This is a genomic window from Enterococcus sp. HMSC076E04 (assembly GCF_001814285.1).
Taxonomy (GTDB): domain Bacteria; phylum Bacillota; class Bacilli; order Lactobacillales; family Enterococcaceae; genus Enterococcus_B; species Enterococcus_B lactis.
The window spans coordinates 1-52,237 of record NZ_KV815553.1 but is presented as its reverse complement, the minus strand read 5'-3'; the positions used below and the strand labels follow the sequence as shown (position 1 = coordinate 52,237).

The 52,237-nt window shown below is 31.5% G+C and carries 64 protein-coding genes; all 64 read left to right on the top strand.

The window, feature by feature from the left end:
- A partial coding sequence (locus HMPREF2961_RS15490) for a hypothetical protein (protein ID WP_218083189.1) occupies positions 1-216 on the top strand: 216 nt, incomplete at its 5' end.
- A gap of 233 nt (positions 217-449) precedes the next feature.
- Complete coding sequence (locus HMPREF2961_RS00505; RefSeq protein WP_070703691.1) at positions 450-2,051, top strand: primase C-terminal domain-containing protein; 1,602 nt, start codon at positions 450-452, stop codon at positions 2,049-2,051.
- 221 nt (positions 2,052-2,272) lie between these two features.
- Complete coding sequence (locus HMPREF2961_RS00500; RefSeq protein ID WP_070703689.1) at positions 2,273-2,572, top strand: type III secretion system protein PrgN; 300 nt, start codon at positions 2,273-2,275, stop codon at positions 2,570-2,572.
- A 132-nt stretch (positions 2,573-2,704) separates the two neighbouring features.
- Entirely contained in the window at positions 2,705-3,079 is a 375-nt protein-coding gene (locus HMPREF2961_RS00495) for a DNA topoisomerase (RefSeq protein ID WP_070703686.1), read from the top strand.
- Between the two features lie 48 nt (positions 3,080-3,127).
- On the top strand, positions 3,128-5,491 hold the full coding sequence (locus HMPREF2961_RS00490; RefSeq protein WP_070703684.1) for a type IA DNA topoisomerase: 2,364 nt from the start codon (positions 3,128-3,130) through the stop codon (positions 5,489-5,491).
- Between the two features lie 323 nt (positions 5,492-5,814).
- Positions 5,815-6,414 (top strand): type III toxin-antitoxin system ToxN/AbiQ family toxin, encoded by a 600-nt coding sequence (locus HMPREF2961_RS00485; RefSeq protein ID WP_070703682.1) that lies wholly within the window; start codon positions 5,815-5,817, stop codon positions 6,412-6,414.
- Between the two features lie 88 nt (positions 6,415-6,502).
- On the top strand, positions 6,503-6,718 hold the full coding sequence (locus HMPREF2961_RS00480; protein WP_230079254.1) for a hypothetical protein: 216 nt from the start codon (positions 6,503-6,505) through the stop codon (positions 6,716-6,718).
- Between the two features lie 429 nt (positions 6,719-7,147).
- A complete protein-coding gene (locus tag HMPREF2961_RS00475; protein ID WP_033795272.1) occupies positions 7,148-7,354 on the top strand; it encodes a hypothetical protein in 207 nt (68 codons plus the stop codon).
- Positions 7,355-7,435: 81 nt separating this feature from the next.
- Positions 7,436-8,287, top strand: coding sequence for a ParA family protein (locus HMPREF2961_RS00470; protein WP_256277949.1), 852 nt, complete (start codon positions 7,436-7,438; stop codon positions 8,285-8,287).
- A 15-nt stretch (positions 8,288-8,302) separates the two neighbouring features.
- Positions 8,303-8,737, top strand: a complete 435-nt coding sequence (locus HMPREF2961_RS00465) for a hypothetical protein (protein WP_230079255.1) — start codon at positions 8,303-8,305, stop codon at positions 8,735-8,737.
- 319 nt (positions 8,738-9,056) lie between these two features.
- The gene (locus tag HMPREF2961_RS00455) at positions 9,057-9,500 is read left to right on the top strand and encodes a CPBP family intramembrane glutamic endopeptidase (RefSeq protein WP_070703678.1); all 444 of its coding nucleotides are present in this window, start codon (positions 9,057-9,059) and stop codon (positions 9,498-9,500) included.
- A 146-nt stretch (positions 9,501-9,646) separates the two neighbouring features.
- A complete protein-coding gene (locus tag HMPREF2961_RS00450; protein WP_070703676.1) occupies positions 9,647-9,970 on the top strand; it encodes a hypothetical protein in 324 nt (107 codons plus the stop codon).
- A 417-nt stretch (positions 9,971-10,387) separates the two neighbouring features.
- Complete coding sequence (locus tag HMPREF2961_RS00445; protein ID WP_083314184.1) at positions 10,388-14,026, top strand: MSCRAMM family protein; 3,639 nt, start codon at positions 10,388-10,390, stop codon at positions 14,024-14,026.
- Between the two features lie 58 nt (positions 14,027-14,084).
- Positions 14,085-14,447 (top strand): hypothetical protein, encoded by a 363-nt coding sequence (locus HMPREF2961_RS00440; protein ID WP_002362725.1) that lies wholly within the window; start codon positions 14,085-14,087, stop codon positions 14,445-14,447.
- Between the two features lie 13 nt (positions 14,448-14,460).
- The gene (locus HMPREF2961_RS15260) at positions 14,461-14,613 is read left to right on the top strand and encodes a hypothetical protein (RefSeq protein WP_002362727.1); all 153 of its coding nucleotides are present in this window, start codon (positions 14,461-14,463) and stop codon (positions 14,611-14,613) included.
- A 67-nt stretch (positions 14,614-14,680) separates the two neighbouring features.
- Positions 14,681-15,103, top strand: a complete 423-nt coding sequence (locus HMPREF2961_RS00435) for a hypothetical protein (protein ID WP_002362729.1) — start codon at positions 14,681-14,683, stop codon at positions 15,101-15,103.
- An 11-nt stretch (positions 15,104-15,114) separates the two neighbouring features.
- Complete coding sequence (locus HMPREF2961_RS00430; protein WP_070703672.1) at positions 15,115-16,527, top strand: CpaF/VirB11 family protein; 1,413 nt, start codon at positions 15,115-15,117, stop codon at positions 16,525-16,527.
- Position 16,528: 1 nt separating this feature from the next.
- Complete coding sequence (locus HMPREF2961_RS00425; RefSeq protein WP_070703670.1) at positions 16,529-17,359, top strand: hypothetical protein; 831 nt, start codon at positions 16,529-16,531, stop codon at positions 17,357-17,359.
- 47 nt (positions 17,360-17,406) lie between these two features.
- Positions 17,407-18,156 (top strand): hypothetical protein, encoded by a 750-nt coding sequence (locus HMPREF2961_RS00420; RefSeq protein WP_256277948.1) that lies wholly within the window; start codon positions 17,407-17,409, stop codon positions 18,154-18,156.
- Positions 18,157-18,173: 17 nt separating this feature from the next.
- Complete coding sequence (locus HMPREF2961_RS00415) at positions 18,174-18,536, top strand: hypothetical protein (RefSeq protein ID WP_070703668.1); 363 nt, start codon at positions 18,174-18,176, stop codon at positions 18,534-18,536.
- 13 nt (positions 18,537-18,549) lie between these two features.
- Positions 18,550-18,696: a hypothetical protein gene (locus HMPREF2961_RS15255; RefSeq protein ID WP_002362754.1), complete on the top strand. Its 147-nt coding sequence runs from the start codon at positions 18,550-18,552 to the stop codon at positions 18,694-18,696.
- 11 nt (positions 18,697-18,707) lie between these two features.
- On the top strand, positions 18,708-18,929 hold the full coding sequence (locus HMPREF2961_RS00410; protein WP_002362756.1) for a hypothetical protein: 222 nt from the start codon (positions 18,708-18,710) through the stop codon (positions 18,927-18,929).
- An 18-nt stretch (positions 18,930-18,947) separates the two neighbouring features.
- A complete protein-coding gene (locus tag HMPREF2961_RS00405) occupies positions 18,948-19,223 on the top strand; it encodes a TrbC/VirB2 family protein (RefSeq protein ID WP_002362758.1) in 276 nt (91 codons plus the stop codon).
- 156 nt (positions 19,224-19,379) lie between these two features.
- Positions 19,380-21,158, top strand: coding sequence for a hypothetical protein (locus HMPREF2961_RS00400; protein ID WP_256277947.1), 1,779 nt, complete (start codon positions 19,380-19,382; stop codon positions 21,156-21,158).
- A 12-nt stretch (positions 21,159-21,170) separates the two neighbouring features.
- Entirely contained in the window at positions 21,171-21,884 is a 714-nt protein-coding gene (locus tag HMPREF2961_RS00395) for a hypothetical protein (protein ID WP_070703664.1), read from the top strand.
- A gap of 11 nt (positions 21,885-21,895) precedes the next feature.
- Positions 21,896-24,754 carry a VirD4-like conjugal transfer protein, CD1115 family gene (locus HMPREF2961_RS00390; protein ID WP_070703662.1) on the top strand — a complete coding sequence of 953 codons (2,859 nt, stop codon included), beginning with the start codon at positions 21,896-21,898 and terminating at the stop codon, positions 24,752-24,754.
- A 17-nt stretch (positions 24,755-24,771) separates the two neighbouring features.
- Positions 24,772-27,441: a pLS20_p028 family conjugation system transmembrane protein gene (locus tag HMPREF2961_RS00385; RefSeq protein ID WP_070703660.1), complete on the top strand. Its 2,670-nt coding sequence runs from the start codon at positions 24,772-24,774 to the stop codon at positions 27,439-27,441.
- A gap of 47 nt (positions 27,442-27,488) precedes the next feature.
- On the top strand, positions 27,489-27,800 hold the full coding sequence (locus HMPREF2961_RS00380; protein ID WP_083314183.1) for a DUF5592 family protein: 312 nt from the start codon (positions 27,489-27,491) through the stop codon (positions 27,798-27,800).
- Positions 27,797-28,414 (top strand): hypothetical protein, encoded by a 618-nt coding sequence (locus tag HMPREF2961_RS00375; RefSeq protein ID WP_070703656.1) that lies wholly within the window; start codon positions 27,797-27,799, stop codon positions 28,412-28,414. The genes HMPREF2961_RS00380 and HMPREF2961_RS00375 overlap by 4 nt, the downstream gene beginning before the upstream one ends.
- A gap of 16 nt (positions 28,415-28,430) precedes the next feature.
- Positions 28,431-28,898: a hypothetical protein gene (locus tag HMPREF2961_RS00370; protein ID WP_070703654.1), complete on the top strand. Its 468-nt coding sequence runs from the start codon at positions 28,431-28,433 to the stop codon at positions 28,896-28,898.
- A 15-nt stretch (positions 28,899-28,913) separates the two neighbouring features.
- A complete protein-coding gene (locus tag HMPREF2961_RS15535; RefSeq protein ID WP_256277946.1) occupies positions 28,914-29,813 on the top strand; it encodes a hypothetical protein in 900 nt (299 codons plus the stop codon).
- 11 nt (positions 29,814-29,824) lie between these two features.
- Complete coding sequence (locus HMPREF2961_RS15530) at positions 29,825-30,868, top strand: hypothetical protein (RefSeq protein WP_256277945.1); 1,044 nt, start codon at positions 29,825-29,827, stop codon at positions 30,866-30,868.
- A gap of 21 nt (positions 30,869-30,889) precedes the next feature.
- Entirely contained in the window at positions 30,890-32,026 is a 1,137-nt protein-coding gene (locus HMPREF2961_RS00360; RefSeq protein ID WP_002362771.1) for a bifunctional lytic transglycosylase/C40 family peptidase, read from the top strand.
- Between the two features lie 13 nt (positions 32,027-32,039).
- Entirely contained in the window at positions 32,040-32,690 is a 651-nt protein-coding gene (locus tag HMPREF2961_RS00355) for a cell division protein FtsL (RefSeq protein WP_070703653.1), read from the top strand.
- A gap of 13 nt (positions 32,691-32,703) precedes the next feature.
- Positions 32,704-33,600, top strand: coding sequence for a hypothetical protein (locus HMPREF2961_RS00350; protein WP_070703651.1), 897 nt, complete (start codon positions 32,704-32,706; stop codon positions 33,598-33,600).
- A 35-nt stretch (positions 33,601-33,635) separates the two neighbouring features.
- Positions 33,636-33,866 (top strand): hypothetical protein, encoded by a 231-nt coding sequence (locus tag HMPREF2961_RS00345; RefSeq protein WP_070703649.1) that lies wholly within the window; start codon positions 33,636-33,638, stop codon positions 33,864-33,866.
- Positions 33,867-34,217: 351 nt separating this feature from the next.
- Complete coding sequence (locus tag HMPREF2961_RS00335) at positions 34,218-34,514, top strand: hypothetical protein (protein ID WP_070703647.1); 297 nt, start codon at positions 34,218-34,220, stop codon at positions 34,512-34,514.
- Complete coding sequence (locus HMPREF2961_RS00330; RefSeq protein WP_070703645.1) at positions 34,511-34,978, top strand: hypothetical protein; 468 nt, start codon at positions 34,511-34,513, stop codon at positions 34,976-34,978. Before HMPREF2961_RS00335 ends, HMPREF2961_RS00330 begins: the two co-directional genes overlap by 4 nt.
- A gap of 81 nt (positions 34,979-35,059) precedes the next feature.
- Positions 35,060-36,574: a MobP2 family relaxase gene (gene mobP2, locus HMPREF2961_RS00325; RefSeq protein ID WP_256277944.1), complete on the top strand. Its 1,515-nt coding sequence runs from the start codon at positions 35,060-35,062 to the stop codon at positions 36,572-36,574.
- A 20-nt stretch (positions 36,575-36,594) separates the two neighbouring features.
- The gene (locus tag HMPREF2961_RS00320) at positions 36,595-37,071 is read left to right on the top strand and encodes a hypothetical protein (protein WP_070703641.1); all 477 of its coding nucleotides are present in this window, start codon (positions 36,595-36,597) and stop codon (positions 37,069-37,071) included.
- A 26-nt stretch (positions 37,072-37,097) separates the two neighbouring features.
- Positions 37,098-37,361, top strand: a complete 264-nt coding sequence (locus HMPREF2961_RS00315; protein WP_070703639.1) for a hypothetical protein — start codon at positions 37,098-37,100, stop codon at positions 37,359-37,361.
- Positions 37,362-37,809: 448 nt separating this feature from the next.
- Positions 37,810-38,676: a hypothetical protein gene (locus HMPREF2961_RS00310; protein WP_070703637.1), complete on the top strand. Its 867-nt coding sequence runs from the start codon at positions 37,810-37,812 to the stop codon at positions 38,674-38,676.
- Positions 38,677-38,830: 154 nt separating this feature from the next.
- Positions 38,831-40,657, top strand: coding sequence for an ArdC-like ssDNA-binding domain-containing protein (locus HMPREF2961_RS00305; protein ID WP_070703635.1), 1,827 nt, complete (start codon positions 38,831-38,833; stop codon positions 40,655-40,657).
- 8 nt (positions 40,658-40,665) lie between these two features.
- Positions 40,666-41,739: an ADP-ribosyltransferase-containing protein gene (locus tag HMPREF2961_RS00300; RefSeq protein WP_070703633.1), complete on the top strand. Its 1,074-nt coding sequence runs from the start codon at positions 40,666-40,668 to the stop codon at positions 41,737-41,739.
- Positions 41,740-41,747: 8 nt separating this feature from the next.
- Complete coding sequence (locus tag HMPREF2961_RS00295) at positions 41,748-42,005, top strand: hypothetical protein (protein WP_070703631.1); 258 nt, start codon at positions 41,748-41,750, stop codon at positions 42,003-42,005.
- An 81-nt stretch (positions 42,006-42,086) separates the two neighbouring features.
- The gene (locus HMPREF2961_RS00290; RefSeq protein ID WP_011377378.1) at positions 42,087-43,091 is read left to right on the top strand and encodes a DUF3991 domain-containing protein; all 1,005 of its coding nucleotides are present in this window, start codon (positions 42,087-42,089) and stop codon (positions 43,089-43,091) included.
- A 24-nt stretch (positions 43,092-43,115) separates the two neighbouring features.
- The gene (locus HMPREF2961_RS00285; protein WP_070703629.1) at positions 43,116-43,472 is read left to right on the top strand and encodes a hypothetical protein; all 357 of its coding nucleotides are present in this window, start codon (positions 43,116-43,118) and stop codon (positions 43,470-43,472) included.
- Positions 43,473-43,633: 161 nt separating this feature from the next.
- Complete coding sequence (locus HMPREF2961_RS00280; RefSeq protein WP_070703627.1) at positions 43,634-43,825, top strand: hypothetical protein; 192 nt, start codon at positions 43,634-43,636, stop codon at positions 43,823-43,825.
- A 108-nt stretch (positions 43,826-43,933) separates the two neighbouring features.
- A complete protein-coding gene (locus HMPREF2961_RS00275; RefSeq protein WP_070703625.1) occupies positions 43,934-44,152 on the top strand; it encodes a hypothetical protein in 219 nt (72 codons plus the stop codon).
- Between the two features lie 33 nt (positions 44,153-44,185).
- A complete protein-coding gene (locus HMPREF2961_RS00270) occupies positions 44,186-44,512 on the top strand; it encodes a hypothetical protein (protein WP_256277950.1) in 327 nt (108 codons plus the stop codon).
- A gap of 9 nt (positions 44,513-44,521) precedes the next feature.
- Entirely contained in the window at positions 44,522-44,719 is a 198-nt protein-coding gene (locus tag HMPREF2961_RS00265) for a hypothetical protein (RefSeq protein ID WP_070703621.1), read from the top strand.
- Positions 44,716-45,684, top strand: a complete 969-nt coding sequence (locus HMPREF2961_RS00260; protein WP_070703619.1) for an ATPase — start codon at positions 44,716-44,718, stop codon at positions 45,682-45,684. The genes HMPREF2961_RS00265 and HMPREF2961_RS00260 overlap by 4 nt, the downstream gene beginning before the upstream one ends.
- Before the next feature lie 357 nt (positions 45,685-46,041).
- On the top strand, positions 46,042-46,653 hold the full coding sequence (locus tag HMPREF2961_RS00255; RefSeq protein ID WP_070703617.1) for a recombinase family protein: 612 nt from the start codon (positions 46,042-46,044) through the stop codon (positions 46,651-46,653).
- Positions 46,654-46,814: 161 nt separating this feature from the next.
- The gene (locus HMPREF2961_RS00250) at positions 46,815-47,165 is read left to right on the top strand and encodes a hypothetical protein (RefSeq protein WP_256277943.1); all 351 of its coding nucleotides are present in this window, start codon (positions 46,815-46,817) and stop codon (positions 47,163-47,165) included.
- A 187-nt stretch (positions 47,166-47,352) separates the two neighbouring features.
- Positions 47,353-47,655 carry a hypothetical protein gene (locus tag HMPREF2961_RS00245; RefSeq protein ID WP_070703613.1) on the top strand — a complete coding sequence of 101 codons (303 nt, stop codon included), beginning with the start codon at positions 47,353-47,355 and terminating at the stop codon, positions 47,653-47,655.
- A 12-nt stretch (positions 47,656-47,667) separates the two neighbouring features.
- A complete protein-coding gene (locus tag HMPREF2961_RS00240) occupies positions 47,668-47,958 on the top strand; it encodes a hypothetical protein (RefSeq protein ID WP_070703611.1) in 291 nt (96 codons plus the stop codon).
- 29 nt (positions 47,959-47,987) lie between these two features.
- A complete protein-coding gene (locus HMPREF2961_RS00235; protein WP_070703609.1) occupies positions 47,988-48,293 on the top strand; it encodes a hypothetical protein in 306 nt (101 codons plus the stop codon).
- A gap of 31 nt (positions 48,294-48,324) precedes the next feature.
- On the top strand, positions 48,325-48,525 hold the full coding sequence (locus tag HMPREF2961_RS00230) for a hypothetical protein (protein ID WP_070703607.1): 201 nt from the start codon (positions 48,325-48,327) through the stop codon (positions 48,523-48,525).
- 9 nt (positions 48,526-48,534) lie between these two features.
- The gene (locus HMPREF2961_RS00225; RefSeq protein WP_176747391.1) at positions 48,535-48,888 is read left to right on the top strand and encodes a hypothetical protein; all 354 of its coding nucleotides are present in this window, start codon (positions 48,535-48,537) and stop codon (positions 48,886-48,888) included.
- A gap of 60 nt (positions 48,889-48,948) precedes the next feature.
- The gene (locus HMPREF2961_RS00220) at positions 48,949-49,296 is read left to right on the top strand and encodes a hypothetical protein (protein ID WP_070703603.1); all 348 of its coding nucleotides are present in this window, start codon (positions 48,949-48,951) and stop codon (positions 49,294-49,296) included.
- A 34-nt stretch (positions 49,297-49,330) separates the two neighbouring features.
- Positions 49,331-49,534 (top strand): hypothetical protein, encoded by a 204-nt coding sequence (locus tag HMPREF2961_RS00215; RefSeq protein ID WP_070703601.1) that lies wholly within the window; start codon positions 49,331-49,333, stop codon positions 49,532-49,534.
- Between the two features lie 496 nt (positions 49,535-50,030).
- Positions 50,031-50,594 carry a hypothetical protein gene (locus HMPREF2961_RS00205; protein WP_070703597.1) on the top strand — a complete coding sequence of 188 codons (564 nt, stop codon included), beginning with the start codon at positions 50,031-50,033 and terminating at the stop codon, positions 50,592-50,594.
- Positions 50,595-50,604: 10 nt separating this feature from the next.
- Positions 50,605-51,465 carry a conjugal transfer protein TraA gene (locus tag HMPREF2961_RS00200; protein WP_256277942.1) on the top strand — a complete coding sequence of 287 codons (861 nt, stop codon included), beginning with the start codon at positions 50,605-50,607 and terminating at the stop codon, positions 51,463-51,465.
- Positions 51,466-51,962: 497 nt separating this feature from the next.
- Positions 51,963-52,229, top strand: coding sequence for a hypothetical protein (locus HMPREF2961_RS00195; protein ID WP_070703593.1), 267 nt, complete (start codon positions 51,963-51,965; stop codon positions 52,227-52,229).
- Positions 52,230-52,237: the final 8 nt, after the last annotated feature.

The following is a 52,237-nucleotide window of genomic DNA, read 5'->3' as shown; positions in this document are numbered from 1 at the left end:
TTTTCTATTTACACAAAATATTTTACACTCTCAAGTAAAAGTGATAGGATAAAAATCTTTATAAAAAAACTCTTGTTAAAAGTAATTCTATTAGCTTATAATGTTGGTATTAGTTCTGAAGCCAACGGAACACTAAAAAATTCTAGTAGAAAAGTTAGTTACAGACTTTCTACTATGTATGAATGTAACGAAAAAAATAGCGAAAAAGATAATTAAATAAGACTACCAATCTTATTTAATGGAACTTCTGTAGTAAGAAAAACGATTTGGCAATCCACGAAGTCCACCAAGATGAGCTACCAACTCATTTTAATTTTTGCACGTTTAAAGTTTAGCATTTAAGTGCTTACTCTAAAGACATAGTGTAATTTTAGGACTCCTTATTACGGAAACTAAAGTTATCCTATGTCTTTTTTGCTATTCAAAATTGATAGCAAGGAGAAAGTGCAATGTTGAATAGTTGCGAGTATGCGGACATTTTAGCTAAAATTCTTAAAAATGGAATTAAACAGTTTGATAGCAAAAATTTAGTTGCATTTAAAAAGAATAGTAATAAGATCGGCGCTATTGCCGGATTTACTTCTAAAAACAACATGATAAAGACTAAAGGTCTTATATATCGTTCTATTGATCGTGTTTTAGCAGATTCAGATGTTTTAACACACTGGACCCCTAATGTGTATTCATGGCTTGGTGGCGGTGAAAACAAAACGATTTTTGGTCACAAAGAAGCTAACTTAATTCAAATTAATACTTTTGTTGCAGATATTGACTATCCGATAGGAGAAAAGAAAACGGACTTGAATTTACTAGTTCTTTATCTATTGGAAGAGGGATTATTGCCTACACTGATTGTAGATACACCAAAAGGTTATCATTGCTATTTTATGATTCAAAACTATAACCAAGAAAATGATTCATTTGATAAGGCAAGCTATATCTCTAATACGAATGATTTTAAATCTCTGAGAGTTGCTAAAAGAATATCAGAAAATATTAGAAAATCTATCAAAAATCGTTTGCCACAAGTTGATATGGGCTGTAATCATTTTGGAATTTTCAGATTTCCAACTAAAAAAAATATTGTACATTATGAACCCAATTTCGTAGATACGTTTGAAGGGTATTTGAAATGGTCAAAAGCCTTTGAAGAAAAAGAATATGCTTTAAAGAGGTCTAACTTGTCATTATTAGCTCCTAATTATACCGGTAAGAAAGGGTCTACACGACAAATTGATACTAAATGGTACGACTTTTTAATTCATACGGATATTGCTGAAGGAGATAGAAATAAAACTATTTTTACCTTAGCCCTGGCATGTAAATCAAGTGGCTTATCTATTGGCGAGTGTATGGATCAATTGGATCAACTTCAATTTAATAATGATTTGTCCTATTCTGAAGTTGAGAGAACAATAAGAAGCGCATATCGTGGTGATTACAAAGGCGCTAAAAGCTCATATGTCAATGAGATTATCGAAAATTATGCTACGCCTACCGAATTTGAAACATACTCAATAAATGTAAATAGACAAGCTGTTAAACGTAAAGGAAATCGTGTCGATCCTTCTAACTGGGTGAAATTTGCTAAACCTAGAGAAGAACGAAAATATAGTCACTTTGAAGAAAGTAAAGCTGATTTACTAGCTTACTTAGAAAGAAAACAAAGATCATTGAAAAAGAATGAATTGCTTTTAACTATCTCTATGGCGACTATATCTAAAGAAACACTAATCCCTGTATCTACGTTAAAGGTGATTCTAAAAGAGCTTAGAACAGCGAATACAGTGATATTACAAACGTCTCGTGGTCGATATGGATCGACTAAAATAGCAACAAGTAAATTTGTGGAAGCTAAAATATTAAGTGCAGTTATTCAGAATAAAAAAGATAAACAAGTATTTGTCTTAGAATTATTAGGAACAGCAAATAAACACGTAGAAACGGTTTTAAGGCGTTATGAGGATAAAACAGTACCATTCCATACGAACATACTGAAAGAGCGAGAAAAGAGCAAACATGCGCCAATTAGAGGAGCTAATACAGGTTAAACCTATATTTATTTTTTAGATTTTTAAATAGCTAAATTGCCAATTAACATATCTTGTGCTTTTGCGTCTTACCACGTCCTGTTTTAACGTATACTATTCTTAGTATTCTCTTTTATGTATGGGGAGAAAATATTCTTATTTGTGTCTATCCTTTGAGCCACGTGTACGGAATATGCTCTATAACTGCATATGCAGTTATAGTTAGAGGAGGAAGATTTGGTGTGTCTGTAAAGAAATATGTTTACTCTCACCCGATAAATGTATTTATTATCGGTAAGTTAGGTTTATCTGTTGAAGTGTTTTGTGAGTTATATGGATTTAAACAAGGTACTTTATCGTCTTGGATTACTAGAGATCGTGAGATAGATGATTTTCCTGTTTCTTTTTTGTATGCTTTGTCTTTAGCTTCAGGAGAGAATATGAATGAGGTTTATGATTGTTTAAGTGAGTATGAAAAAGAGTATAAAGAGTACTTAAAAGTTTCAGCACCAAAGCGAAACAAAAAATATATTGCAGAATAAGGAAGCAAGAAGAAAATAGTTTGTTTTTTGACTACAAGTAGACTGATAGTAACTCTGCTTTTGATAATTTGATATTGTCTGTTTTTTTGTTAGAATTAATATATATCAGGTATATAAAAAAGGAGGCTATTAATGAATATTGATGGGATTTATAATGAATCAGATTTTAAAAAAGGTATGATAGATATTGATAGAAAAGAGTATTTATTTCCTGATGAAGTAGGTTTATTTAAAATTGAAGGTGAAACTGTCTGTAGGTATTGGGGGAAGAAGGGAAATATAATTTTATTGGTTCATACGGTTGAAGGAAGAAAATTAAAGTTTTCCTTTTGGAGTAATACAAAATATTGTTGTGAGCCTGTACCTAAAAGGAAAATAGATGCTGCTAAAGAAAGTGTGCGATTTTTACCTGATCGTTCAAAAATAACTTTAATTTGTGAACGATCAAGTAATGCTAAATTTACGAGAATTAGAGATATATTGTTTGAGACTACAAGTAGTCAATAAAGTAATTATTTTTGGTTAAAAATCGATTGAAGAAAGTGGAGGAAGTATATGGCCGTAGTTATATTAGCAGAAAAACCAGATCAAGGAGCAAAATTTGCTTCAGCATTGGCCGGAAAAAAATTGCCGAAAAAAAGTGGGAAGTATGAATTTCAAAGTGAAATATTTGGAGATACTATTGTTACTTGGGGAATAGGACATTTGGTAGGATTATCATTACCTGAGAAATATGAGTGGTTGCCAAATAAAGATAAGTGGCATTTAGATAATTTGCCATTTCTACCTAAATTTAATGAATTAAAGTATGAAGTTTCTAAAGGAAAAAACCAGCAATTTTCAATAGTGAAGTCATGTTTAGAAAATGCAGATGAAATAATAATTGCTACTGATCCGGATAGAGAAGGAGAAAATATTGCTTATAATATTTTCAAATTATGTAAGCAGTCGATTTTTAATAAACCGATAAAAAGATTATGGATCAATTCTTTGGTTCAAAAAGAGATTATCCAAGGATTTAAAAATCTGAGAAATTCTGAAGAAACAATTTCTTACTTCAAAGAAGCTAATGCAAGACAAATTGCTGATTATCTAGTTGGGATGAATTATACAGAGTTGTATTCATTAAAGTTGCAAGAGAAAGGTATATCGGGTGTGGTATCACTCGGTCGAGTTCAGACACCAGTAAACACACTTGTGGTTGAAAATGATTTGGCAATTAAAAATTTTAGACCGGAAAAATATAAAACAATTGAATGTCATACTACTGATAAACAACCAAAAGTAATATTTAAGAATAGTTTTGAATATTTTAAGTTAGAAAAATTTGAAGAAGATACTAAAAAATTCGGTCTTGATTCCGCCAGTACTGGAATCATAAAACAAGTTGAAGTTAGTAAAAAGCAAACAGAACCACAAAAATTGTTTAGTTTGGGTGGTATTCAAGAATATGCTAATAAAAAATGGAAATATTCTGCTAAAAAAACAGATAAAATTATCCAAAGTCTCTATGATCGTGGGTATTTATCTTATCCAAGAACTGATAGTGAATTGATAACTACAAATGAATTTGAGTATTTAAAAGCGAATTTAGAAGTCTATAAGAGTGTGTTAGGGATCAGCATTGATACACCTTGTTTAGAGCCTAAAAAGCGTTTTGTAGATAATGATAAAGTATTAGAGCATTATGCACTAATACCAACAATGGATGTTCCTGATATAGCAAATCTAACAATAGATGAAAAAAATATTTACGAGATTATTGCTAAGCGTGCATGTCTAATGTTTGCAGAACCTTACAAATACGAAAATACAAAAGTTACACTAGATGTAAACGGCTTAGAATTTTCTACAAGTGGTAATGTACCTATATCTTTGGGGTGGAAGCAAGTAGATAGTAATTTAGATGAATCTGATGATAAAGAGGAAACATTACCAAAATTTCATGAACAAGAAACGATAAATATAGATATTAGATTCATTGACAAATTAACTAAAGAACCTAAAAGGTTGACTGAAGGTAAACTTTTGGGTAAAACCGGTGTTATGGCAAAATTAGGGTTAGGAACGCCCGCTACACGTTCTAATATTGTAGATACTCTTCTAAATAGGGAATATATTAAAATAGAAAACACGAATGTTTATCCTACTCCAAAAGGATATTTATTATGGGATTTAACAAAGAATAAAGACCTATTGATTGGAAAACCAGAAAATACAGCGATATGGGAAGAATCACTTGGGAAAATTGCGCAAGGCAACTATACTCAGGAAGCCTTTTTAAGAAATATTTATAACTATATCAATATGACTGTTTCAGATTTGAAGAAACTAGAATTTACTTCTGATTATTTAGAAAAAACGGTAAATCAAAATAAATTTGATATAGGTAATTATCAAGTAGAAGAAAAAAATAAAGTTTTTTCCATTTTAAATAATACTAGTGGTGAAAATTTCATTATATTTAAAAAAATATCAGGAAAATCAATCAATAAAAAAATACTTCAAGAACTATTACAAAATAATCGTACAGATAAAGTCCTTTCCGGTTTTAAATCGAAAGAAGGAAAAGCTTTTAATGCAAGATTACTTTTCGATCCAAATGTAATGAAAGTGACGATGGAATTTGAAAAGAACAGTCCAAATGGCGATAAAAAAAGCATATACGATATAGTAAATGGTTATGAAGTGGTTGAAAAAACAAAAGTATTTGAAATAAAGGAACTAGCTACTGGTGATATTTTTATTTTCTATAAAAACAATAGTGGGAAAACTCTGAGTTTAAAAATGGTGAAAGAGTTATTAGAAAACGGGAAAACTAAAGAAAAAATAACAGGATTTATCAGTAAAGACAATAAAAAATATAGTGCTTTCCTTATTTTTGATAGTAAAAATAAAATTATAAAAAAAGAATTCTAATGCTTGATGGCAGAAAAACAATTGTTTTTCTGCCTAATTTTATTCAAAAATATTGAAAATATAGGTATACTGAATTAAAGAGAAATAAAAACACCATCTGAAGGTTAGTACAAAAAGTAAAAGCAAATTGTAGTGCTGTTATATTGAATGAGAAGGTAAATAATACCGTTTTGATATGTATAGTGTATTTCACCAGTAAATTGGCATAAACTCGAATATAACTTCATGAATTAAGTGTAAAATAAGTGCAATTAGTTTGAAAATAGATTAGTGCCTGTTAATCTTAACATATAATATACAATCCATTGGAAAGGGGAGATCCAATGAATCTGAAGAATCCAAATTCAAACAAATCAACGCTCTATGTAATTTCAGATGATTATATAAATAAGCTAAAAAAGGTAGATTATAGAGTTCAAAACAATTATCGAGAACAACGGTTATATTTCAAATCAGACTTGAAAATTTTAGACAGAAATGAAGATATTAATTATTATGTTCCATTGGCTTCAGCAAAAGAAAATCAACGTTCTTTGACTAATAAATCAGTGTTTAAGATTTATGGTGATCGAGAAGAAAAAGATTTTTTAGGAGTCCTTCATATAAATAATATGATTCCGGTACCAAAAGATTGTGCAAAAGTGTGGTCACCTAACAGCCCAAGTATTGATGAGAAGTATAAAATGTTAGTAATTAAGCAGGCGAAGTACTTAAAATCACATGAGCCTGAAATAAATGAATCATGTAAATTACTTTATAATTCAAAACTAGGAAAGCTTGATCCTAGTTACTTTAAGAAAAATCGAAAAGAAGTAATTACTTATCAAAAAATAATGACGAATGTAGAGTCGTTGGAACCTGTTAGTATAGCAGAATCCCGAAAAAATACTCTTGTACAAACTCGAAGTATAGATATAGAGTAAGATAGGCTAAACCTATCTTATTTTATTATTTATATCAGACACGCATTTAAACATAGTAATATAGCATAAAACTTAAAGGATGATTTCTATGGCGAGACCGAGAAAATACAAAACTGAAGAAGAAAGAAAAGAAGCACTAAAAAAAGCAAGAAAAAAATGGGTTGAAAAAAATCAGGAAACTATAGCCTATATAAGAGCTAAATCATTTGCTAAGAAATTTATTGAAATGTCCGAAGATGAGGATATTGAATTACTGGAAAAATGGCTTGATGAGCGGAAAAATAATAGACAAAATGATGAATAATAATAGTTGACTACAAGTAGTCAAAGGTGTAGAATGATTTTAGGGATAGAAATATCCCTTTTCTAAAAGTCCAATGACTACAAGTAGTCAAAAAGAATCGGGAATAAGAATACCGATTTTGGCCTAACGAAAGGAGGATATATGTATTTAGGGGAACGATTTATTAAATAAAATTCTAAAATATCAAGTAATATAAGAGTATGATTTTTAAAATGAGTGTTGTTTAATTTAAATAAATATTTTCCTAACCCCTATGTATTATTTGAGGGTTATGTAGAAAAAATATTGAAATTATTTAAAAACCGCTCATAATGGAAAATAATGAATTCTATTAATAAATCGTTCACTTTTGATATTTTTTAATAGCCTTTTTTGTAGGACTTTTAGAGAATTTTTTTGTTATCGGTGATTTATAAGGAGGGGCTAAATTTGATAGAAAATAGAGTTCTGGGTTTCGTGGAGTGTAAAGATAATATAGACGATACTTTAGAAGTCCTTGAAAGTATTATATTTAACACTAAAGTTCTCGATTTGAAAGCAGTTAATGGTGATATGGTAACTCATATCATATTAGATGAAATGAGCGCAAAAGAGATTGGTGAAACTTTAATAGCATGGGCTAAAAAAGAGCTATAGAGATAATTTTAAAAAAAAGAGGCCAATTGACTACAAGTAGTCTGTATAGTATAATAAATTATCAAAAGTGAGGTATACATGATGAAATCAAAGTTTTTGGGATATGTAATTGCAATCAATATGTTTAAAGGGGGAGTTGGAAAGTCAACTCTTACTCAACTAATGGCTGATATTCTATCGGCTAGGGGCTTTAAAGTTTTAGTTATTGATGTTGATCCACAGGGAACAGTAACCAAAAAATTTCAAAGGCAATATGATTTAAAAGTAGTTGGGAAAATGACATTGTTTGAAGCAGTAATTAATATGTCTTTCTTAGATTGCATTTCTCCTGTAAAAGAAAATTTAGATATTGTACTTGGATCAGAACAAATGTCGAGGTTTACTAAAGTTTTAAGAGATATGTGGAGAAGTACTGGTTTTACTGATGAAGGCGAAGAAGTTTTTTGGAATTTATTCAATTATATGATCGGTAACGATAATTTAAGAGATCAATATGATTTTATTTTGTTTGACACTATTCCTACAGTTTCAGAATTTACAGATAACGTTTATGTGGCTAGTGACTTCTTAGTAATCCCTACCCAAACAGAACAAGATTCGATAGATAATTTGCATAGTACCGTTACTAATTATCAAACTGCTGTAAAAGAAGTAAATGGAGACTTAGAAATATTAGGCATTGTTCCATATCTAGTAGATACTAAACTAAAAACAGGATTAGAACTTCTGTCAGAACTTCAAGAAGAGTATGGAGATTTAGTTTATTCGAATATTGTTTCTGAACGAGGAGTAATTAAACGTTGGGGCAGAGAAGGACTGAATAAAGCTATCCCACATTCTAAAATTGCTTATAACATGTATGTAAATATTGTAGAAGAAACGCTAATACGTTTAGAAAAAGCTACAGGAGAAAAGATTTTAGAGCATGTTTAGGAAAGGTGTTGCATGATGTCGAAAACTAAAAAAGTAACTAGTGCCGGCAATAATGGTTCGGGAAATCCGTTCGGAATAAAAAGCGGTAGTGGTGGATTTAATATAGGGCAACAAATGCTAAAAGGCAAAGCTGGCATTAAGTCCACTGGTGATAAACGAAAATCTGTTAGAGTACCGGTGGACTTATACGACGAAGTTGTTAAGGACTTATCATATGGGGCTAAATATTCATTAATGACAGAAATTTTAGCTGCTTTTTTAAAAGAATTCGAAATACACGAAAATAGTATAGTTACTGATTTTGGTAAGTTGAAAACGAGGCCGGTAAAAATTTCTGAAGAAGCCTTTAAAGTTTTGAAAGTTATAAAATTTGAAACAGATCAATCAAATACTAATATTATTGCTTCAGCTTTGACATGGTATCTTGATAAAAGAAAAGGAAAAGCATAATGAAATGAGGTAAGACTATGGATCATAAATCAAATTATTCATACAAAGAAAATTACGTTTGGAAGTATGTAGTGGGCGTCTTTCTATTGGTAGGCGGAGTTATTGCACTGGTCAAATGGGCTATAATTCCTAATTCATTAGTGTTTATCAATTGGTTTGTTCCAAATTTTTGGAGTTTTTTTGGCTATATATTGATAATCTGGTTTATGTTTAAAGTACTTTCTTTTTTCTGGTCGCCTATACATTTTATGCTTGGAAAGTGGTCTTACCTAATTCTAATAGCAACAGCTATTTATATCATTATGCAGATTAGCTAATTATGCAGATTTTAGAAGACATTAAAATTTACTGGAAAAGGATAATAGGCTATACATTAATTCTTCTTGGAGTAAATTTAGTACTGTCGATGATAGCGTTAATCTTTGTTAAACAAGAACAAGACAATGTAACTGAAATAGTATCGTTTACTTCAATTTTGATAAGTGGGATTTTTGCTCCTTTCTTTGAAGAAACCTTAATGAGAGGAATTATTCAAAATCAGTTGAAAGTGAAAACAAATTTGTCTACAAGAAACATATATATAATCGTTGCCATTTTGTTTAGTTTATTTCACTTAAATCTATATTTTGTTCCTTATCTCATGACGAGTTTAATTTTGTCTTTTGTCTATGATAATTCAGATAAAAGGCTGATTGTTCCAGTTACTATTCATTGTTTTTACAATTTAATTGTAATACTGTTAAGTATAGTTTTTTACAATTGAAAAAAATGGACAAGACCCTACAAATACAAGGTTTTTGTCTATTTTTTTTTATTAGTTTTTATCTATCTGGTTGATAGAAATTATCATAAATGATATAATTAAGTGTGAACTGATTTAGTTGGAAAAATTAAAGGAGTTGATAGCTGTTGGCAAGATCAAAAATTGACAAAATTGAACAGACTAAAAAAGATCAAAAAGGTTTTAAAAATAAAACAAAATTTTTTAAAGCTGAAGACGTTAAGAGGATAGCATGGTCTGTAAAAACATTTGATGAAGATCGTTATGTTAAAGTTTCAATGAATGGTCTGTTTGTACAGCTTGGTAATTTCAGTAATTTTAAAACTATTGATGAACTTTATCCGGAAATAAGAAATATTGTGGATAGTAAAGGTTTAATCGTAGCTAAACGGAAATCAAGAAACTCTGGTCTTGCTTATTGTAAAGACAAAGGGATCATGATTCCGGCCTAAATCAGTGAATTTGTTCCTTGAAAACTTAATACTACTCGTACTGTAGCAATGTTGCTATGTTACAGATAAAAGCGTAAGGCTAACAAGCAAAATAGCAACCAAGCATACTGTTATTTCCTTTGCCAAGAGGTATACAAATACGTTAGCAATAGAAATAATAAGGTTAGTATTTCACGCCAAAAAATACAAAAGTCGATCCATTGAAACTACTAATTATGAGGTGGCGTAAATGGTAATTATTCAAAATTTCTATCTAGGAAGAACCTATGAAAATCGTCCTAGAGATCAGAATGTTGACACTAAAAAATTCAGCACAGTAATAAATGTGCTAGATACAGGGTAACTCTTTACTACAAGAAATGTAGTAAAGAGTTGATATGATTCTTTATTACATTTCTTTCTAAAGGAAGTGTGATAATGAAAAAACTAAAACTGATTAGCGTTGCTCTAATCAGCCTAATCACTTTATCAACAGCTCGCCAATCAGTTGTTTCGGCTGAAGGAACGTCTACTGCGGAAGCGGTAGTAGAAGAGTCTGGTGATAAAAAAGTTGCTATAGACGACAAAGTGAAAAACGAAGCGGAGAAAGCAACTGTTATTCAAGGTGCGGATGGCCAATTTTATGTAGTTGCAAATGAATCAGACAAAGATAAACTAATTTCTTCTGAAACGCCACAAATCGCTGAGAAAACAGAAGGAGACTTTACGGCTGTTGAAGTAGGGATTGATAAAAAACGTCAAGAAAAAGCAGATCAGGCAGATCAAGAAATCAAAGACTTTGATGAAATTGATCGAAATGATGTGGAATCGCTACAATCGGCAGTCAATAGTGAAGACCTTCCATTTATTGAAGAAGATCAAGTTGCTGATGAATTGTCAAAAGCAAAAAATTTAGAGGAATCCGAACAGATTTTGATGCAAACACGTTTCTTTTATGCAGAAGAGATTCTTAATCAAACGAACAATCTGAATGACGTTCCTTCTATGCTAAAAGAAAGTAAAGTTGCCTTACTGGCTTCTGTATCAAAAACAGTATCTGAAACAACAATCAATCCGCCTTCCGGCTATCCTTGGTTAATGTATATTGTTCGTAGCAACGGATATTCTTATACAGAAGATCGTGGGATTCGTCGGACGATCGATGGGAAAGATGCGTTTTGTTTACAAGCAGGGGTTACGGCGGCTAAGACTTATACTGACGGCGGCAGTAGTTACTTGAGTACTTCTCAGAAAGAAATGATTACGTCCATAATTAGTGCCTACCGTGAATTGGGTGGTTGGACAAATAACGATGCGGGGAAACAGCGATGGATGGCTGCACAGATTCTTGTTTGGGAAAACTCTAATGAGAAGCCGAAAAGTATTACAATCACACCAAATCATAAAGCTGGCGTGACTGATTGGAAAAGCAAAATTACAACTCGTGCAAGTCAGATTCGCACACGTCCTCAATGGGATGCAACATCAAAAACAGTTTATGAAGGTGAAAAAGCTACCTTTACTGTGAAAAATAGTTGGGGAGATCATAATCTCTACGTAGAATCCGTCAGTGGTGGCGCAAAAGCGACTATCAGTGGAAATAAATTGACAGTTGATACAAGTGGATCAACTGCGACAAAAATCACGGTCAACATGGTAAAAGGGTCAAAAACAAACGAAAAATATCCGACTACTGTATGGGTGAACGGTTCCTATCAAAAACTGGTCACCGGTTCTTTTTATGTTTCAACTTCTGTAACTGTGAATGTGAAGCGAAAAGGGACAGTTGATGTCTTGAAAGTAGATGCCGAAACTAAAAAGCCACTAGCAAATGCAACTTTCCGCTTTACGTATGATGGCAAGACTAAAGACGTAAAATCTGGAACGGACGGGAAGGCAAAACTAGGGGAGCGATTAAAGGCTGGTACAGTTGTCAAAGTGAAAGAAATAACTGCTCCTTCAGGATATCAACTGGATTCGAGTGAATTTTCAATTACAGTTAAAGAAAATCAAAATGTTACCACTACAAGAACCAATAAGAAGTCTACAGGTTCTGTAGAAATTGAGAAAATAGGCGATTTGGATGAATTAGGATTGCCTAATGTAGTATTCACGATCTACAGTTCCGATAATAAAATTGTAAAAGACAACTTAAAAACAGATAGCAATGGGAAAATAAAAGTTGATGAGCTACAATTTGGTAAATATTATGCATTAGAAAAACAAGGTGTTACTGGGTATGATCCCGATGGGAAAAAATACAATTTTGAAATAACCCAAGATACGTCTTCCGAAAAACCGGCCAAAGTGAAAGTAACCAATATCTATGAGGTATCTGTAAACGAAAAAGTATCAGATATGAATGAAAATCAGGTGTTAAAAAATGTTTGGTCAGCTGATCCAAACGATTATCTTCAGTATGACATTACAACAGGAAATCTAAAAAAATCCGGAGAAAGAAACGTCCAAAGTTTCACTATCGAAGGGTTTTACGATAATAAAAATGTAGATGTTTCAAAAAGTGAAGTATATGTTGGATCAACAAATGTAACAAATTCTTTTGATATTAATAACGACATTGGCAACGGAAAAATAATCGCTAAGGCGAAGGCATCCGTGTTAACGAATGATGATTTTTATAATAAATCCTATAATTTACGGATCACTATGAAAATAAAAAAATCTACGCTTGAAAACACTGAAAAGCAAAAACCGTTAACGATTGTTAAAAACAGTAAAATTACTGTCGGTTCCAAAATATCTAAGTCTGCGAATTCTAATGATGTAGAGACGGTTTTATATTCAAGAAAAATTACTATCAATCATATCGATGAAAAAGATAAACACCTTTTGAAACAAGATATTGATTATAAATACGATGGTGAAACATATGAATATAAACCTAGAATAGATTTGTTTGATAATAATGGAAATAATTATAAATCTGATGTAGTCCATAAAGGGAAAATTGAAGGAAAAGATACAGTTTTAACCACTCCTTATCATATTCCAGTGTTTTCTGTGAATGTGGATCAGATTCAAATTGATACGGCTAGAGCAGTTAAAAATGGCTATTTACCTACAGAATTAATACTAAGCAAAAAAGAAGAATATGAAAAAGAGTTAGAAAAAATTGTGTTTAAAGTGAGACTTACAGATATAGATAACAATAAAGTTGTTTATGATGAAAACTTCAAATACAAAGAATTTAATAGTCATATGTCGATTGATTTGCCTACAGAGTATTTAACAAAGAATAAAAAGATTAATTATAGTATTGATATTCTTTTAGTTGAAAATCCAGATAAAAATAAGTTTGAAACTGAAACCAAGGATTTAAGAACGATCGGTTATACTTCTTCTGAAAAAGTTTTAACGAACAAAGATATGACAAATAACCAAGTCAACTATTCAGCAGTAGTTAGAACAGTGAAAGAAAGAGCGAGTAATAAACCGGTTAAAGAGTTCATTGAAAGTATCAATTATAAATTTACTGATAATACGAAAACAAAAACAGGATATGGTATATCAGTTGATTTAGAACCAACATATAGAAATGAAATTGGGAAGCAAATAGATATGAAAGTCTATAGTTATCCGATGAATGAATTGATTGACAGTAAAATTGACGAAATCTATCAAAGTGGGAGAAAAGAAACAGAAGTTAAGATGGATCGCTTAAAGAATGATGGGAAAGTTGAGTCAGGTATTAACACTCAAAATCTTTCATTCAAATTTCCACATATAAATATCGAAAGAAAAACTGGAAATATATATGCTGACAGTCAAAAAAATGATGAATCTATTAAGTATGAATTGATCGATGGTGGTAGAAAATTATATGTGCCTATTTGGTGCGATTTGGGGAATTATTCTATTGCTATCAAAAGTAGTAACTTTGGTGGTAACTATATCTCGTTGGATATGAACCAAAACATAGATGTTTATGCCTATATGTATGCAACGATAGATAGTGAAACTAAAAAAGAAGATGAATTATTGCTTGAACCTGTTTATCCAGAATCCACATTGCCAGATGGTTGGAACAAAAATGAAATTGATTGGCTGAATAAATAAGTTTGAAAAGTTATTATCTATCTGATAGAATTAAACAATGATATAGGATGGTGATAGAATGAGGGTTCAAAGCTATGGTAACAGTGTTTTTGATGTTAAAAGAGAATTTCAAGATTCGAGAAGAAAAACCAAAAAGCTGATAGCTTACTTCATTCTATCAGCTATCGTTTTCTATATTGTAAAGTTTGTTTTGGAATTAAACTCAATGGTATTCACGGATATGGTTCATAAAATGTTAAATGGAGAATCAATAAATTTTAACTTTGATTATATGCTTGAAAAAGCACAGAGTAATCAAGTTGTGGCTTTTCTTGTGAGTACCTATTATTTTATTGAAAAATCTATTTTTTCTTTAAAAGATTTTTTCATGGGGTTATTTACCAAACTAACAACGTTTTACAATAAAATTTTAAAAAATTAAGGAGGAAGTTTGAATGTTAGATCAGAATACAGACAGAAGTTGGTGGATGATTGGTTCCGTAATCGTAGGTGCCATTTTGATTGGAACAGCTAAAGTAGCTTTTCCTGAAGTGTTTGATACAGTAATTACATTTTTCAAAAACATGATCCCTACAAACTTAGGTTAATTCCACTAAAAAATTCACGTTGTTAAATGCGTAGAAAAACAATAAAGAAGAAAAAGGGCTACATAAAGTGATTTATGTAGCCCTTTTTTTGGATGGAAGTGATGTAATGCTAAGAGATATGCCTAAAATGATCCTTCTGATGTTTGTTGGGTTCTTTTTAATTTTAGTGATTGCGTACTATTCATTAAATGGCTATACACAAGATTCTTCTGTGAAAGGTATGCAAGAAACATTAAGGACTACAGCGATAGCAAATAGGGATGATAGTATTCGTGTAGAAAAAGGGCGATTTGCTTTAATTAAGTCTGATTTTGAAAAAGATTTTAAAGAAAAATTTGGGAAAAGTAAAAACCTAAATAATGAAATCACTGATTACAAATTTGATTACCTTACAGATGGGAAGGATGGTATTAAAGCAATTAAAGTGAAGGTTGAAAGTGGATCAAAAGAATATCAAGCAACTTGTATTTTAAATGTTGCAAATGATTAGAGGTGTGAAATTTGCGTGTTGTAGAAGAAAAGAAAATTTCTCCAAAAATTAAGGAATCTTCTAAAAGTAAAATTAATATCGCAAGTATTATAAAAAAAAATGGAATTAAAGAAAACTCTGAAGCGATAGAAGGGAACCTTGATTTTTTAACTAAGCTTTTAGAAGAAGATAGTGGAAATTATGAACCACCAATTGAAAATGCAAAATTGAATATGATTCGTGATGATTTAACAAGAAACTATTCCCAAGAAGTTTTACAAGCTTTAACCGATGATGAAATCAGACAAAATCTCGTACAGGTTGTTCTAAAAGAACATGGTACTTTCTTTAAAAAAGATAAGGAAGTTGCAGAATATGTGGTACGTGAATGTATTGGAACAGGAATCATTGAGAGAATTATGACCAACGATGAAATTACAGATGTTGGGTGGAATGGTTCTCAACTTAGTATTGAAACCAATACTAATAAATGGTTGCTTGACGGTGATAAACTAAATATTACGCAAGAATATATTGAACGTGTTATTTCTAAATATGCTGTTGTCAATGATCGTGATTTTAATAGTGGTAATCCTGTCATGGATGGAATGTTTAAAAACGTTCGTATATCAGCTACACACATAGATAATTCACCAGATGGTTCAACATTTTCTATGCGTGTGGCAAGGCCTAGATTAGCATTGAATAAAGAAAACTTTGAAGATTTTGCTCCTGATTATATTTTAGAGCTATTTGAGAAAATGATGAAAACAAAAGCAAATATCTGTATATCAGGGGAGACAGGCACAGGTAAAACGGAACTTCAAAAATTATTGCTAAGTTTTATTGATAATCATGATCGTATGATTATGATCGAGGATGTTCAAGAAACACATGCTAAAGAATTGTTTCCAGATAAAGATATATTCGCTTGGATCACCACTCCAAAAAAAGCAATTTCAGATTTAGTAAAAGCTTCTCTTAGAAATAATCCACGATGGATCATTGTTTCAGAAACACGTGGTTCTGAGGCGTATGAAATGCTTCAAGCGGTTTTGTCAGGTCATTATGTTGTGACAACACTTCATGCGATTAATGCACGTGCAATACCCAGACGTTTTGTAAATATGTGTGCAAGTGGTTTTAAAATAAACGAAAATGCAGTTGAGGAAGATATAAATCGTTATTTCGATTTTGGCGTTCATATCAAAAAAACAGTAGTTGATGGTAAAGTGATTCGTTATTTGAATGAAATTGTTGAATTTTCTGCTGACGAACCGACTACAGTTTTTAAGCAAAAATTTATCAACGGAAAGTTTGTCACTGAAAATGGTAGTCTTTCCGAAGAATTTAAAGAAAAAATGGCTGAAAAATTTATTACGTTTGATTTTCCTGAAGAACAAACCAATGCAGAAGAATCGCTTCCTGAAGAAGAGGTGATTTAAGTTGAAAGTACAGGCTATGACAAAGCGAAAAGGCCTCATGGATGTTTCGGAGCTAAACGCTTATCAAGTTGCGTATGGAAAACCGCTAGATTATAAGGATTATTTAAACTATGTTGGATTACCTTGTTTGTTTATGGGGATTTTTTCTTTCGCTTTATGTTACTACTGGTGGATTGCTTTGATTTGTGCGGTAATTGGAGGCGTATATGGTTTTAAAGTTATAATGCCTAAAAGTATTAAACGCTCATATGAATTAAAGAGTTTACAGGAAAGAAATAAATTTGTTAACAATATGACTCAAATTTTGACTGATGACAGTAAAACAGTTACTAAAGCGTTAGCTATAGCAAAACAGCGAACAAAAGGTGAATTAAGAGAAGATATTCAAATCTTAGAATCACGTTTGCAAGGCGCTGATAAATTTCAGATTGCTGAAGCTTTTCGTGAAATCAACAATAAATATTATAGTGATGTTGTTTTTACACAATACTTTGAGCAATTAGAAACAGCTATTTATGAAGGTAGAAATAATTCAGATACTATGAAGCAAATAAAAAGTTATCACAATGATGTAAAACGTAAAACAGAAGGTTTTATGAGAATCAAAGACGGTTATCTTCAAGATATGAAGCAAATGATGTTTATTGTCGCTATCTTTATTGGAGCTATAACTATTGCTTTTGGGTTTTCAACTTTCTATGAAGGCTTTGCTCGGTCACCTATAGGATGGGTATTCGGTTCTATTTACTTTTTGATTATGGTTAGCTTCGTGAAGTCATTTTTTAAACATTATTTTGATGATGAAATAATGAGTTTGGGGGTAAGCAATTAATGAAAATTAAGGCTTTAAAAAGGAAAAGAAAATCAAGCGTTAGCCCCTTGAAAATTACGAAAACAGAACATAAGAGCTTTTGGATTAAATTGCTAGGTGATGTGTATTATCAAAAATTACGTGAAATGAACAATTCCAATGTTGCTATTATTAAATGGCAAAAGCAACGGTTAAAAAAGTCATTGATTTTTATCGTGGTCGGATTTTTAATGTATCTATTTTTAGGGAAAGAATGGTACTACTTAGCCGGAGGGATTGCTATTTCAGTAGGTTTTTATGTTTGGCAAGCAAAATCAATTAATGGTATCTATAATCAATTTCGGTTTGAACGACACCTACAATTTAGCAAATTTACACGGCTATTGATCCCATATCTGAAACAAAAAAGAGATGGGGGAAATTTATATGGTGTTTTTGCAAAAATCGTAAAAAGACTAGATTATGATACCGATAAAAAGCTATTAATGAAGCTTATGCAAGAAATGACAGATCAGCCTAACGATATTAGACCTTTTACGGAATATGCAGAACAGACTTCTGGAACAGATATGTCTATATTATTTATGTCTACAGTTTATGATATTCGACAAGGTTCGGCAGATTTAGATGTGATCGAAGAGCTAGATCGATTAGCTTCTGAAGAATTAATGGCCGGAATCGATTCAATCATTGACTATAAGTCGAGGCGTTTTGTCTTCTTTCCTACAAAAATTGCAATGACTTCATTTATTTTAGTTGTCGGTTTTGCAGTAGGAGTTCTTTTCATGAACCTAAAAGATATTAACTTTGGGCAATAAAGGAAAGGAGAAAGTCAATGCAAGAACAATCCGTTATGGAAATCATTAAATGGTTTATAGGGTTAATTATGATTATGACAATGGTTTCTATAGGACTCTTTTGTGTTCGATTACAAGATATTAATACTTTTAAGCAACAAGTAAATTATCAAATCGAACGAAAAGGAGGTCTAACTACAGAAGCTGTTGAAGCTATCGACAAGTATTCGGATACTAATTATGATGGGCGTTTTACAATTGAAAGCGATAAGCTAAATCAGAAGGTATCTTACGGAGAAGAAATTGATTATACGATCAAAGCAACTATTCCAATTCAAATTTTACCGCTTCCTGATGTATCTTTATCGTTTAAAGGAAATAGTGTTTCTCAAATAAGATGAGAGGAAGGATAGAATGCAAGAGAATAATGTTTCCAGAATAGTTTATTTGATTGGCGGATTGATAATTTTATCCTTAGCTATTGCCGGTCTTGTAGAGCATTGGCCGGAAATAAAGTTGTTAATAAAAAATTTTTATGACAATAAAATGATTAAAATGTAGGAGGTATAGATTTGGAAACAATTCAAGAAAATCGTAAGGATAATCAAGAAATCATTGAAAAGAACAAAAAAACAAGAAAAAAGAAAGTAGATAAATTTACAGAAATGACCGATAAAATCATTGAAAAGAAAGGACTTAAACCTAAAGATTTTGACCGTCAAGCAATTAAAGAAGCACGACAAAAATTGTATGACGATTTTGTTAAAGAAAACATATCACAGCTTTTAGATTAACAATTAGGGGGAAATAAAATGAAGAATTTAGTTATCAGCAAGTTTTCAATGTTACCAAGAATGGATTTTTTCGATAATGTAAGTAAGTTTATGTCAAATATGACTTCAAAACTACAAGGAATTTCGTTATCTGTAATTATCTTTTGTATTGTGGTTACTGGTTTGATGTTTCTTTTCGGAGAAGGGCCAAGTCGTACTGCTAAAAAATGGTTAACGTATATCGTGATTGGAGCTGTAATTATCTTTGGAGCTTCAACTATCGGACAAACGATCAAGTCCGTTGGTGGTTTCTAAGGGGAAGCTTCTTAGAACTAAAAAATTCGCAAGTATTGCATGAAAGAGCATTGAGTGATTAATGCTCTTTTTTATTTTGAAAAACTATAAACTAAGGAGATTTAAACTATGAACCAGCGATTCGAATATAATTTTGAAGATGTAGAACCTAAGTTGTTGAAAAAAGGAAAAGGATTAAAAAAGAAAAACAAATATACTCTCAAACAAGCAGAAGCACTAGTAGGATGGATTCAACACAATTGGTCAGACAAGACAACCATTACCTTGATCTGTTCAGACACAGAAGAAGGAACAAAGTATGCTTTTGATGGAATTGAAATTACGCCATTTTCGATAGGCGGACAAGAAAAACTTCTGTTTTCTGATATTGAAGGACAAATTTTACAAGCACCTGACAGCATGATTTCCGATCCTAATAAACTGATTTTGGATATTAACGATCAATACAAACATGAACCAGATGTAGCAGAACCAACAAAAGAATCAAAGTCAAAATTAAATCTGAAGCTTCCTTCAGTAGTATTACCATTCGCTAAGAAGAAAAACAAACTTATGAACGAATTGATTGAACCAGAAGAAACAGATATTTATGAAGAAGAATTAGAAGAACAAGAAGAGATTGAAGAATTAGTTGTTTCTTCTGAAGAAACAGAAGAAGTAGAAGAAATTGAAACTGTTTCTGAAAATGAAGAAGAAATAGAAGAAATCTTTGACTTTGAAGATGAAGAAGAAGTGGAAAATGTAAAGAAAGACGGATTGACTACAAGTAGTCAAAATGGATTGGTAGCTGTAAACGATCCGCAAGTTCCACCGTATGTGCCTTCTCAAGCTCCTAATTACACTCCACAGTATCAAGCGCCTAATGTCTTACAACCAATAAGAAAACATGAAACAGTGCAGTTAGTTACCCTTAAAGAGTACTGTGATTTGGGAGAAGAAATCGAAACTTCAATTTCTCAAATGGTCGAAAAGTTGAAACCCGAATCATTATTCAAATTCATAGGGATTCCTTCTACAGGTCTTACAAATACTCGTATTGATGAATATAGAAGTAATCATGCTATGTTGAGATTAGCTGAAGTAAAATTTGAAAATCTAAGAGAGCATTATTCACGGCAAATTATTTCTTTTAAAGCAGAAGCATTAGATCGTTTACGAACTGCGGTAGATATTGCTTGGAAGAAGCCTTACGATTTAGATGTGAAGAAAGACAAGGCAGAAGAGTTATCAAAAATGGAAGTAGAAGCAGAAGATAAATTAAATGAGTTCGTAAAACGTCAGGAAAACAATGTAAATGATAAAATCAAAAAGTTTGAGATCGAACAAGAAATAGATTTAAAAAACTTTATTGCGAGACAAGAGGCAGATAAAGCGGTATTTATTGCTACAGAGAAAGATCGGACTCAAAATTTGATTGATTCTAAAGCAGAATCAATCAATGCAGATTTACTTGAAGCAAAAGATAAATTTATAGATGAAGAAATGTACAAAATGAAAATTGAAATGAACAAAAATTTATTTGATGGTAAGCAAAAAATTAAATCAGAATTGGCTACTGAACTCGCTAAGGCAAATGACAATGTTTGGGAGAATGCACTGAAATTTATTCAAGAAATTCAAGAAGAAATTGAAACTAAAACACCAATTTGGGCAGCTGAAATCAAGGAGTTTAATAGTTTAGAAGAACAAGAACATAAACGTATGAAGCAAACTAAAGAACTTGAATTAAAAGAGGAAAGTATTGAAATCAAGCGTTTAGAAGCTGAAATGAATTTGAAGCGTATGGAAGAATTAGATCATGAAAATAAAATGCTTAAAATTAAACTTGAAACGGCTCTTTCAAAAAATGAGTTACTAGCTATGGAACAAGATACAAAGCAAGTGGTGAATGGATCAAACAGAGTTGGCGCACTTAATTTATTTAGTAAACGTTAAAGGAGAACGGATATGAGTGTTTTTAATAATAAAGTTATGTTAGGGAACTGTTATGTGAACCACGTTGGATTTTATGATGGGGGAACATACAGAGTTTTATTCTTACGTTTATCTGTTTTTAGCTACTCAAAAGATGGAAAGGGTCATTATGAAAATGTTAATGCCCAAATTTCTTGTCCTGTAGATAGAAATGGGAAACCTTCGACTACAAGTAGTCACCCTAAAGCTTTGATGAATAAATTTATCTATGAAAAGTTGGATCGCAATTTGGTTGAGGGAATGAAGATAAGTATTCATGGAAATATTCGTGGAACAGAACAAGTACTTCTTAACGCTGGGTGGAAAAATTTTGGTCAATTATCGTCTTTAGAAAAAGAAGAATATCAAAAAATTCCTAAAAATGAACTAGTAACAAGAAATCAAACATATATCTATATAGAAGAGGTAAGTATGCCAGAAAAAGAAGAATTTAGAAAGACCCAATCTAAGGTAACAAAAGAAGATGTGGAAGTTGTGGAACCGAATCAAGCAGATGAAATTTTATCAGATGATGCTGATCCAGTGAATGATGAAGGGGAAGTTATTGAAGTTTTTGAAGCTGAAATTATCGAAGAGGAAGAAGTTAAAAGTGTTGATAAAAGAATGTATCGAGAGAAGTCAAAAGGTTATGTGAATTTTGAAGATATGTATTATGACGAATATTCTAATGAACCACCGATCAATTAGTGGGGGTCAAGATGAAGCTAGTACAAAATAGTGAAGTGAAAAAAAGAAAAAATGGATTTGTTAAAAACTCGAATAAAATTTTGGTAAAACTGAAAAAAGCAGGTAGTTTTAAAAAAAATAAATATCATACTGGAAAAATTGAGGGAGAAGATTTACCGAAAAGTCTACAGGATAAATTGAATATTCCCCTTTCATTTATAGGTATATTTCTAGGTTCAATAGTTTTTCTAGCAATAACGTACTTATTGAACTTTTTGAAGTCTTTGTTAGTTGCAATCGGCCAGTCAGAAAGTGGTCTACTTGGAGTAGAGTTCGATCCCAAATTTAGTTTGACACACCTAAGACCACTTGGGGATACGAAACAATACTTTATGTGTGCTGTAGTTGTGGTAATAGGAGTCGCTTATTTAATATATGGGAAATTAAATCATGAAAGCGAGAAAAATCTTGTTTACGGTCAAAAAGGAGATTCAAGACTTTCAACCATCAAAGAAATTAAAAGAGATTACCATGAGATACCAGAAAAGACAGAAGTTTATGATGGTATTGGTGGTGTGCCTATTAGTCACTATCAAGATAAATATTACATTGATAGAGATACAGTAAACACCGTTGTTTTGGGAGCTTCAAGGTCTGGTAAAGGGGAAACATTTGTTGTTCCTTTATTGGATAACCTTAGTCGAGCAAAGATACAAAGTAATATGGTTGTTAATGATCCGAAAGGAGAATTGTTTAGCGCTTCAAAAGAAACACTTGAAAGACGAGGCTATCGTGTATTAGTGCTAAATATTGATGATCCACTTGAATCAATGAGTTTCAATCCTTTACAACTAGTAATTGATAGTTGGGCTAACAAGGACTATCACGAAGCGAGTAAGCGAGCGAATACTTTAACTTCAATGCTCTTTGCTTCAGGAATGGGTACAGATAATGAGTTTTTCTACAAATCAGCTAAATCAGCGGTCAATGCGATTATTTTAACAATTGTAGAACACTGTTTTAACAATGATTGCATTGAAAAAATTACAATGTACAATGTGGCTCAAATGCTGAATGAATTAGGGAGCTTATTTTACACTGATCCCAAGACTGGAAAAGAAAAAAATGCTTTAGATGAATATTTCAATACTTTACCACAAGGGAATCAGGCCAAGATTCAGTATGGTTCGACTTCATTTGCTGGTGATAAAGCCAAAGGATCGATTTTATCTACTGCTTCACAAGGTATCGAAATGTTTACAAGTGATCTGTTCGGAAAGTTAACAAGTAAAATGTCTATTGATTTGAAAGAGATAGGTTTTCCTAAGTCCATACAATTTAAAGTCAATACGAATTTAGTTGGAAAGAGGATTAGTATTTCATTTTTGAGAAGAGAAAATGATGTAATTAGACTAATTAAGAAGTATCGAGTGAAAGTAAAAGCTTTAGGGCTATGTGTTTTAAATTTTAATGAATATCTTCAGGATGGAGATATGTTGGATATACGATATGAAGAAGAGAAATCGAGAGCATGGTATCGTATTGAATTTCCAAAAAAACAAGCAAATAGTCATGATACTTCTTTAGTCACTAAAAAATTCAAGTCAGGTGCAAATTTTTCTGACTTAGAAATCAGCACTTTACGATTAAAATATACGGATCAACCAACTGCTGTGTTCATGGTTATTCCAGATTATGATCCGTCGAATCACGTACTTGCGAGTATTTTCATCAGTCAACTTTATACAGAGTTAGCAAGTAATTGTAAGCAAACACCGGATAAAAAATGTTTTAGGCGCGTTCATTTCTTATTAGATGAATTTGGGAATATGCCGGCTATAGACAATATGGACGGGATTATGACGGTATGTCTAGGGAGAAATATGCTTTTTGACTTAGTGATTCAATCCTATAGTCAGCTAGAAACAAGATATGATAAAGCTTTTAAAACAATCAAAGAAAACTGTCAGAATCATATTTTAATCATGTCGAACGATGAGGAAACGATAGAAGAAATTTCCAAAAAATGTGGTCATAAGACAACAATAAATAGGAGTGCTAGTTCAAAACATTTAGATACTGATAGCTCGGTAACTAGTTCGGCAGAACAAGAGCGAGTAATTACAGTTGAGCGTGCTAGTCAATTGATTGAAGGGGAGCAAATTATTTTAAGAAACCTTCATAGACAAGATACAAAAAGAAATAAGATTAGACCATTTCCTATCTTTAATACTAAAGAAACGAATATGCCGTATAGATACCAATTTCTAGCAGAAGATTTTGATACTCAAAGAGATATTAATGAGATTGATATTGCATGTGAACATATCAATCTATCTTTACAAGATAACCAAATTCCATATGCAAAGTTTATCAAAGATTTAAAAACACGTTTGGAGTATTCAATTATTAATAATATTCCTATTAGTGATGAAGACTATCATAATTATCGAAATCTATCAGGATCACAACAAACAATTAATGAAGAAGAGCTGTTAAAGCTAGTAAATACGGAAGAAAAAAATCAAGATACGGAAGGTCAAGTTCTATCAGAACAAGAAATGAAAATTAATATTTATCTAAAAGAAAGTCAAAAGGAAGCAATAGAATTAGTAAAAGTAATTAATGGAAGGCTGGCTGATGAAAATTCGGCAGACATGGTTATAAAAACCATTAATTCGCAAGTCCTTGATACGCCCTTCATTCAATCTTTAATCAATGATTCTATAGCTATTCATAATGCTAAAGAGAATAAAGATCAAATTATGATCCTAGAACAACAATTAGCTAATGCTTATGAGTTAGCAGTGTTAAAAACAAAGAATTCAATTCTTAAAAATAAAATTATCAAGTTGAAAAATGCTATGACTAAGCTAGTAAAAGCAATTTAGAGAGAAGGGAAGAAATATTGACTGAATCTATTAATTGGAGAAAATTAAATGTACGATGGTTAAAGTATAAATGGCCAATCATAGTTTCTCTAATAATCATTCTCTTTGTGTCTTATCCGCAACAAGTTTTTGCATTGCCATGGATTACAGACAATAAAGAGGTATTGAATTTTTTAACAAAATATCAAGATTATCTTCAGTTTACTAAAGGTGGTTTTGGGAGCATTGTTATGCAAAGTCTATCGTGGGGGCTGATTAGAGGTGCATATTTTGTTTGTAAATCAGCAGAAAACCTTGTACCACAATCGCTAAGTCTGTTTAGCTTTGTGGAAAGTAGTAGTTTAGGTGCTGTTTATCAATCTGTATTAAACACGGTGGTTGTAGGATTAATGATCCTTTCATTGATGTTTGTTGGTTACAAGATGATTACTGGAAAAGGAACAGTGGATTTAAAATCGGTTGGAATGAACGTAGTGATGTCTGTAGCATTAATCCTTTTAATGCCAACCATGATTTCTAGTGGTATTCAATTCGCTAAAACATTTTATAAGGACTCGACTACAATTACAAAAGCTGATGGGGGCGTTGCCTGGTCATTGATCGAGGATGGTGTAACTGATTTAGTATATATAAATAAAAATGATGCTTATGATCGATTGGGTAAAGACGGCGTACAAAAAAATGCATTAAAAGAAAAGAATTTCTTCTCCTATGATTTCAGCGAAGTAATCACAGTTGATACAGCTAAAGATTTAGAAGATGATAATAAAAAAGCTGAATATCTCCAATCTAGGTTGACACCAGACGGCGAAGGAAATATGCAAGCCGTTAAGATTGATGATGGTTGGATGTCGATGTTCTCTGATAGTTTTAAAGGGGGGTACTACAGGTTTACTAAAAATACTTTTGCGTTGACTTTAGGATTACTTTCGTTAGCTGTAGCTTATGTTTTTAGTATTTTTATCATAGTCACTGCTATTTTAGAACTGGCATTTAAGCGTGTGCTTGGGGTTCTTGTTTTTGCAACGGATATTGAGACAGGTCAGCGTTCAAAAGTTGTTCTGTCGGATATTCTACAGTGCTATTTGACTGTTGGTTTTCAAGGATTTGGATTATCCATGTTTGCAATGTTTATTTCCTATTTAGGAACTGGCGGAGGGTCTTCAGTTAATCCGTTTGTTAAAGCTGTAGCTTATGTATGTGCTGTTTTTGTTTTAATAAAGGGTAGTGGAACAGTCATGAGATACTTTGGTGTTGATATTGGACTCAAAGAAGGCTATGGGCAACTTGCTTCTGCTTTTGGAATGGGTGCAATGCTGTTTAGAAAAGGATCAAATGGATTTAATCGTGCCAAAGGAAGCGGAAACGGAAATGGGTCAGACAGCAGAGAAGGAGAAGATCGAAAACCAGAAAAGAATTTCGGCGAAACTTTATCAAAGAAAGCTGGCAAAACTGGAAGAGTTTTGGGATATGCTCATGAACGTGGATTATCAGGTTTAGCTTCAGATGGAGCTACAATGGCTAGTGAAAGAGCAACGAAACCATTTAAGAGTATGCGTGATATGGCTAACGATACCAAGAACAAGTTCAAAGAAGGTTTAGATGATGGTACCGTGTCCGCTATTAATAAAAATAGCAAATCTATGTTGGCTAAAAATAAAGAAGATGAAACTGGAAAATATGCTGATTCCATGCCAACACGTCTTTCGGATAGAAAAGATGGTGCTAAGGTTGAAAATGCTGATAGAATTATGTCTAGTTCTGAACGTATGCGTGAAGCAATGAAAAATAATGCTGAATCGAATAATAATCCTACAAGTGCAATTCAGCAAAAAGTTCAACAAGATATTGAAGAACGCAAAAATGCTATGCACGGTCAAGCTAAGTCTGCTGAAGAATTAATTAATCAGAAGCGACAGGAAGCGAAATACACGCCTGAAGCAATGAATCGTGAGGAAATGTTAAGGAAACGTGTAGAAGGACGTACAGGCGTTAATATGGACGAAAAAGAAGCGTTGACCAAAGAAAGAATCCAAGAAGCTAAAAATTCAAATACAGGATTAGAAAAATTAGTCAAAGAAAATTCACAAAATTCTACAAGTAGTCAAAGTGGCCGATCAGTAGATGTCCGAGAAAATATTCAAGGTTCACTGAATGGTCATGTCGGACGAAATGTTGATGTAAGAGAGAATTTACAAAGTTCTTCAAATGCTCAAGGCACTAAGACAATTGATGTTCGAGAGAATGTGCAAAGTAGCAGCACAAGTCAACCAAAAACAGTAGATGTTCGAGAAAATCTACAAAATTCTACAAGTAGTCAAGGGTTTAAATCAGTGGATGTTCGAGAAAATGTGCAAAGTAGCAGTGCAAGTCAACCAAAAACAGTAGATGTCCGAGAAAATGTACAAAATTCTACAAGTAGTCAAGGATTCAAAACAGTAGATGTTCGGGAGAACGTTCAAAAAGATAGTGGAGAAATGAAAGAAAAAACACAAAAAATCAATATTGTTGAAGACAGAAAGTCAGCGAAAAAATTTGATTCAAATCATGAAACAGTGATTATTGATAGTGAAATCCGTGAAAATGATAAGGGATCAAAACCAAGACGAAGATTCACTTATGAAGACAATGAGTTATTCAGAGATACACTTAATGATCCTAATCCACTTTTCGATAATTTAAATTAAATTAAAAGCCGGCATGAGTGATTGTGCCGGCTTTTTATGAGGTGAAAATGATGTATAGAAATCCCAAAAATATAAAACAAGAGATAAAGCTATTTTTCTTCTATTTAGTCGATTTAGGAATAGTAGCCGGAAGCGTAATGGCAAGTGTTTACTTTGCAAAATTAATGCCAATTTCACCAATGATGAAATTTGCACTGTACTTATTAGCATTTGTAATGGGTGTTTGGATGTGCGTTAGAACGCCTAATCACCCTAAAGAGCGAAATATTTTAATGCTGTATTATCTCTTTAAGATGGATAGAAACAGGTACCATGAAGTAGAGTTTAAAAGAAATAGTAGGGGGAAAATTGAATTATGATTGTTGCTGAAAGTAATGAAAATAAATTAAGTGATGTTTTTGATAAGTTCTTAGAACTAGTTATTCCAAAAGATAAAGATATATGTGAACTTTTACCATATAAAAAAATATTGAAAGACGGAACGTTAGTGACTAATGACAATAAGTACCAAGCTTTTTTTAAAGTTAAAACAACTGACTTAACTTCTATTTCAGAAGATGGATTTATGCGTATGGTAAATAAACTCACTTATTTAAATCGAGTATATTTAGAGCCATATAAAATATATTCATTAACTTATCCTACTGAAACAGTAAATCAAGCGATTTATTGGAAACATAGAATACAGGAGGCAAAGAGAAGTTTGTTGAGTAATAATGACCCCAATTTAGAAACGTATCTAAAGTGGAATCTAAAACTAGCTTACGATAATTATGAAAGAGTTGATCTAGTATCAACTTTACCAGAGTTGATGTTCGTTATTTGTGTTTATGGAAAAACACAAAAAGAAGTGAAAAATCATGCTGATGTCATGAAACAGGCCGGTGGTAGAGAGTTAGATTTACAAAGAATTACTGAAGGTGATTTAATCAATGTGATAACTAAATTGATGAATCCTAATACTTCTTTATAAGGTGGTGCTTATTATTATGTTAAAGCACTGTAGAAAAGGATTTTGTAAAGTAATTAAAGGTAAAAATGCTACTGATTTAATCTTTGAATGGAAAGAATCTAATTTAATTAATGTACGTGGGAAAAATGGAAGTGGAAAAACAGAAAGAGTGATGGATAGTATTGATAATTCAAGGCCTAGATCAAGAGCATTAGTAATAACTGATGAAAAGAATCACTATAAAGGCATACGAACGATAGAAAAAAAATATTTAACTAACAATGATCTAAAAGTAGTAGATGACATTTTAAATATTTATCCTGATTTTAATTTAGTTGTTTTTGATGAAACAATTCCTGTAACAGAAATAAAAGGATTTTATCAAAGCTTTTCCAATCTAGCAAATAAATATAAGGAAGTTCTGTTTGTTTGGATTACAGAAGAAAATAGTAACAGCAAGTCAGCGTTCTTTAGTGAAAAGAACGCTTTTTTACATTCTATTTAAAAAGGAGAATTGAACATGATTGTAAGTAAAAAATTAGCAAGAAATCTAGTAAATGAAGGGTATGACTTAAGACTAGTAGAAAAGTATCAACCGAGCGGTGGAATTAAATTTGATGAGCGCTATATTTCTACTGGTGATGGATATGTAACTTCGATTGCTGTTATTGAGTTTGCAGAAGATGTAAACAGTCGATGGTTAACAGATATAATGGCAATTCCAAACACTATTGCAACTTTTGATGTATGTACGGCGGATAAAGAAGACTTATTGCACAAAATCAACACGTCTATTGGAGAATTAGATTACCGATCAGCAAACGAGAATAGAACAACTGACAAAACAGATGCTTTACTAGATAAATACAATTTAGAAGATTTTGCACAAGAAATTACGAAACGTGGTGAAGTGGTCAAAACCGTTCATGCTCGTATTTTTGTTTATAGTGACTCTTTAGAAGAATTAGAGAAAAGAATTAGTGAGATTCGTAAAGACTTGGCTAGTGTCAATCACAAGGCAATTGTTCCGCAATTCAGAATGAAGGATGAATGGATGTCATTATTTCAAGATGGTATGGAACAAGAATCAAAACTATTTTCCAAAAAAGGGTTAACTGTTCCAGCAAAAAATATTGGTGGCGGTATTCCATTTCACCATAAGAGTTTAAAAGATCCACGTGGTTTTTACTTAGGAACTACTTCAACTGGTGGTGCTTTTATATTTGATCCATTTTATTCTACGAAGCAAAGACGATCGTTTAACGGCTTTATTTTAGGAAAAATGGGTTTTGGTAAATCAACTTTAATTAAACAGCTACAGGAAGGGCTACAAGCGAAGAATTGTTTTATCCGAGGATTTGATAAGTCAGGCGAATTTGAAGGCATGGTGAAGAAAGCAGGGGGGTATACGTCGATTTAGGTGGTGGAGATATGGTAGTAAATCCATTACAAATTTACGCAACAGTCATGAAAAAAGATCAATTTGGAAATGATGTCGTAGATGAATCGAAGAGTTTTCAAAATCATATTACTAAGTGTAGTAATCAAATTCGCTTTTTAGAACCGGAAATTGATACGGCAACTGTACGTGAATATACTTTGATGTTACAAGACTTTTATATTCATTATGGGATTTTGCCACAAGAATGGAGAGAAGCGAGAGACGATAACGAACGAAATCAATTAAATACAAATATCTGTAGCTTGTCTAATGATTCATATCCAATCTATGGAGAATTTCTTAAATTTATTGAAAATCAACAATTCAAAATTAAAAATGCTACTCCTGAACGTGTTCGTTCTATTGAATTAATTAAGCTTATTGTCACGGATATGTGTACAACTTATCCTCAAATTTTCAACGGAGTGACAACGATGCCAAATTTTGATACAACAAAAATTGTTTACTATAACATTGATTCTATTAGTAAAATGAGTGCCCCAGTGTTCCATTGTCAATTATTCACAGCGTTAACGACTATTTGGAATAGTGCATTGCAAAACGGAAAGATTCAAAAAGAAAACTTTAAAAAGTATGGTAGTGATTATTATAAGTATGCACAAGATTTTATGGTTTTAATCGATGAGTGTCACAACGTTATTAATTCAAATAACAAGTATGCATGCGAATATGTACTAAGTTTTGAGCGAGAAATGCGGAAAATGCGTGCGGGAGTTTACTTTGCAACTCAAACTCCTGAAGAAATTATTCCAAAAGATTCCGGATCAGAAGTAGCAGATGTGATTAGAAACATTTTTAATCTATGTACTTTTAAATGCTTCTTTAATTTGGACTCTGCATTGTTGGAAGACATTAAAAAAGTTTTAGGAAATACAATTACTGATACAGAAATCATGCTTTTACCAGAATTAGAAGTAGGACAAGCTGTAGTTCAAACTTCCAGTGAAGACACCTATATGATTAATTTTGATCCATATCCAGAGCAAATTGAACGATTCGATGGTGGTCAATAATAGAGATCGGAGGTGAATTTAATGGAGCAGAACAAAAATAATAATGTTGCTTCAACACTCGCTCGTCAAGGGATGAAGCAAGTATCAAAGAAAATAGGTCTTGCTTTAAAAATAAAAATAGGGGTAGTTATAGGGTTAATAACATTGGTTGTTCTTTTAGTTATAGGTTCTCTGGTTACATTACAAGGAACACAAACTGCAACTAATACAGGAGGTGTAGAAGTCATTGGTGGCAACAAACCGTTGTCACCTGAAGTTAAAAAATGGCAAAAAATGGTAGAAAAATATGCTGAAAAATATGGGATTAAAGAATTGGTACCTTACGCTTTAGCAATTATGCAATGTGAATCTGGAGGTAATTTACCAGATTTAATGCAAAGTAGTGAATCAGCAGGATTGCCTGTAAACACACTTCAATATGAAGAAAGTATCGATCAAGGGCTTAAACATTTGGGTAATGTATATAACATTGCCAAAAGTTATGGCATGGAAAGTAACTATGATGGAATAGTCCAAGCCTACAATTACGGTATAGCTTACATGCATTACTTAGGGAAAAACAAGAAACCACATACTATCGAAACGGCTGAAGCCTATTCTAAAAATGTTGTTGCTCCAAGTTTAGGAAATACCACAGGACAGACTTATTCATATGTAAATGAAGTATCAATCAAATATGGAAAAACATATTTGTATTTAAATGGTGGGAATTTTTACTATGCAGAGTTAGTTAAACAGTATATTGGTGGTGGTAGTGGTAATCCGGCCAACCCTTCAGAATTTTGGGGGAAAATGAAAACAGAAATGGAAAAATATCAAGGTTGGCCGTATGTTTGGGGCGGTAAAAATCCAACAACAGGTTTTGATTGTAGCGGATTGACAGCATATCTTTATCAATTTAGCGCCGGAATTACGATAGAAAGTTATACAGTAACACAGTATGAAGCAACTGAAGCAGTATCAATTAAAGAAGCAAAAGCAGGTGATCTGATTTTTTTCAGAGGAACATACGGAGCGCCCGATTTCATTTCTCACGTAGGTATCTATGTTAATGAAACAACTATGTATGATAGTAATTCAAGCGGAATTGGTTATCACAATTGGCAAGATTCATACTGGCAATCACACAGTCCAGAGATTCGTAGAGTTAAAAAATAGGGGGAAGAAAAAGATGATTAAGAAAAAAAATGATAATAAATGGAAATATATTTGTGGTGTTTTACTTGTTGTTTTAGTTTTAGGCGGACTGTTGTCTCAACTTCATACAAGCACCATTCAAGCAAAAAATAAAAAATTGGATCAAGAAGTAGCACAATTAGAAGAACAAAATAGCAAGTTAAGTAAAAATATTAATGATCTAAATGCAAATATAGAAGCGAATCTAACTAATGATGATGGTAGTGAATTAAATAAACAAATTGCTGAAACTGCTAAGAAATTTGTTGAACTATATCCGGTATATGATATTGAAAAAGTAGAAGAAAAGAAGGCAGAATTAGAGAAAGTATCTACTACTTCTGTAGCTGATTCTATTGTGCCGGACGACATGATTACAACGAGTAAAAAGACTTTAGAAAGTAAATCTACTACTCAAAAAGGGGAAGCATATTCAAGCGATCCAACATTCAAAAGTAAATATAAAGATTCAAGATTATATACGAATTATGTTAATGCCAATACTATTAATTACTTTGCTGAAGTCAATTACAAGACAGAATCTTCTAGTGGTGATACAGAGAATACAGTTTATATGCTCTTTGAAGTAACTAACAAGGACGGCCGAGTGTTGGTAGATAATTATGAAATCAAGTATTTAAAATAGTGAGGTGAAGTAAATGAATAAGAAATATTCCATTCATAATAAGAAAGAAACAAATAAAAAAAATAAGTCGCAAATTGACAAAGTATATAAAAAAACGAAAGGAATGAAATTATATTTAGGTGCTATACTTGGATTCTTAGCAGTAGGAATGATGATCGTTTTTTCTCCTTATGTGATGGGAAAAAGTTATGATTTTGAAACTGTAAAAATGAATTCAGCCCAAAATGTAACGTCTTCTTTGAATATGTATGTCGATGATATGGAAATAAATAGGGAAGATGGACTATTTAAATTAGTGTTGCGGTATCAAGATGATACAGGAACTAAATCACTAAGTAATATTAAAAGTGACTATAGACTAAATTTCATAACGAACAAAAATAATGAAGGTGTTGAGACAAAAATTATACAATTGTCAGATGAATACACGGTAATATATTATCAAAATCTACCTAAAAACTTTGGTGTAATTTCTGTGACAGTTCACCCTAGATATATTTATCCGGAGTTAGAGCCTTCAAACGACTTAAAAGAAAAGGAAATAAAATTCTATGCAGTAGATAAAGACATTAAATCGAATAATAAATTGGAAGTTGAGAGTACTTCTGATTTACAAAAAGATAATTTTAAATATCAAATTAAAGCTATAGAAAAATCTATAAAAGATGAGAAAAAATCTATTGAAAAAATGAATCTAGCAAATGAAGTAGTGCAAAAAGATATTGATAAAGCTAATCAAAACTTAGAGTTTCAAACCCTAGATGAACAGACAGATACAAAAAATGAAATCAGTTCTATGCAGACAACTATTGAAAATAATAAATCTTCAATAGAGGAAAGCGAAAATAAAATCAAACAACTTGAGGAAAAAATCAAACAACTAGAAAAGTCTGCAAGCCGGTTTGAGTGATCGTGTTTAAATTATTTTAAGGGAGTTTAGAGAAAATGTGTAATTCTATTGTCACTATTAAAGAGAAAGCTGAAGAAGAATTAATGAGAATTGAAGCGGAATATAAAGAAAAAAGAAAAGCAATTAAGCGAAAAAAAAATGCAGAGCTTAAAAAATATAAAGAGGAACAAGCGTTAAAATTAGGAATGATGTTGTGCAAATATTATGATTGCTATGATATAAACGAAGTAATAAAAAAAGCGAATTTAAACCAAATTTGTGAATAGGAAAAAGAGTGGTAAGGTAAAACTTGCCACTCTTTTTTTGTGCGCAAAAGCTTTAGTTTCAATGACCAAAACTACGGACGAAACTATGACCAAAAGTAGGTACTATATTATGGCCGAAAATAGGTCGAAAATAGATATTTTTGTAATAGCAAAAAAATATGAGGTGATTTTGAAAGAAAACCAGTTGGCACAGCCAACTTAGCCACCTTCCTTTAGGAAGGTGCTATCAGTTTTCCCTTATGCTCTTTGTATTAATTCCTTGGTCTTGTCTTTAAATCTTTAATTTTCCTTTGGACTTTGATATAATAATATATACCAGATAGATAAAAACAACTTGAAAGAGGTGTGTGTATGGACGTTTCAATCAGAGGAATTGATCCACAATATATAAAAGAGATTGATAAAAAAGTAAATAAAATTCAAGAACGTACCGGAAAAAAGTTTAGTAGGAATGACTATTTTTTAGCAATCATTCGCCAAGATAGCGAGATCGATTTGATTGATTATAAAAAGTCAGAATTTGATTTAGTAGTTGAAAAACTTTTATTGTCAAATGAACAAATGGTAGAAAGTATTAGCGAGTTAACTTCAGTTTATGAACGCTTATTCAATTTTTTAATTAGCGAAAGGAGTGATTTAAATAAATGAACTATCCTTATTTCAAAGTATCAGCAACAGAAGATGTAAAAGAAAAATTCAATAAGTGCTTTGAAGTAAACAAGTCAGTATTTCAAACAAAATCCAATATGTTCCGTTATGTTGTTTCAAATTTACCAATGTTAACAAAAGCCAATCAAAATTTCCGTGATCCAGAAAAAGAAGAGTTAGCTAAAAACTTAGAAGAAGCAAAATTAAAAATTAGCGAACTTGAAACGATAATAGAATTGCAAAAACAGCAACTTGAAAACTTTAATAAAAAAGAAGACAGTACACATAAAGATTATAGTGAACAATTAAATAGTATAGAAGAGTCTGTCTATAAACTATTAATTAATAGTGGATTAGCTAGTAAAGAATTAGAAGAAGAGCGTGCTGAACCGGAAAAAGAAAGTAGTCGTTTGGGAGAGGGAACAATGTTTAGTTCACCGTCATTAAGATTTACAACGGATTGAAAACTAAAAAATTCTAATGCAACTTAGCATTAAGTACAAAACCGCCTGTAGAAAAAATTTTTGAAAATGGTGGGTGATGATATGACTGAACATATCTTTAACAGAAAAAGTGCGAGCATTATCCTTAAAGCAAAATTTGAAACAGGAAAAAGCAAAAAGAATAATCACATGGTAGAACTTCAAAAATTTGTAGATTATATTTCCAGACAAGAGGCTATTAGGCAAGATAAACTAGATCATGATTATTCAGAAGATGAACTAAATGAATTAGCTAGAATAGAAAAAGCTTTGGAAAAAATAGAACAGGAAACAGATCAACCAGTGATTAAAGATTTACGTGAAATGGATAAATATATTGATTATATGACACGTAAAAAAGCTATCTTAGAAAATGTAGATAATGAAATAGTAAACGGAGCATTTAGCAATACAAAAAGATATATCACTAAAAAGGACATTTCAAAAATAAAAGAATCGGTCATAGAAGCAAAAAATAATGGATCGGTGATGTTCCAAGATGTAATTTCATTCGATAATGATTTTTTAGTAAGGGAAGGATATTATAATCCAGAAACAAATGAATTAAATGAAAATGTTCTATATGAAGCAACAAAGTCTATGATGGGAAAAATGCAAGAAAAGGAAGAACTAGTTGATCCTTTTTGGTTTGCAACGATTCACAGAAATACTGAACACATCCATATTCATGTAACAGCTATGGAGCGTAAAAATACTCGTGAAATAATGGAATATGATGGTGTTTTACAAGCTAGAGGTAAAAGAAAACAGTCTACGTTAGATGATATGATTTTTAAATTCGGTAGCAAAATATTAGATAGAACGAACGAATTTGAAAAAATATCTAAATTGAGAAAAGAAGTTCCTTTAGAAATTAAGCAGTCTGTAAAAGATTCTTTGATTCAATTATATGTAGAAAATAATTCAAGATATGACAAAGAATTAGTAAACTACCTAAAGGAATTGAAAAAAGAAATACCTAGTACAACACGTGGCTACAATGAGCTTCCTGAAAAAACAAAAGAAAAGATTGATGAAGTCACAAATTATATGACAAGGGGTAATCCAAAAAGAAAAGAATATGATCGTATGACTAAAGAAATTGATGAGCTTTATCAAACAACTTATGGTAAACGCTATAATCCACAAGAATATTATTTGAATAGAAAAAAAGATTTTAATGCTCGAATGGGTAATGCTGTAGTAGGACAAATTAAACTTTTAAAGCAATCTGAAGAAAAAAATTTGAATAATAATGAACTTAAAAATCTGTTAGACGGAAAAAAATTGAACGTTAAGTTTAATAGGGAAAAACCAGAATTTAAAACGAAATATGCTAGACAACGATATGATGATTTCCAAAAAAGATTAGAAGAACGACAATTAGCACGTGAAAAAAATGAAGTCCACTTCAAGAAGATTTCTGAAAAATTTAAAGATAAAAAGCTTATTATAAAAATTGATAGAGTAATCAATGATGATTTGAAAATGTATCGTGCTAAAAACGATTATGACGTAGCACAACGAATGATAGAACAAGAAAAGATAAGACAAGCATATGAATTTGATGTTAACTAAATAGAATTTGGAGGTTTTTAATGAGCAATTTGAATAGGATCAAAGAAACAGAGAAAATGCTGAAAACGTTAGGAACTGTAGATGACGGTACTGAACTTCTATCGGAAAATTATAGAAATAAAATTTTAAGAGTATATGACTTGTATGAAAATAAATACAACGATATTAGCGATGATACTTTATGTGTATACGTTTATTCTAATGGAACTTATGTAGTAACTAATGAAGATTTGCCGTATACCGTTTATACAATAGAAGAACGTGATCTATTACAAAAATTGTTTGCAAAAACTTCTTTTGAAATTAAGGTAGCTGAAAATAAAAGCTTAGTTAGAAAGTATTTAGCCTATATTGATGTTAGTGCTTCAGCTAATGATTTATCTAAAGTCAAAGAGTTAATTATTAAGTATAGAGATTGTAATGATATTTTTTTATCTGACAAGGTGGAATCAATTATAGGTGACGATGGAAAAATTTATCTTGATAGAAGTAATTAAACTTTATATGAAAGGAGTAAAAAGATATGACCGATTTTAAAACGATTATGGACAAGTTAAGCAATGGAGATTTTCGGGTATTGATTGAACTATACTTAAATGTAACGTCTATGGTCAAAGAGTTTTTATATTCTAATCCCAAAATAGCCTTATTAATAGTTGTAGTACTGATTGTTTTAGCTGCTATTTCTTTTATTAAAAAAATGATTCCGCTATTAATTATAGGTGCTGTATTGATATTGGGTTTGTATTTCCCTGAAGTTTTGGATCAAATAAGAAATATATTTTAGACTTTAAAAGCTTCCAGTAGAAAATTTTGGCCACTGATATTCGTTTTAAGCGGTTTGAAATAGAAACTTGATAGATTATGCTAAGAGACGTTATATAGACGTACAGAGCGAATTAGGAGTTTAAAAATATGTTGGGAAATCACATGACTACTTGTAGTCATTCGTGTTAAACTATTTTAGTAGTAATAAAATATAAGAATTGGAGGAAGTTATTTGACTTCCTTTAATTTACACCTAAAGACTACAAGTAGGAGTAAAAAAATTTAAAAAGCTAAGGCAAACATAACGGAAAAATAAAAAAAGTGATAGACAAAGGACGGCTTATTTGGTTCTTTGTTTTTTGCTATTATTTTCTATAAGAAATTATTTTAAGGGTATCTGTGTATTAGAATGAAAATATGATAATATGAAATTATGTATCAGACCGATAAAAAAGAGGTGCTTATAAATGAAAAAGTTAAGAGTTATTGCAACAATACCTATGATTTTTAGTTTTGCGCTATTATTATCTGCATGTGGCAAAGAAGAAGCTGCTGCTAAGTCAAATGAAGCACATAATATCTCATTCATAGATAGTGCAGAACAAAAAGATTCACGTTGTTGGTTGGTAGTCGAAACAAGTAGTAAAAACAAAACGCCTATTGATAAGAATGAATATGTAAAAGCGGTGATCCAAACTAAAGATGGTAAAGCAAAAGTATTTAAAACGGATATGGAACAGCTTACTTTAGAAAAAGTTTCTAAAATGAGCGATGAAGAAATAATAGAACAAGCATTGAACGCTGATAAACAAAAGTTTAATGATAAGAAAAAAAGCGATATTGATAGCTACAATGCTACTTTAGATTCTGTAAAAACAGAATTAGGTAATGAGGAAAAACAAGAGTTTCAAAATGACCAAAAAATTGCTGATTTTCAAGATAGTATACCTAAAATACAGGCGGATATAGAAGAAATCGATGGTGTTCAATATTCAGAGCCGGAGTGGGAAAAGGTATCAGCAACAATTAAAATGGATAATGAGAATAAATCACCTTCAATGGAAACAATTAAATTATCTTACAAATATTTAGATAGTCCAATTTGGAATTTAAATAGTTTTGGTGAAGTTTCGTCTGAAGGAGAATTATCTTATGAATCTACTAGTATGGATTTGAAGTTATCAATTCCAGTTGCAACAACGAAGGTTTTAGATAATTTTTATTCGGGATATTCTAATGATGAATTGGATCAACTTTTGCTTACTAAAGTAGCTTCTAAAGATAACAAAGTTCTATTAGATAGTAAAGGTAAAAACGTAAGTATAGTTGATTAGGTGGCAAAATAAAAAGGGATAAGATGGTTACTATAACTATCTTATCTCTTTTTTATTTGCATTGATTCAGTGAAACTAGATAGAAGAGTTTTTATATATCTGGTATAATTTAATTAGGTAATTTAGCTTACCTAAAAAAGAAAGGAGATAGAAGATGGCCTATAAAAAAGGAAACTGGAAACCGAAAACGAAGGAGCAAAAACAAAAAGAGTTAGACGATTTAATTGAGGCTTCCAACAGCAAAATCGAGCAATATCAGTCTAACCCTGAAGATATGATCGAGTTTGCCAAGTTCATGTCTAAAATACACAATTACAGTCCTTTAAACCTTTCGTTGATCGATGAGGGATTTGAAGGAGCAATTGCTGTAGCAAGTTATGATGGTTGGAAAAAACTAGGATTTCAAGTTAAAGCGAAAGAAAAGGGGATAGGTATTTATGCACATGCTCCGGTAACGGTTTTTATTGATGAAAATGGTGAGGAAAAGACATTAAAAGAAGCGACAAGTGAGCAAAAAGAAAAAATCAAAAATGGAGAATTAAGAAGCAAAAAAATCAAGCATTTTAAGAAGGGTTACGTATTTGATATTTCCCAAACTAATGCAACGGAAGAAGATTTGCCAAAAATATTTCCTAACAGGGTATGGAATTTTAATATTGATGGTGAATTAAGTGTTAGTCAATTAGAAAAAGGTATAAGTCATTTGGCCGAATCTATGAATATATCTATAAAAGATATGAACGAGTCTGGTAGAGGCGAAATGGGAAGCGCTAGAGGAGAATATATTCAATATGGTGATGGGAGGGAAGAAATTGTATTAAATTCAAGAAATAGTAGAACACAAAATCTTACTACTAGTATTCACGAATTAGCTCACAAAAAGCTTCACAATAAGAATGAACATGGTTCTTCCTACTCAATACCGATTAAGGAGTTTCAGGCGGAAATGACTTCATTTATTGTTTGTCATAATTACGGTATTGATACGTCAGATTTTACTATTCCGTATATTGCAAATTGGACTAAAAATAATGAAAGAATTGATCCAAAAAACTTTAGACAGATAATGCAAGAAGTTAGAGAGACGACTATTGATTTTATAAGTACGATTGATAAGAAAGTACTGGAAGAACAGCAAACAGCATTTAATGCACTAAAAAATTCCTTTGTTCCTAATGAGAATAAAGAGCAGATAAAACAAAAATCAGAGTTAGAATTTCACAATTTCTACGATAGTACAATCGATGATCCGGATAGAAAAATCCATGGTAGTTATTTAGAAGCGATGGTGGATTATTATAGAAAAAAATATGGAGAAAATTCTATTGAGCTTACTCATAGAAATTATGATGTTACAGCTAAAATAGGAGAAAATTATGTGACATATTATTCAGATACGAAACAATTTGATGTATGTGATGTTTACGGTGTAGTTTTTGAGAATCCAAGTGAAAATAAAAATGATCGCTTATTACTAGATCGATCACCTGAAAATTGCGATTATGTCGAAAAGTTTGTTTTAGAAAGTTTGAAAGCTTGTGAGAATCATGAAATAAAAAATGATATGTTAAAATTAAGCGAACCGTTGAGATCGGTTGTTGTAAATGAAGCGGTTTATAATCTATCTGAAAATGCTAACAATTACTACAATGAAAAATGTTGGCAAAAAGAAATTGAAAATCAAACAAATATTAACGATATAAAAGAATTAAACTCTTGTATGACTGCGGAAAATTTTTATGAATCTCATAAGCAAGAAATCGAAAATACGATTACAGATTTTGAATCTGTATCAGGAACAAATTTAAGAGATACAATAGATAATGATTCATATAAAGAGGTGGCTTCAGTAGTAGCTTATAAATTGGTTGCAACTAAAGTAAAATATGAAATGGATGAAGGAACTTTCAAGATACCAGAAAATTCTAACTTGGAAAAGCCGACTGTAAAAACAGCAGAACATTCTTTTGAAATGGAGTGAAAAAAATTATGAGTAATGAACAAAATTATGAAACAGGCGGAAATTATCGCCTGTTTCATGGAAGTATGAATAAATTTGATGAATTTAGTTTAGATCATAAAGGTTTAAACGGAACAGCTAATGGATTTGGTGTGTACTTAACACCTAATAAAGAAATGGCGACAATGTACGCTGAGCAAGGTAGTAACGGAAATAATGGTTTCGTATATGAAGTAAATGTTGAATTAGAGAAGCCGATTTCTATGAATGAACGCACTATTACTGATGAAGAGCTTTCTAAAGTAATAGATAAATTACAAGAAAGTAATGATATTTTAAATGATTACAATGATGTTAGTTATTACGGAGAAAAAGTTGTAAAAAGAGAAGTGATTGCTTCTCTTAGTGAGAATGAAAATGACGTAGATTTGATTAACGACATTGGAAATACCATTGGAGATCATGAAGCTACTGCTAAGGCATTTTATGACGTTGGGAAATATACACATATTATTGCGGAAGAACAGTTAAGACAAAAGGATGTAGTTATCGTAGTGTTACAGCCTGATAAAGTAAAGATTGAAACTATTCACGATTTAAACGAGGAACGGAATAGCTTAGAAAGTAGTGAGGACATGACAGATAAATTTATTGGGCATAAGGTTTCGGAAGTTCCCATTCGAGAAGTTGTGATAAAAGATTTTGAGCAAGAGCTAGAAACAACTAACTATTATGATAAACAAGCTTGGCAAGAGCGCATTGAATATTTAGAAAACGTGGAAGAACCAGTTTCCAGATTAGCATTAGATAGTGATATTAATGAATTTTATGACAGTCATAAAGAAGAAATTGAAACGAAATTGACAAATTTATCCGAAAAGTTAGAGATCGATAAAGAAGAACTGCTAGGTATTCCAGTAGATACTTCTTCTACGGAATACCAAAAAGCTACGTCTATCATGGCTTATAACGGTGCAATGAGAGAAATTTATAATGAAATTGAAAATGATACGTTTGAAATACCATCTGTTTCTGAAGAAATGGAAAATAAGATTTTGAAATTGACTAATTTTGAAAATACAACAAAATTTGAAATGGAGTAGATAAATGAATGATAGAACAAGAAAATAGAAATTTTTTAGAAACGCAAGGTGAATATCACCAAATTAATAATAGTCATTTTGTAATTTGTGAAGATGTACAAATCGCTTTTAAAATGGCTTTGAAGTACGGAAAAAGTGTTAGAAAAAAAATAATTAGAGAAAAAAAGAGCAAGAAGATAGGCTTTTGGGAGTTATCACTTAGAGACGGATTAAATTATATTTTCTGTACACAGGATTATTATGAAGAATACAAATGTACTTTATAAAAAAATGATTTTCACTTAATAGTGGGGTTGTCTATTTGGATGGAGTATGTGGAATAAATTTCCGATAGAGGAGGTGTCTATTTGGAATTGAAAGAAGCGAAAAAAGTCAGTATTGTTGATTTTTGTAAACAAAATGGGATAGGTTTAAAGCAAGATTCAAGGGAATACTATAGATTAGAAGATCATGATTCTTGTGTAATCAGTGATCGCAAAAACCTTTTTAAATGGAACTCAAAGGATTTAGGGGGAGATATTTTTGATTTTATCAAAGCCTACTATGATTGTTCATTTAAAGAAGCAAAACAGAAACTTGAAGATAGTGATTATGAAGTTCATTCGTTCAATACAAAAGTGAAAAAAGCTCCGTACCAATATCAGAAAGAAAATGAAGTGCCGGTATCTGTTGCAAAGTCTTATTTAGTAAATGAGAGAAGAATTGATACAGCTTTAGTGGAAGATTTTTTATCTAAAGGACTAATTAAACAAGACAAAAAAGGAAATGTTTTGTTCTTATGGAAAAAAGATCAAGAAATCGTTGGGTGTACGGAACAAGGAACTAGAAAATTTTTTCATGAAGGCAAACAAAAGGATGTTACATGGAAAAAAATACAAGAAAACTCTAAAGAGTATTCAGGATTTAACGTAACTTTTGGCCAACCAGATAAAATGTATTTTTTTGAAAGTGAAATAGATTTGATGTCGTACATTACACAAAAGCCAGAAAAAGCCGAAAATGCTACGTTTGTTAGCATGAATGGATTAAAGGTAGGTAATGTATTGCATGGGGTTACAGAGCATTATAATAAGTTTAAATCATTGCCTTCAGAAACAGTCCTTTGTGTTGATAATGATAAAGCCGGACGTACTTTTATTGAAACAGAATTTAAAGAAAAAGGAATTGGAAGAGAAGGGATAGGGATCAGTGAAGTAAAAGTCGATGTACCTTTGCGAGAGGGATTTGATTGGAATGATAATTTAACAAGAGGAAAAGAAGCATTTAAACGCTTCAAGTTAGAAGATGTATCAAAAATCGTGAACTTCACACATAAATTATCTCTTAATACTCCTGTATATGAAATGGAATAAAGAGAAGAAAGTAGCTGATGTGTTATGAACGATACAATAGCAATCTTATCTGATTCATTAATTGATTTAGATAAGATGTCTACAGACTATATGATTATTGAAGAACAACTTAAAAATAAAAATCCAGAGTTCGATATTCAAGAAAAATCATTGCGGATTGAATTGCCAAAAATCAAACAAAAAAAAATAATAACCATTCTCTTTGAGATTATTGAACGATATGGACTTACTTATTATCAAATTTGGACGGATAAGAAAGATGGCCAATATACAAAAGGGGTAAGCATAGAAGCAGTTAGAGAAGACGATCAAGTAAGTATTAAAGCAGTTCAACCCTTGATGGGGTATAACGAAGAATTGTTGAGTTGTTTAAACGTCTAGTGTAAACTAGGCGTTTTTTTACATTTTTTGACTACGAATAGACAGTTAATTAAATTAAAGAAAAATATTGACTACAAGTAGTCGTTGTCGTATGATGTATCTGTAGACTACAAGTAGTCAATAGTTTAAATATTTGATTTAATAAAAAGGAGAGATAATAGATGGAGCAGACAAGAATGTTTTGGTCAGATCGAATGCAAGATTACTTGGATTGTATTTACAAAACCAGAGGGCAATTAAATAAGTTAGATACTGTCAGATATTATTTTTCCTACTTAAATGAGAATGAAAAACAAAGATGGGATATTTTTCATGATGGTAATTACGAAGAATTTTTTTACACTGAAAGTTAATTATTTGTTGAAATGATGAAGGATTCTATTCGATGAAAGGGAACGGAAAAACGTTCTCCTAAAAAATATTCAAATGACTACAAGTAGTCATAAGAGGGGGGCGAAATAATGGTAAAAAAAAAAGAAACGTTCAAAGTAGGGATGGAAGTACAGGGTATTGTTATTGGGAGCGGAGAGCTTATTGAGGGAGAAGTAATTAGTTTGCTAGCTAATGTAGCGGTAGTTAAAGCAATCGGAAAAGCACCAGTAGTAATAAAAAAATGCAGCATGATGTGTCTTGATGATCTAAACAATACAATAACTCAACGCTTTGAGAACGTGATATAATATAAAAAAGAAGAAGATTTTCTATTGGGAGAGATGATTATGAAAGACTATGCTTCACGCAAATTTATCCACTTAGAACCTATGAAAGAATTGGTTATTAATGAGAATGAATATAATGATTACAAATCCTTATTTGTAAAGGAACAGCCCAGAGGCGGAATTAGGATGAAGAATTTGCCGGACTTCCGTCTTATTGAAGTAAACAATTTAGGGATTATAGAATCCTATTTAGATAAGTTAGATGAAGCGGTAAAACAATCAATTGAAAAAAATGGTGAGGATCATATACTTACGGTTGTTTTAAAAGACTTGAAAGATAGACTAGAAGCTGAAGCAGAGTACTTTAATATAGACGAATAAGAGAAGGGAATGAGAGCTATGACAGAGGCTGTAAAAGAATTAAAGAAAATGTATCCTGATGTTTTGAATATGACTGTAGATGATTTTCACGAAGCTTTAAAAAATGCAGAAAGTGAGGAAGAGAGGACTTTCTACCTTGTACTTTCTAGTTATGTGACACGAGTAGATCAAAAAAAAGTAATTAATCAGAAAGATTTTAAAATATGATTTTAGAAAATGATAAACCATATTATGTAGTTATTGGGGGCGTTAATGGCGCCGGTAAATCTACGATTTATCAAATTCAAAATTCAAAAAGAAAAGAACTTGATACTGATAGAATTAATGCAGATGAAATTTTGAGGCGTTTTGGAGGAAATTGGAATAAACAAGCAGATATAAACAAAAGTATGCGTGAAGTTCTGAGAGAGATCGAAGGTCATTTTAAAGAAGGAAAATCTTTTCACCATGAAACGACTTTTGGCGGTAATCCATATCCCGATAAAAAGAGGCTTATAAATGCTAAAAAATTAGGTTATGAATCGTTTTTAATCTATATAGGACTAGATTCACCAGAAAGAGCGATTGAAAGGGTTAAAAGCCGTGTTGCTAAAGGTGGCCACGGTGTACCTGAAGATTTAATAAGAAAAAGATACGAATTTTCTTTAAGAAACTTAGCAGAGTTAGAAAAATATTTTGATAATGTAAGTATCTATGATAATTCAGATGAGTTTTCTTATATTTATGTTAAAGAAAATCATACAGTTGTAGCCAATAATACGCAAGAATATGCTTGGGTTCCCAAAGCTATTCAAGATAAAAGTGCTGAAACTCCTATAAGCAAACAAATTATGATGGATATATCCCAAGAAGAGATGAACCCAAAAGAAACTCTTGAAAGAATATATTTAGCAAGTGACAATTTTATTAGTGATCGTTTTTTAAAAGCAGAGCAAGTTGATAATTTTTATTTGAACCATAAGAATGAAATCAAGGAACGGGTTCTAGCAATTAGTTTTTCTACAGGGGTATCTGAAGATGAATTAGTAGGTCAAGATAAAAAAAGAAATTCTTGTAAGCTAGCATATATTAATAGTTTAGGCGAGCTTTTAGAAAAAACTCATAGACAGCTATCAGGTATGGAAGTAAAAAGAGATAGAAATATAAAAAAATCTGATTTAGAAATGGAATAAAGTAAAACGTAGGTCGATTTTTCATGCCTGCGTTTCATTTTATTCACATGACTACAAGTAGACTTTTTGTTCCGAAAACAAGAATTCGATAGATTTATTAATATTTCTAGGGATTAAAAAAAGTGGTCGGATAGTGTTACATAAGGGTATACCCTATTGTGACACTGATGGAAATGCGATATAATAGGATTGAGGGGTGTCACACAAGGGTGTGACATAAAGAGAGGTGGATATACTGAAGATAGAATAGAAAAATTGTTGTATTTTAAAAAATAAAAATTGAGAGTTGATAAACTCACGAAAAAATTCCTAGTTTGTTTGACTAGAGTAAATAAAGTTATTTGTAGGTGTAAAAATATGTTAGTAGGATATGCAAGAGTTAGTTCAGACGATCAAAACCTAGAACGACAACTTGAAGAATTTAAACGTGTGGGTGTCGAAAAAGTATTTGCTGAAAAAAAATCAGGTCGTAATACAGCTGAACGGCCAGAGTTTAATAAAATGCTAGCATTTGTTAGAGAAGGAGATACTCTTGTCTTTGAGTCTCTTGAACGATTAGGAAGAAATTCTGATGAAATATTAGATACTGTATCTTTTATAGATAAAAACGGAATGAGTCTTATGGTGTTGAATTTGCCGATTTTAGATACTAAGTTTGGCGATCCTAATTTAGAAAAGCTTGTCCGAAGTTTGGTTATTAGTATTTTTTCTTGGACGGCACAAAATGAAAGAGAAGAAATAAAGAGAAAACAAAAACAAGGCATAGCTATTGCCAAAAGGAAGGGTTACTACAAAGGGAAACCTTATGAGTATTCAGAAAATGCAAGAAATCCACAAAAAAGATTTATTTATAATGAAATTGTTAGAATGTTAGGTGAAGGATTACCGATCAAAAAAATCTCGGAAAAAACAGGCACAAATAGAAACTTAGTCTATAGAATAAAAAAAAGAATAAGTGAATCTAATTGATTCTAAGTTGTTTAGGAAATCAAGGTCACCAGAGGACGATTCTAAGCCTTTTTCGAGCTTTTAAGATGTACAATTATGCAAAGAAACCTTTTGATGAAAGAGTATGATAGTTTGCTAACGGAGGAAACAGCCTACAAATGGGGCTATCAAGGAGGATTTTTATGGGATTTGATTTACTTGTATATAGTGGAAACAAAGAAAAGTGGTGTGAAAAATCATTCGACTGCTTCGCTCAAATTCACTCTCATTACGGGAGTAAAAAAAGCGACATTCTACTTTCCCTTTTAAAAATTACTTTAGAATCAACTGCTGATGTGAAAGAAGAAGATTGGGAAGGATTAGATTACGATGGAACAACAACCCTTTCAAATGTGAAAAATGCAAAAAACAAACTGCAAGTTCAATCACAAAGCTTAGGATTAAGCCTAGAAGCTAAAGAAAAAATTGAAAACTTTTTAGACACGATTATTGATTTAGCAGATTCTGAAAAACTTTACCTATCTTGGGGTTGAACAAAAGATGGAGAAATGCGAATGACCAAGAAAAGATATAGCTTCCATTTTCTGATAAAAACAGGAACACTCATACTAACTGTTGTGTAATCAGATTCAACTTGACGGAGGAAAAGATCGGACAATTTAGTCCACTATCCACCAAAACAAACTAATTAATGGTGATTTAATAAGGAGGTAGTAAGAAATGGCGAATGTGATGAATAACGGAAAAGAAATAAAAACAGTAGAAAACGGTGCAAAAATAATAGTTGATTCAAAGGGTTATTTAACAAACAGTGCAGACTCGAAAGATAAAGGATACCCAGTTAAAACAGTTTCTTTAGAAAAGGATAAATTCAGTCGTTTTGATCCATACAAAGCTTTGATAGAACTGGCTGAAGAAGATCCGGTTAAATTTGAGAGGGTTTCAAATGAGTTAGAAGACATTATCAAAACGGAAGAAGGAATTATGAACGAAGATGGATTTATCAGCAATAGACAGAAATAATGGAGTGGGGAAATGGTTATTAATATTCTACTTTCAATAATATCATTACTAATCTTTATAGTTTTTCCACTGATCGTTTATTTCGCAAGTGGAAAAGTCGTAGATTTTTTAATTAATAAAAAAGGTTTATCGGCTGAGAATAAGAAAATATTACCGTATGGAAAAAGAGCTGCGATTGTAAAAGATGAAATTGAAATATTTAATAATAAAAATATGTGGTGGAGAATAACTATAACTTTATTATCTATTCCTGTTGCAATTATAGTAGCGAATTTGGTTTTAATTTACGCCATTAATAGATGACAGAAATACTAGCGTGAGGAGGTGTAATTTTGAGGGAAATAGATATAGATTTTACCGATGTAGAATTTGGGTATTTCATTAGTGTTATACTCGTTGATAATTGGGAAATTGAAAAAGGAATGATCGAAGAACCGATTTTCGGCAAGAACAGTCAGTATTATTTTATTCTAGGGGATAATTTTGATTCGAGTGATATTGCTATGTTTATTTCAGATGCAAAAGAAAATGTTATGGAAAAAATATCATACGAAACAATAAAAGATATACACCAGCATATTGAAATATATAGAGATGTACGCTCAAACGAGTTTGTTGGTATTGTAAAAATGAAGTAGATGATCTAATAGGAAAGGAGGAAGAATTTAAATGCAATTAAAAAATAGAATTGAAGTAGAAACCCCTTATTATTTTAAAGGATCAAGTTGCTTATCATTGTTTATTGAACAGGTCGAAGGAGAACATGATCAATACAATCTCAGCAGTGAATATGAGCGCTTGTTTACTGGAATTCCTTTTGGGGAAGTAATTAATGAATACAAAAAAATAAAAAGCGACTTTTATGCTTGAAGTTCATGATTGACAGAAATTATAGAATGGAGAGACTTTATCATGATGGGAAAAAAGCAGCTGGAAGGCTTCCTTAAGACATTTTCGAACAACAAATCTAAAGAGATTATCTTATATGATCCTAAAAATCAAAATCAGATAGTTTCAGAACTCAACAAAAAGCAGCAAGAGCTATTAGACGATTTAAAACATGTTTACAGTTGGCAACACAGCCATGCTTGGGACTTATTCTACTACTTGGTTGATAAGGATACCCAGATGTTTGATGAAGAAACAATTAACAATTTTATGACTATGTCTGAAGATGAATCTCTTGCAGTCCAGATTATATTCAGTCAATGGGTTTTATCGCCAAGAGAATGATTCCACTATCCACCAAAATAGTTGATTAGTGGAAGAGATAGTGGAAACGGAGAGCTGAGTATGAATAAAGGAAAATATGCTTTATTTGTTAAAACAAGTGGACTAAGCGGATTCTATTGTGGTTATTGGAGTCAGTTTTACGGTATGGAGCAGTATCCTGTGATAGTTGACAGCATACATGAAAACTCAACATATAAGTCTAAGAAAGTTAAAACTTACACTTCTTATAAACGAGCTATCAATGGTGCAAAATCTTGTCTCAATAGTATTGGTTGGGATTGGCAAGTAAAGATTGTTGAATTGACGGATTGTATTGATACTGGCTTTGATCTTCAATATTTTGGGAAACATATTGCGCCTGCATATGATCCGCAAGGTAAAGCTATAGAAGAGAGTTTAAGTTGGTAGGTAATCGACAGAAATAATGGAATGGGGGATGGAAATGCCACAAATTAGAGTTGAATGTAGATATTGCGATAATCCTTGCAAACCTAGAAACGTTGATGGTGACTTAGTATGCAGTAATTGCGGTGCCGAGTGGGCTTCAGCAAAATGTGAAATCAAAGTTTCTGATCGGGAATTAGAGCGTGAATGTAAAGAACAAGCCGAATTCGATCAGTGGATGGCACAGTATGGCGAAGATTAAAGAGTGAGAATATGGGGGAGCTTATTTATTTAGTATTATACTTAATAGGAAAATCGACTGATTTTGTATACAACAATAATATAATATTTATATTGTTCTTAATGGTCTGTATTATCATGTTTGATGTCTATGATTTATTAATTCATAGAAACGAAAATAGCAATGTTGGCAGAGTTATAATCACAAACTTAATACTAATTACTATCGGTATTACAACATTAACGAATAAAGCATTAATATCCAGTATGATTTTAATAGTTTTTGACTTTATTATCATTTATAGCTTGCTATTTTTAGTCAAGAAAGTAACTGAATATTTTAATCGATAGGCACTAAAAAATTTTAACATAGGTTGAATAATAGCAATAAATCATACAAAATAGAAATGTAGTCTTGTTAAGCGTCTTGACTATCTAATTTTGAATGAGGAGGGTTGTATATATATATATAAGGTAGTTAAGTTCGTAGATCAAAAGGCTACGAAGGAGAATAAAGAATGACAGCTATTTATAAAGCACTAAAAAATTCTAACGTATCAGAGTACGTTAAGTCGAGAGTATTAAATAATAATTTAGATTATATTTTGGAAAATGGTGTTGCTGATTTAATCAGCAAATTAAGTGATCCTATTGATATAGATCATTTGGTGGTGTGGCAAGATGGCACTTTAGAAGTATCAATATATGGAAAATTCTATAGTAGAAATAAAGTAACTACATTCAAAAATAGTATAAGTGGTCGGGAAGATTTAAAAGGAATCAATAAAAATAGTAAATTCTATAGAACAAATAAAGAGTTGCTAGAAAAAATTTCAAAGCGTGTTTCTCAATTGGTAAATCCATTTTCAAAAAAACGTAGTAAAGAACTTTTTGGAATATTCTATGATGGATTCAATGCAAAAAGCAATGTAGAAAAATTTTTTTATTTTAATGATTCAGCTTATATTGCGGTTAAAGACAGTAAAAGAATTCCTGAAACAACTTTAGAATATTTAGAGCCAATTAAATTATCCGTTTTTTATTCACTTTATGAGAAAGAAATTGCTAATGAAGCGATTTAAGGGCAGTAGAGTGAGTAAAAAAGTAGGCAAAGAGTTATTATCGCTAGGATTAAAAAAAGAAATTGTTAAATTTAAAAATATGTATAGAGAACCGGAATTTAGACTCATTTTTCAATTAGATATAGTGAGAGGTCTCAAAATTAGTTTTAGTTGCTTAGGTTATCTGGTCTGGCTATTCATTGCTAGAGTAGGATGGAGTAATGCTTATAGCTTTTATAAACTGTTTTCCGGAACTGATCGATTAAAAGAATCGCTAGAGGTGAAAGAAGCTTTAAATAATTTGGGAAGTATAGCTTTTAGTCTATTCATTTTTGCTTTATTTATCTTACAAGTAGGAAAAATCATGATGTCAACAAATGATAATTATATTGACTATTTGAAGCCTTTTCAAAAAGGGATAAAAACTATTTGTAGACAAGGCACTGTTTTATTTCTACTTGGTCTATATGAGCATGAAGTTCATTTTCAAAATTATTATAATACGACAGCTAAACTTGGTTCGTTTTTACTCCTATATTTAGTTAGTAGTATAGCTGAAAAAATACTGTTTAAATATATTGTAAAGCAAGTCTTTTCAGATATTCAAAAGGAAAGCTACTGCTTAAAAACACCGTATGGGAATTTAAAAAATGTTGATTTGTTTTTGTTTAAAATAGATAGTAAGTGGGATAAATATATCTATAGAAGTAAAGAAGTATTTTTAACTGGTAGTTATAACGAAATCCTTCAAGTGAGCTTGTATGACACAGGAGCAATATTTAATAATGAACCTATGGTTTTGAAAGATTTCTTTGGAGATTATGAATTGATTTGGAATCCAAAACAGTTTAGTGAACAGGGGGCAGAAAATGAATTTGCTGAAGTTCCCTAACATAGTGTACAGAAAAACACTATCTGAAAGAAGATCACCGTCTAAAGAAATTATAAAAACAATCTGGCCTTACAGGAGACTAACAAAAGATTGCGAAAAAAAGGAAAGACAATGAAAATGTCTTTCCTTTTTATTTGACTACAAGTAGCCTGTAAATGGAGTTTTCAAAAGACTACAAGTAGTCTTTTTTGCGAAAATAAAGAGTCAACGAAAGCTACCAACGATCGTTGACTCGCAAGACTGTTCGTAGTAAGAAAAACTTTGGCAATCCACGAAGTCTTTATTTCATAATTTATATATATGATTATACAGCCATTGTCTCAATTTTGCAAGTAAAAAAGTTAAGAAAAATTGTTTAAGCGTTTACTTAAAATAATCTTTAGATACAAATTTAAGCGATTGGAAACATGACTACAAGTAGCCAAAATCTTTCATTCAACGTTGACTACAAGTAGTCAGAATGGTATAATATGTATATCAAGAGAGGAGAAATAGAAATGTATAACGTAGGGGATCAAATAGATGAGGTTGTAAAAATAGGCAATGTTAAACTTGATAAAAGTAAGTACTATATTTCAGAAACTGAAATAACATTCAATACTGAATCAGGATGTACTCTAATTTGGAGATTGCCTTTTCCAAAAGACGAAGCAACACTGAAAGAAATAAATACTTTAAAGATTAGATATTGCATTTATGAAGTTATTGATAAAAATACTTATGTTATCACTCAAGTAAAAGGGAGCGTCAATAATTTTGTGTAAATAACTCG

What these genes read in the sequence shown, in the direction of transcription:
- HMPREF2961_RS00505 (WP_070703691.1), top strand. Translation starts at nt 450, where the DNA reads ATGTTGAATAGTTGCGAGTATGCGGACATTTTAGCTAAAATTCTTAAA.
- HMPREF2961_RS00495 (WP_070703686.1), top strand. Translation starts at nt 2,705, where the DNA reads ATGAATATTGATGGGATTTATAATGAATCAGATTTTAAAAAAGGTATG.
- HMPREF2961_RS00490 (WP_070703684.1), top strand. Translation starts at nt 3,128, where the DNA reads ATGGCCGTAGTTATATTAGCAGAAAAACCAGATCAAGGAGCAAAATTT.
- HMPREF2961_RS00485 (WP_070703682.1), top strand. Translation starts at nt 5,815, where the DNA reads ATGAATCTGAAGAATCCAAATTCAAACAAATCAACGCTCTATGTAATT.
- HMPREF2961_RS00480 (WP_230079254.1), top strand. Translation starts at nt 6,503, where the DNA reads ATGGCGAGACCGAGAAAATACAAAACTGAAGAAGAAAGAAAAGAAGCA.
- HMPREF2961_RS00470 (WP_256277949.1), top strand. Translation starts at nt 7,436, where the DNA reads ATGAAATCAAAGTTTTTGGGATATGTAATTGCAATCAATATGTTTAAA.
- HMPREF2961_RS00465 (WP_230079255.1), top strand. Translation starts at nt 8,303, where the DNA reads ATGTCGAAAACTAAAAAAGTAACTAGTGCCGGCAATAATGGTTCGGGA.
- HMPREF2961_RS00455 (WP_070703678.1), top strand. Translation starts at nt 9,057, where the DNA reads ATGCAGATTTTAGAAGACATTAAAATTTACTGGAAAAGGATAATAGGC.
- HMPREF2961_RS00445 (WP_083314184.1), top strand. Translation starts at nt 10,388, where the DNA reads ATGAAAAAACTAAAACTGATTAGCGTTGCTCTAATCAGCCTAATCACT.
- HMPREF2961_RS00440 (WP_002362725.1), top strand. Translation starts at nt 14,085, where the DNA reads ATGAGGGTTCAAAGCTATGGTAACAGTGTTTTTGATGTTAAAAGAGAA.
- HMPREF2961_RS15260 (WP_002362727.1), top strand. Translation starts at nt 14,461, where the DNA reads ATGTTAGATCAGAATACAGACAGAAGTTGGTGGATGATTGGTTCCGTA.
- HMPREF2961_RS00415 (WP_070703668.1), top strand. Translation starts at nt 18,174, where the DNA reads ATGCAAGAACAATCCGTTATGGAAATCATTAAATGGTTTATAGGGTTA.
- HMPREF2961_RS15255 (WP_002362754.1), top strand. Translation starts at nt 18,550, where the DNA reads ATGCAAGAGAATAATGTTTCCAGAATAGTTTATTTGATTGGCGGATTG.
- HMPREF2961_RS00405 (WP_002362758.1), top strand. Translation starts at nt 18,948, where the DNA reads ATGAAGAATTTAGTTATCAGCAAGTTTTCAATGTTACCAAGAATGGAT.
- HMPREF2961_RS00395 (WP_070703664.1), top strand. Translation starts at nt 21,171, where the DNA reads ATGAGTGTTTTTAATAATAAAGTTATGTTAGGGAACTGTTATGTGAAC.
- HMPREF2961_RS00390 (WP_070703662.1), top strand. Translation starts at nt 21,896, where the DNA reads ATGAAGCTAGTACAAAATAGTGAAGTGAAAAAAAGAAAAAATGGATTT.
- HMPREF2961_RS00380 (WP_083314183.1), top strand. Translation starts at nt 27,489, where the DNA reads ATGATGTATAGAAATCCCAAAAATATAAAACAAGAGATAAAGCTATTT.
- HMPREF2961_RS00375 (WP_070703656.1), top strand. Translation starts at nt 27,797, where the DNA reads ATGATTGTTGCTGAAAGTAATGAAAATAAATTAAGTGATGTTTTTGAT.
- HMPREF2961_RS00370 (WP_070703654.1), top strand. Translation starts at nt 28,431, where the DNA reads ATGTTAAAGCACTGTAGAAAAGGATTTTGTAAAGTAATTAAAGGTAAA.
- HMPREF2961_RS15535 (WP_256277946.1), top strand. Translation starts at nt 28,914, where the DNA reads ATGATTGTAAGTAAAAAATTAGCAAGAAATCTAGTAAATGAAGGGTAT.
- HMPREF2961_RS15530 (WP_256277945.1), top strand. Translation starts at nt 29,825, where the DNA reads ATGGTAGTAAATCCATTACAAATTTACGCAACAGTCATGAAAAAAGAT.
- HMPREF2961_RS00360 (WP_002362771.1), top strand. Translation starts at nt 30,890, where the DNA reads ATGGAGCAGAACAAAAATAATAATGTTGCTTCAACACTCGCTCGTCAA.
- HMPREF2961_RS00355 (WP_070703653.1), top strand. Translation starts at nt 32,040, where the DNA reads ATGATTAAGAAAAAAAATGATAATAAATGGAAATATATTTGTGGTGTT.
- HMPREF2961_RS00350 (WP_070703651.1), top strand. Translation starts at nt 32,704, where the DNA reads ATGAATAAGAAATATTCCATTCATAATAAGAAAGAAACAAATAAAAAA.
- HMPREF2961_RS00345 (WP_070703649.1), top strand. Translation starts at nt 33,636, where the DNA reads ATGTGTAATTCTATTGTCACTATTAAAGAGAAAGCTGAAGAAGAATTA.
- HMPREF2961_RS00335 (WP_070703647.1), top strand. Translation starts at nt 34,218, where the DNA reads ATGGACGTTTCAATCAGAGGAATTGATCCACAATATATAAAAGAGATT.
- HMPREF2961_RS00330 (WP_070703645.1), top strand. Translation starts at nt 34,511, where the DNA reads ATGAACTATCCTTATTTCAAAGTATCAGCAACAGAAGATGTAAAAGAA.
- mobP2 (WP_256277944.1), top strand. Translation starts at nt 35,060, where the DNA reads ATGACTGAACATATCTTTAACAGAAAAAGTGCGAGCATTATCCTTAAA.
- HMPREF2961_RS00320 (WP_070703641.1), top strand. Translation starts at nt 36,595, where the DNA reads ATGAGCAATTTGAATAGGATCAAAGAAACAGAGAAAATGCTGAAAACG.
- HMPREF2961_RS00315 (WP_070703639.1), top strand. Translation starts at nt 37,098, where the DNA reads ATGACCGATTTTAAAACGATTATGGACAAGTTAAGCAATGGAGATTTT.
- HMPREF2961_RS00310 (WP_070703637.1), top strand. Translation starts at nt 37,810, where the DNA reads ATGAAAAAGTTAAGAGTTATTGCAACAATACCTATGATTTTTAGTTTT.
- HMPREF2961_RS00305 (WP_070703635.1), top strand. Translation starts at nt 38,831, where the DNA reads ATGGCCTATAAAAAAGGAAACTGGAAACCGAAAACGAAGGAGCAAAAA.
- HMPREF2961_RS00300 (WP_070703633.1), top strand. Translation starts at nt 40,666, where the DNA reads ATGAGTAATGAACAAAATTATGAAACAGGCGGAAATTATCGCCTGTTT.
- HMPREF2961_RS00295 (WP_070703631.1), top strand. Translation starts at nt 41,748, where the DNA reads ATGATAGAACAAGAAAATAGAAATTTTTTAGAAACGCAAGGTGAATAT.
- HMPREF2961_RS00285 (WP_070703629.1), top strand. Translation starts at nt 43,116, where the DNA reads ATGAACGATACAATAGCAATCTTATCTGATTCATTAATTGATTTAGAT.
- HMPREF2961_RS00280 (WP_070703627.1), top strand. Translation starts at nt 43,634, where the DNA reads ATGGAGCAGACAAGAATGTTTTGGTCAGATCGAATGCAAGATTACTTG.
- HMPREF2961_RS00275 (WP_070703625.1), top strand. Translation starts at nt 43,934, where the DNA reads ATGGTAAAAAAAAAAGAAACGTTCAAAGTAGGGATGGAAGTACAGGGT.
- HMPREF2961_RS00270 (WP_256277950.1), top strand. Translation starts at nt 44,186, where the DNA reads ATGATTATGAAAGACTATGCTTCACGCAAATTTATCCACTTAGAACCT.
- HMPREF2961_RS00265 (WP_070703621.1), top strand. Translation starts at nt 44,522, where the DNA reads ATGAGAGCTATGACAGAGGCTGTAAAAGAATTAAAGAAAATGTATCCT.
- HMPREF2961_RS00260 (WP_070703619.1), top strand. Translation starts at nt 44,716, where the DNA reads ATGATTTTAGAAAATGATAAACCATATTATGTAGTTATTGGGGGCGTT.
- HMPREF2961_RS00255 (WP_070703617.1), top strand. Translation starts at nt 46,042, where the DNA reads ATGTTAGTAGGATATGCAAGAGTTAGTTCAGACGATCAAAACCTAGAA.
- HMPREF2961_RS00250 (WP_256277943.1), top strand. Translation starts at nt 46,815, where the DNA reads ATGGGATTTGATTTACTTGTATATAGTGGAAACAAAGAAAAGTGGTGT.
- HMPREF2961_RS00245 (WP_070703613.1), top strand. Translation starts at nt 47,353, where the DNA reads ATGGCGAATGTGATGAATAACGGAAAAGAAATAAAAACAGTAGAAAAC.
- HMPREF2961_RS00240 (WP_070703611.1), top strand. Translation starts at nt 47,668, where the DNA reads ATGGTTATTAATATTCTACTTTCAATAATATCATTACTAATCTTTATA.
- HMPREF2961_RS00230 (WP_070703607.1), top strand. Translation starts at nt 48,325, where the DNA reads ATGCAATTAAAAAATAGAATTGAAGTAGAAACCCCTTATTATTTTAAA.
- HMPREF2961_RS00220 (WP_070703603.1), top strand. Translation starts at nt 48,949, where the DNA reads ATGAATAAAGGAAAATATGCTTTATTTGTTAAAACAAGTGGACTAAGC.
- HMPREF2961_RS00215 (WP_070703601.1), top strand. Translation starts at nt 49,331, where the DNA reads ATGCCACAAATTAGAGTTGAATGTAGATATTGCGATAATCCTTGCAAA.
- HMPREF2961_RS00205 (WP_070703597.1), top strand. Translation starts at nt 50,031, where the DNA reads ATGACAGCTATTTATAAAGCACTAAAAAATTCTAACGTATCAGAGTAC.
- HMPREF2961_RS00195 (WP_070703593.1), top strand. Translation starts at nt 51,963, where the DNA reads ATGTATAACGTAGGGGATCAAATAGATGAGGTTGTAAAAATAGGCAAT.